The following is a 54,340-nucleotide window of genomic DNA, read 5'->3' as shown; positions in this document are numbered from 1 at the left end:
CGACACGAAGGGCTACGAGAGGCCGGGAGGCTGCTTTCCCCACCGGTCAGGAGCCGCCTTCTCCACTAGTCAGGAGACCGCCTTCTCCGCCTGCTCCGCGTACATCTTCGCGATCACCGCCTCGATGTCCGGCTCGCGCACCGACAGGTCCACCATCGGATACTCCGCCGCGATCCGCGCGACCAGCGGAGCCGCCGACTCCGACGCCGGGAACGCGAGCCACTGCCGGGGTCCCTCCACCTTCACCACCCGCGCGTCCGGCACCTCGATCGGGGGCAACTCCCGTTCCAGGTCCACGACAAGGGTCCGCTCGCTCTCCCCCGCCTCGTGCAGCCCGGTGAGCGGACCGTCGTACATCAGACGGCCGTGGTCGATGACCATCACGCGGGAGCAGAGCTGTTCGATGTCCTGGAGGTCGTGGGTGGTGAGGAGGACCGTGGTGCCCTGTTCGGCGTTCAAGTCCCGCAGGAACTCCCGGACCTTGGCCTTGGAGATGACGTCGAGGCCGATGGTCGGCTCGTCGAGGTAGAGCACCTCGGGGTCGTGCAGCAGGGCCGCCGCGATGTCGCCGCGCATCCGCTGGCCGAGGGAGAGCTGCCGTACAGGGACGTCCAACAGGGCGCCCAGTTCGAGGAGTTCGACACAGCGGTCGAGGTTCTCGGCGTAACGGGCGTCGGGGATGCGGTACATGCGGTGCATCAGCTTGTACGAGTCGATCAGCGGGAGGTCCCACCACAGGGTCGTGCGCTGCCCGAACACCACGCCGATGCGGTGCGCCAGGCGGGTGCGCTCGCGGGACGGGTCGATGCCGGCCACCCGCAGCCGGCCCCCGGACGGGGTGAGGATGCCGGTCAGCATCTTGATGGTGGTCGACTTCCCGGCACCGTTCGGACCGATGTAGCCGACCATCTCACCGCGTGCCACGGTGAAGGAGATCGAGTCGACGGCCCGCACCTGCCGCCGCTCCCGTTTCATGAACCCGGTCTTCTTGCGCACGTCGAAGATCTTCTCGACGCGGTCGAGTCGAATGAAGTGCTCGTCCTGAATGACGTGCTCGTCCTGATCGGAGCGCTCGTCCACTGGTCCTCAACTTCCCGTGCTTCGGTACGACTTGAGCCCCGCACGCCAGGCCAGCCCGGCCAGCGCACAGCAGACGAGCGCCACCAGCGGCGAGGCGAACTGCGCGCCCGGCGGCAGATCCAGCGGGTACGGCCGCCCCAACACATAGGACGCCGGTACCCAGTTGACGAAGGCGAGCGGCAGCATGAAGGTCACGCCCCGCACGAAGTCCTTGCCGAAAACGACCGGCGGATACGACAGCAGGGTGTTGCCGCCGTAGGTGAACGCGTTCTGCACCTCGGCCGCGTCCTGCGCCAGGATCTGGAAGGCCGCGCCCGCCACGAACAGCGCCCCGAAGATCGCCGCCCCGCAGACCAGCATCACCGGCACCAACAGGAGCTTCCCGACAGTCCAGTTGACGTCGACGTGCAGCAGCGCCCACCCCAGCACCAGGCCGCCCTGGGTGATCCGGCCGAGGCGGCGCAGCGCGAAACGGTCCGCGCCGATCTGGGCCAGCACCGGTGCCGGGCGCACGAGGAGCGTGTCGAAGGAGCCGTCGCGGATACGGGCGCCGAGCACGTCCATCGAGCCGAGCACCAGGTCGGAGATCCCGAACGCGGTCGCCGACAGGCCGTACAGGAAGGCGACTTCGGGCAGCGACCAGCCGCCCAGCGAGTCGACCCGCGAGAACATCAGCAGGATCGTGACGAAGTCCAGGCCGGTCACCAGCAGGTTGCCGACCACCGTGATGACGAAGGAGGCGCGGTAGGCCATGCTCGACCGGATCCACATCGCGGCGATCATGCGGTAGGCGCGCAAACCCTCGCGCCAGCGCGGCAGTTCACCGAAGTCCACGTGCCGGTGGGTCACCGCCTCACTCCTTCGGGTCGTGTCAGCCACCCTGGACCACCACCCTTCGCGTGGCCGCCGACTGGAGCAGCCGGCCGGCCCCGATCAGCGCCACCGCCCAGGTCGCCTGGAAGGCGTACGCGGGCAGCAGGCCGGTCTTCCCCATCAGCACATCCGCGGGCACCTGGAGCTGCGCCGCCCACGGCAGCGCCCGTACGATCTCGCCGAGCGCGCCCGGGAAGGCGTTGAGCGGGAACACCATGCCCGAGCAGAAGATGCCCAGGATCATCGTGGCCTGGTTGACGCCCGTGCCGTCCAGCAGCCAGAACGTGCTCAGCGCGGCCAGATAGCGGATGCCGAAACTCACGAGTATCGCCAGCAGCAGCGCCACCAGCAGAGCCGCCCAGGAGCCGACGTCCGTGGGCAGCGCCATCGGGAAGAACAGCGCGCCGAAGACGAACGGGACCACGCCTCGCCCGAGCAGTTGGAACAGGGACCGCCCGAAGTCGGTTGCCAGGCTCCACAGTTGGAGATCGGCCGGCCGGTACAGGTCGACGGCGATGTCACCGGTGCGGATGCGCTCCATCAGGTCCTTCTCGAACCCGCCGCCCTGGATCGCCAGCGTCGCGTACAGGCACTGCCCCAGCCACACGTACGTCACCGCCTGCGCCTGGTCGTACCCCCCGAGATGCGGGCGCTCGTCCCACAGCGCCAGATACGTGTAGACGAGGACCACGCCGAACACGGTGTTGGTGAACACCCCGGCGAGCGTCGCCGCCCGGTACGTCGCGTACCGCCTGAAACCCCCCGCCGCGACGGCCGCGTACAACCGACCGGCACCCACCAGAAATCACCGTCCCCAATGTCTTGACACCGAAGCGCAGGAGCCTAGTCCGCAGGTGGTGACGCACGCCACGCATTTTCCGGGCAAGTGCGTGCCGATGGGCGGGAACGGAACGCATGGTGCGAGAGTCTTCGTCTGGGGGCGCAGAAGCGCACAAGGCCGTACAGGAACGTACCGGGCGCATGGGAACATGCGGGGCCGTACGGGACGGTACGACGCGAAACAGGAGTCCGTGCACGAGATGAGCGACCAGCCGCAGCCGCAGCAGCCCGCACAGGGCTGGGCACCGAGAGAGCCGGAAGCGGCCACCGCACCGGAGGCGCCCGGGGCGGCCGGGGGCGAGAAGCCCAAGAAGCCGAAGCGGCCCAAGCGCACCGGGTGGCGCCGGATCATCCCGACCTGGCGGATGACGCTCGCCGGGGTCGTCACGCTCGTGGCGCTGCTGATCGGCGCGTTCTACCTCGGCTACTCGATGGTCAAGATCCCGCCGGCCAACGCGCTCGCCACCAAACAGTCCAACGTGTACCTCTACTCGGACGGCTCCCAGCTCGCCCGCGACGGCGAGGTCAACCGCGAGAGCGTCGGCCTCGCCCAGGTCTCCGCCGAGGCCCAGCACGCCGTACTGGCCGCCGAGGACCGGGACTTCTACTCCGAGTCCGCCGTCGACCCCAAGGCGATGGTCCGCGCCGCGTGGAACACAGCCACCGGCAAGGGCACCCAGTCCGGCTCCACGATCACCCAGCAGTACGTCAAGAACTACTACCTGGGCCAGGAACAGACCGTCACCCGCAAGGTGAAGGAGTTCTTCATCTCGATCAAGCTGGACCGCACAGAGTCCAAGTCCGAGATCCTGGAGGGCTACCTCAACACCAGCTACTTCGGCCGCAACGCCTACGGCATCCAGGCCGCCGCCCAGGCCTACTACGGCAAGGACGCCACCGAACTCGACGCCGGCCGCGGCGCCTACCTCGCCGCGCTGCTGAACGCGCCGAGCGAGTACGACGTCGTGGCGCACCCGGAGAACAAGGCCGCGGCGGTGGCCCGTTGGAACTACGTCCTCGACGGCATGGTCAAGAAGCACTGGCTCACCGAGTCCGCGCGCGCCGGCATGAAGTTCCCCATGCCGAAGGAGGCGACGGCCTCGACGAGCATGTCAGGGCAGCGGGGTTACATCGTCGGCGCGATCAAGGACTACCTGACCACCAACAAGGTCATCGACGCGGACACCCTCGAAGCCGGCGGCTACCGCATCACCACCACCCTGCAGAGGAGCAAGCAGGACGCCTTCGTGAAGGCGGTCAACGACCAGGTGATGTCGAAGCTCGACAAGAAGAGCCGCAAGGTCGACAACTACGTGCGCGCGGGCGGGGCTTCGGTCGATCCCAAGACCGGCAGGATCGTCGCGATCTACGGCGGCATCGACTACGTCAAGCAGTACACGAACGGCGCGACCCGCGGCGACTTCCAAGTGGGCTCCACCTTCAAGCCGTTCGTCCTCACCTCGGCGATCCAGAACGGCTCGCAGACCCAGGACGGCCAGACCATCACGCCCAACACCTACTACGACGGCACCAACAAGCGCCCCGTGGAAGGCTGGAGCGGCGGCTCGTACGCCCCGGAGAACGAGGACGGTGTCTCCTACGGCGACATCACCGTCCGTACGGCGACGGACAAGTCCGTCAACTCGGTGTACGCGCAACTGGCCGTCGACGTGGGCCCCGACAAGGTGAAGCAGACGGCGGTCGCCCTCGGCATCCCGTCCGACACCCCCGACCTGACCGCGACCCCGTCCATCGCGCTCGGCCCGTCCACCGCGAGCGTCCTCGACATGGCGGAGGCGTACGCCACCCTCGCCAACCACGGTCAGCGGCACACGTACACGATGATCTCGGAGATCACCAAGGACGGCACGGACAAGATCAAGCTGCCGGCGCAGAAGACCGCCCGCGCGGTGAGCCGCGAGGCCGCGGACACCACGACCTCGGTCCTGCAGAGCGTCGTCGACAACGGCACGGCGACCGCGGCCCAGGCCGCCGACCGCCCGGCGGCCGGCAAGACCGGCACGGCGGAGGAGGACACGGCGGCCTGGTTCGCGGGCTACACCCCCGACCTGGCCACCGTCGTCTCGGTCATGGGCCAGGACCCGACCACCGCCGCCCACAAGTCGCTCTACGGCGCGATGGGTCTCCCCCGTGTCAACGGCGGCGGGGCGCCCGCCGAGATCTGGGCCCAGTACACCAAGGCCGCCCTCAAGGGCACCGAGGAGAGCGACTTCGACCTGGAGCTCCAGGACGGCGCCGAGACCGTCGCACCCCCGAGCCTTCAGCCCTCCCAGCCGGCGACGACCGGCGACCAGGACAACGGCGGCACCACCACCACGGGTGGCCAGGGCGACCAGGGCCAGACGCAGGGCGGCACGACCGACGGGGGGACGACCACCACCGACGGCGGCACCACCACGACCGGCGGCACGACGGGCACCACGACCACGGGCGGCACGACGACGGACGGCGGCACGACCACCACCGACGGCGGCACGACGGGCACGACCACGGACGGCGGGACCACGACGACGGGCGGCACCACGGGCACCACGACGGACGGCACCACCGGCGGCACGACGACCGGAGGGACGACGGCGGGCCCGCAGAGCACGGCGAGGAAGAAGGAGTAGCACCCAGGAGCGCCTTTGGGCGGCCGTCGGTGGCCGTCAGTGGCCGGAGGTCGCCTTCAGCCCCACGACGGCGACCAGCAGCAGCCCCACGAAGAAGATCCGGGCGGCGGTGACGGGCTCACCCAGCACCACCATGCCGAGCACCGCCGCCCCCGCCGCACCGATCCCGACCCACACGCCGTAGGCGGTACCGATGGGCAGCGACTTCGCGGCGTACGACAGCAGCAGCATGCTGGCGACGATCCCGGCGCCGGTGAGCACACTGGGGAGCGGGCGGCTGAACCCGTCCGTGTACTTCATCCCGATCGACCAGCCGACTTCGAGCAGACCGGCGACGACGAGCAGAACCCAGGCCATGACAGGCACCTCCGAGACGTACGTGCTGAACGGGGGTGCGTCGTCTTTCCGTGTCGCTGTCCCGGTACGGCGCGTCTCGTCGGGTTCCCTTCCAACGTAGCAAAGGGCAGGCAAAAGGGGCTGGTGACGATGGTCACCAGCCCCTCGCAGGCCGTTGTTACAGGTACAGCCCGGTCGAGTCCTCGGACCCCTCGAAGCGGTCGGCGGCCACCGCGTGCAGATCCCGCTCACGCATCAGGACGTAGGCGACCCCGCGCACCTCGACCTCGGCACGGTCCTCGGGGTCGTACAGGACCCGGTCGCCGGGCTCCACGGTCCGCACGTTCTGCCCCACCGCGACGACGTCGGCCCAGGCCAGCCGCCGCCCCACCGCGGCCGTCGCGGGAATCAGGATCCCGCCGCCCGAACGCCGCTCGCCCTCGCTCTTGTCCTGCCGCACGAGTACACGGTCGTGCAGCATCCGGATGGGCAGCTTGTCGTGCTGGGTGCCCTGCTCGTCTCTCTTGGCGCTCACGCCCACGAACCTACCTGTCCAGGACCGGTCCGTCCGCCGCCGGGGCCAGCGACGTCAGCCCCTACGGCCCCTGCGGCGCCGGGATCCGAGGACGAACAGGCCCACGACGCCGACGGCGACGAGCGCGACGGGGATGATCCGCTCGACCCTCGGCGCGCCCTCCTCGTCCACGAACTGGCCCCTGACGTCGCTCACGACCCGGTTGACGGCGACGTACGCCCTGCCGAGGGTGTGATCGATGTCGGACGCGATCCTGGCCTTCGCGTCGCCCACGATGGTCTTCGGGTGCACGCGCACCCCGATCTCGTCGAGCGTGTCGGCCAGGACATCGCGGCGACGACTGATGTCCGCCTCGATCTCCGCCGGGGTTCTGGTGTCCGGCGTGTTCGACGTGTCCGCCACCGTACGGCCTCCGAAGTCTGCTGGTACTGGTGCCGGACAGTCTGTCAGCTCTCGCGCGGAGTGCACTGTCAGCACCCCCGGTTACGCTAGCGCGATGAGTGAACGACTCCAGCCCGGGGACGTTGCCCCCGCCTTCACGCTTCCCGACGCCGACGGCACCGAGGTGTCCCTCGCCGACCACAAGGGCCGCAAGGTCATCGTCTATTTCTACCCGGCGGCCCTCACCCCCGGCTGCACCAAGCAGGCCTGCGACTTCACGGACAACCTGGAACTGCTGACCGGCGCCGGGTACGACGTCATCGGCATCTCCCCCGACCAGCCGGAGAAGCTCGCCAAGTTCCGCGACAAGGAGAACCTCAAGGTCACACTCCTCGCGGACCCCGACAAGCAGGTCCTCGACGCGTACGCGGCCTTCGGCGAGAAGAAGAACTACGGCAAGACCTACATGGGCGTGATCCGCTCCACGATCATCGTGGACGAGTCCGGCAAGGTCGAGCACGCGCTGTACAACGTGCGGGCGACGGGCCATGTGGCGAAGATCATCAAGGACTTGGGGATCTAGGCGCCGAGTACCTCTCCCCACCTGAACGAGATCGATCTTCACGTACGCCCTCGTAGCAGCGCACAGTAGAGTAGGCCGCGCTGTGGGCCCGTACCCCAGCTGGCCAGAGGGCGCCGGTTTAGGTCCGGTGTGTCGTGGGTTCGAGTCCCACCGGGCCCACTTCACGAAGGGCGCGCCTCCGGACCGGAGCGCGCCCTTCCCGCCTACCCCAGCAACTCCCGCACCACCGGCACCAACCCCCGGAACGCCTTCCCCCGATGGCTGATCGCGTTCTTCTCGTCCGGTGTGAGTTCCGCGCAGGTTCGGGTGTCGCCGTCCGGCTGGAGGATCGGGTCGTAGCCGAAGCCGTTCGTGCCCGTCGGCGCGTGCCTCAGGACACCCCTCAACCGGCCCTCGACCACGCGCTCCGTGCCGTCGGGGAGGGCGAGGGCCGCCGCGCACGCGAAGTGGGCGCCCCGGTGTTCGTCCGCGATGTCCGACAACTGGGCCAGCAGCAGGGCCAGGTTGGCCTCGTCGTCGCCGTGGGTGCCGGACCATCGGGCCGAGAAGATGCCCGGCGCGCCGTTCAGGACGTCGACGCAGAGGCCCGAGTCGTCGGCCACGGCCGGGAGGCCCGTTGCCTGGGCCAGGGCGTGGGCCTTCAGGAGGGCGTTCTCCGCGAAGGTGACGCCCGTTTCCTTGACGTCGGGGATCTCGGGGTAGGACTCGGCGCCGATCAGGTCGTGGGGCAGGCCCGCGGCGGCGAGGATCGACCTCAGTTCGGTGATTTTCCCGGCGTTGCGGGTGGCGAGGATCAGGCGTGTCATGGCGTTCAGTATTCCAACGTCCTCGATACGGCTATGACGTGCAGACCTTTGTCAGTTCGCCCGCCGCGTCCGTGACCGGGCTGATGTCGGGGGTGTCGTCGCCGTTCCTGACCGCCGTACGGACGTTGTCGACGGCCTTCTTCAGGTCGTCCACCGCCTTGTTGACGTCCGTGTTGTCGGTCTTGTCGCCGATCTTGTCGAGGTCCTTCTCGATGGAGTTGAGGGACTGGTCGGTCTGGGTCGGGTCGTTGGCCGCGTTCTCCACCGCCTGTTGGAGGCCGGTGACGCTGTCGGCGATGGTGTCGGCGGTCTGGACGCAGTCGATGGCCTTGTCGACGGCGTCGCAGCCGGTGGTGAGTCCGGCGGTCAGGCCGATCGCCGCCACGGTGGCGGCTATGGCGATACGGCGACGGTGACTGCGTCGGCTTGCGGCGGCCATGGTTCGGTTTCCTCCCCGTGGGGGTGGGCCCCGGTGGCCACTCCCCGTTTCCGTTCCGTGTGCGTTTCCGTATGCATAGGGACGCGGGTGCGGGCCACCGGGTTGCCCCCGCGGCCCGCTCCTCTTTGTACGCCCTTTACTCGGCCGGCCCAGCCTCCTACTTCTCCAGCGCGGCCTCAAGTGCCTTTCGCTGTACGGCGGTCAGCTCGTCGCAGCCGAGGACCGCGAGGTCGAGGAGCGCGCCCAGTTCGTCGCGGGCGAAGGGCTCCGCCTCGGCCGTGCCCTGGACCTCGACGAAGCGGCCGTCGCCGGTGCAGACGACGTTCATGTCGGTCTCGGCGCGGACGTCCTCCTCGTAGCAGAGGTCCAGGAGCGGGACTCCGCCGACGATGCCGACCGAGACCGCCGAGACCGTACCGGTGAGCGGCTGCCGGCCGGCCTTGATCAGCTTCTTGCCCTGGGCCCAGGCCACGGCGTCAGCCAGCGCGACGTACGCGCCGGTGATGGCCGCCGTACGGGTGCCGCCGTCGGCCTGGAGGACGTCGCAGTCGAGGACGATGGTGTTCTCGCCGAGGGCCTTGTAGTCGATGACCGCGCGGAGCGAGCGGCCGATGAGGCGGCTGATCTCGTGGGTGCGGCCGCCGATCTTGCCGCGGACGGACTCGCGGTCGCCGCGGGTGTTGGTGGCGCGGGGCAGCATGGAGTACTCCGCGGTGACCCAGCCCTCGCCGCTGCCCTTGCGCCAGCGGGGGACGCCTTCGGTGACCGAGGCGGTGCAGAAGACCTTGGTGTCGCCGAAGGAGACGAGGACGGAGCCCTCGGCGTGCTTGCTCCAACCACGTTCGATGGTGACCGGGCGGAGCTGTTCGGGGGTGCGGCCGTCGATTCGAGACATGGCGAAGAGCCTAGTGGTAGACGAGGAGAGGGCTCCTCCCGGATCGTGCGTCGGGAAGAGCCCCTCAGTGCGTGGTGCGCGGGTCAGCGCCGGGGATGATCCCCGCGCTTCACATCAGGTCTTCGATGTCCGCCGCGATCGGGTCCGCGTCCGTGCCGATGACGACCTGGATCGCCGTGCCCATCTTGACGACGCCGTGGGCGCCGGCGGCCTTCAGCGCGGCTTCGTCGACCAAGCTCGGGTCCTTTACCTCGGTGCGCAGGCGGGTGATGCAGCCCTCGACCTCTTCGATGTTGTCGATGCCGCCCAGCCCGGCAACGATCTTCTCAGCCTTGGTGGCCATGTTGTTCTCTCCCTGATCCGAACCGCTTTGTCGCAGTAACCCACAGTTGGCCCAGCTTCGCGAGCGGTCATGTCGTGCGTGCCGAATGATGGTGAACGATCACATCGCCAACTGGTCTACACCACAGGTCTACACCACATTACCGAGGGGCGTCCATGAGTGCCGACAGTGCCGCCGCCCGTCCTGGGCGGACCCTCTGGGGCAGCCTGTTCCAGGGCCTGCAGAAGATGGGCCGCAGTCTCCAACTCCCCATCGCCGTACTGCCGGCCGCCGGCATCCTCAACCGGCTCGGGCAGCCGGACGTGTTCGGGGACGACGGGCTCGGCTGGACCAATGTCTCGAAGGTGATGGCGGGCGCGGGCGGCGCGCTGCTGGACGGGCAGCTCGGGTTGCCGCTGCTGTTCTGCGTGGGCGTCGCGATCGGCATGGCGAAGAAGTCGGACGGGTCGACGGCGCTGGCCGCGCTGACCGGATTCCTCGTCTACTACAACGTGTTGCGCCAGTTCCCCAAGGACTGCACGGGCGGCACGAACGTACTGCCCGGGATCGGGTGCCAGGCCGCCGACCACTCGGTGACGGCGTTGGCGTACCAGAATCCCGGGGTGTTCGGCGGGATCGTGCTGGGGCTGCTGACCGCGTTCTTCTGGGTGCGGTTCCACCGTACGAAGCTGGTGGACTGGCTGGGCTTCTTCAACGGGCGGCGGCTGGTGCCGATCATCATGTCGTTCGTGGCGATCGCGGTGGCGGCGGTGGCGCTGTGGGTGTGGCCGCCGATCGGCAGCGGCCTTGAGCACTTCAGCGACTGGCTGAGCGACCGGGGCGCGCTGGGCGCCGGGGTGTTCGGTCTGGCCAACCGGGCGCTACTGGTCGTGGGGCTGCATCAGTTCCTGAACGTGCCCATCTGGTTCCAGTTCGGCAGCTATACGAAGCCGGACGGGACGGTCGTGCACGGTGACATCAACATGTTCCTGGCGGGTGACCCGAACGCGGGGCAGTTCACCTCGGGCTTCTTCCCGATCATGATGTTCGCGCTGCCGGCGGCGGCGCTCGCGATCGCACACTGCGCGAAGCCGAGCCGCCGCAAGGAGGTGGGCGGACTCATGCTGTCGGTCGCGTTGACGTCCTTCGTGACCGGCATCACCGAGCCCATCGAGTACTCGTTCCTGTTCATCGCGCCCCTCCTCTACGCCGTCCACGCGGTGTTGACCGGTGTGTCGATGGCGGTGACCTGGGGGCTCGGGGTGCACGACGGGTTCAGCTTCTCGGCCGGGCTGATCGACTACGCGATCAACTGGAACCTGGCGACGAAACCGTGGGCGATCATTCCGATCGGGCTGTGTTTCGCGGTGGTGTACTACGTCGTCTTCCGGTTCGCGATCACGAAGTTCGATCTGAAGACTCCGGGGCGGGAGCCGGAGGACGAGCACGAGGACGTCACCAAAGCCTGACGGCGTACGCGAGTTGGGCCCCCGGACCATCGGTCCGGGGGCCCTTCCTCATGCCTGCCTTCATGTGCGCCTTCATGTACGTCGCGTAGCGATTCGGTCGCAGGATTCGCGGGTTCCTTTATGCGGACTTCATCTGCTACAACAGGTCTACACCACTGAGTGGTGTAGACCACCACCCGATGGAGGAAGTCCATGAGCACTGCCACCGCGCCAACGGCGGCACCCACAAAGAAGTGGGGATCCGGCCTGTTCCAGGGCCTGCAGAAGATCGGCCGCAGCCTGCAGTTGCCGATCGCTGTGCTTCCGGCGGCGGGCATCCTGCTCCGGTTCGGCCAGGCCGACATCCACGACAAGCTGAATCTGCCGGACAAGGTGACGGCGGTCTTCGCCACCGCCGGCGGCGCGATCTTCGACAACCTGCCGCTGCTGTTCTGTATAGGTGTCGCGATCGGCTTCGCCAAGAAGTCCGACGGCTCCACCGCCCTCGCGGCGCTCGTCGGCTTCCTCGTCTACAGCAATGTGCTCAAGGCCTTCCCCGTCACCGACGCGCAGATCCTCAAGGGCGCCGACGTACCCGCGACTTACAACAACCCCGGTGTCCTCGGCGGCATCATCATGGGTCTGCTCTCCGCGGTGCTGTGGCAGAAGTACCACCGCACCAAGCTGGTCGACTGGCTCGGCTTCTTCAACGGCCGCCGCCTGGTGCCGATCATCATGGCCTTCGTCGGCACGCTCATGGGTGTCTTCTTCGGCCTGGTCTGGAAGCCGATCGGTGAGGGCATCTCGAACTTCGGCGAGTGGATCACCGGTCTCGGTGCCTTCGGTGCCGGTCTGTTCGGTCTGATCAACCGCGGGCTGATCCCGGTCGGCATGCACCAGTTCGTCAACTCCGTGGCCTGGTTCCAGATCGGCGACTTCACCAAGCCGGACGGCACGGTCGTGCACGGCGACCTCACCCGCTTCTTCGCCCACGACCCGACCGCCGGACAGTTCATGTCGGGCTTCTTCCCGATCATGATGTTCGGCCTGCCGGCCGCCGCGCTCGCCATCGCGCACACCGCCCGTCCCGAGCGCCGCAAGGCCGTGACCGGCATGATGATCTCGCTCGCGCTGACGTCCTTCGTGACCGGTGTGACCGAGCCGATCGAGTTCTCGTTCATGTTCATCGCCCCGGTGCTCTACGCGATCCACGCGGTGCTGACCGCCCTGTCCATGGCGGTCACCTGGGCGCTCGGCGTCCACGCGGGCTTCACCTTCTCGGCCGGGTTCATCGACTACGCGCTCAACTGGAACCTCGCCACCAAGCCCTGGCTGATCATCCCGATCGGTCTGGTCTTCGGCGCGATCTACTACTTCGTCTTCCGCTTCGCGATCACCAAGTGGAACCTCCCCACCCCGGGCCGCGAGCCCGAGGAGGAGCTCGAGGACCTCACCAAGGCGTAAGCCCCTACGCCAACGCCCGATGCCCGGCCCGGAGTCGACTCCGGGCCGGGCATCGTCGTGGACGGCCTACTGGTTTCAGACCGTGAGCACGATCTTCCCGCGCACCGACCTGTTCTCGCTCCGGCGGTGCGCCTCGGCCGCCTCGGTCAGCGGCAGGGTCAGACCGACGCGGGTCTTCTTCTTGCCGTCGGCGACGTCGGCGAGGATCCGGCCCAGCAGCGGGCCGTCGGACCGCGCGCTGACACGGCGTACGTCGACACCGCGCTCGGCCGCGGGCTCCGGCACGACCGCGATGACGACGAAGACACCGCCGTCGCGCACGGCCTGAATCAGGTCGCCGCCGATACCGGCCGGGTCCACGACGAGATCGACCCCGCCGGGCACCGACTTCCGTACCGCGACGGCGAGTTCACCCGCGTCGCGCGCCCACCCGAGGACGATGTCGGCGCCGAGGCGCTGACCGGCCAGGTCCTGACGGTGGACGGCGGCAGCCTGCTGCGCTGAGCGCCCGGACATGGCGAGGCCCCCGCGGCCAGGAGAAAAAGGCGGCCTGCGGGGGCCTTCACATAGGCGCGGTCAGATCTCGTACGACGCTCTCGGCGCCGCCAGTTCGACCGGGCCGGCGTAGACCTCGCGCGCGTCGGCCAGGTTGGCCTGGGGGTCGGTCCACGGTGGGATGTGCGTGAGCACCAGGCGCCTGACCCCCGCCCTGGTCGCCGTCTCGCCCGCCTCGCGGCCGTTGAGGTGGAGGTCGGGGATGTTCTCCTTGCCGTGGGTGAACGCGGCTTCGCACAGGAACAGGTCGGTGTCGCGGGCGAGTTCGTCCAGGGACTCGCTGACGCCCGTGTCGCCGGAGTAGGTCAGCGACCGGCCGCCGTGCTCGACGCGGATGCCGTACGCCTCGACGGGGTGGCGGACCCGCTCGGTGTGCACGGTGAAGGGGCCGACGTCGAACGTGGACGGCTTCACCGTGTGGAAGTCGAAGACCTCGCTCATGGAGGAGGCGGTGGGGGTGTCGGCGTAGGCCGTGGTCAGGCGGTGCTCGGTGCCCTCGGGGCCGTAGACCGGGATGGGGTCGCAGCGGCCGCCGTCGTGGCGGTAGTAGCGCGCGACGAAGTACGCGCACATGTCGATGCAGTGGTCGGCGTGCAGATGGCTGAGGAAGATCGCGTCGAGGTCGTAGAGACCGCAGTGGCGCTGCAGCTCGCCAAGGGCGCCGTTGCCCATGTCGAGGAGCAGCCGGAAGCCGTCGGCCTCTACGAGGTAGCTCGAACAGGCCGATTCCGCGGACGGGAACGACCCCGAGCAGCCGACGACGGTGAGCTTCATAAAGCAGAAACCTCCGCTGGCGGGTAACTTCTGGAGTTGGGTGACGGGGGTCGTGCGGTCCGTCGAGCGTAAGGCGCAAAAGGGCCGGTCGCTCCTCCGCCAAGGGCTGTTGTGGGGGAACTCACCTGTGCTGTCACCGGTTCGGCTGGAACCGGGGCGCGTGGGGTTTACAAGAGGGCGCGCGGCTTGGAATGCGCGCCGGTACCGTCGTCCGCATGAACACGACGTGGTGGCTCGCGCTGGCGGCGGTGATGTTGCTGGCGCTGGTCGCCACGCTGGTGGACGGGTGGGGGCGGGGGCGGCGGCCCGCGCGGAAAGTACGCGGGGACCGGCCGCGGCCCGCCGAGATCTGGTGGGCGAACGTCCCCTACGAGGATCAGCCGGGGACCACGAAGGACCGGCCGTGTCTGGTGCTCTCCGTGCGCGGGCGGACGGCGACGGTCGCGAAGATCACCAGCAAGTACCACGACGAGCGCGGCGGGGTGATCGCGCTGCCCCCGGGGTCGGTGGGGGACGCGCAGGGGCGGGCGAGCTATCTGGAGACCGACGAGCTGCGGTCCGTGCCGGTGGCCGATTTCCGGCGGCGGGTGGGGGTCGCGGACCCGGCCCTGTGGGACCAGGTGCGGCATCTCGCCCGGTAGGCGTGTAGTGCGCAACGGCCCCTGGATCCTTGGCAATTGGGGTGGTTCGCAAAGGGGTCGAACGCCAGTGTGTGGGGATACTGACCCGTATGACCGACTGGCTCGTACTCGCGGGTTGCTTCGTGATCGCGTTCACGGCCTGGCTGCTCGACGACAAGGTGCGCGGCGCTGCCGCCGATGCCCGGCTGGCGGCGTTCGTGGCCGAGGACCGCGACGGCGCCGTCGTCGGACCCGACGACGTGGAACGGCTCGGCCCGCTGGCCCTCGGCGCGCTGAACGGCGAGGCGCAATGGGGGGCACGCACGGGGGCGCTGGCCAGGCTGGTGGCTGCGGGGCGGCTGCACCGGATGCCGCAGGACACACCCGGGCAGGGGCGCTGGGAATCCCGTGACGCACCGCCCTCGGACGCCGACGAGTTCGAGCGTGAACTGTGGGACGCGGCGCGGCCGTTGCATCTGCGCAACCCCGCCTTCTCCCCCGGCCAGGGCGAGGGCGAGTACCTGTGGGAACTGCGGGCGCCGAACTCCTGGCACCTGGTGAAATCGGCGGAGGCGAGGCTGCTCGGCGAGGGCTGGACTCGGGCGCGGTTCGAGATGGTTCCCGGTCTGCCGCTGCGCTGGGGCCGGTGGTCGGCGATCGCCGCGGCGGCCACGGTGCCTGCCGTGACCGTGCTGCTGCTCGACCAGGCCTGGGTCCGGGCCGGGCTGGCGTTCCTCATCGGGGCGATGGCGCTGCGGAAGGTGTTCCCCGACGGGCCGGCCATGCCGCGGAACCTGACCACCGTCACCGGCAAGGGGGAGGCGGTGCTCCGGGTGGCGCGAGAACGCTACGCGGAGCTGGATCCGGCGACCCGCCCGGCGACGGAGCCGTACGACCCGGGTCAGGTGCGGATGGCGGTCGCGCTCTTCGGCTTCGCGGTGCTCGACCGCATCGACGCAAGGATCAAGGACGACTGGGCCCGTGAGGCGGTCGTCTCCTGGGGCCCCGGGGAGTGACCGCCCGGGGCGCTCGGATCAGGCCCAGAGCTGACCCTGAAGGGTCGCGATCGCTTCCTCCGTCGTCGCCGCCGTGTACACGCCCGTCGACAGGTACTTCCAGCCGCCGTCCGCCACCACGAACGCGATGTCCGCCGTCTCCCCCGCCGCTACGGCCTTCCTGCCCACGCCGATCGCCGCGTGCAGGGCCGCGCCGGTGGAGACGCCGGCGAAGATGCCCTCCTGCTGGAGGAGTTCGCGGGTTCGGGTGACCGCGTCGGCCGAACCCACGGAGAAGCGGGTGGTGAGGACGGAGGCGTCGTAGAGCTCGGGGACGAAGCCCTCGTCGAGGTTGCGGAGGCCGTAGACGAGGTCGTCGTAGCGCGGCTCGGCGGCGACGATCTTGACGTCCGGCTTGTGTTCGCGGAGGTAGCGGCCGACGCCCATGAGGGTGCCCGTCGTGCCCAGGCCCGCCACGAAGTGGGTGATGGAGGGGAGGTCGGTGAGGATCTCCGGGCCCGTCGTCGCGTAGTGGGCGCCCGCGTTGTCCGGGTTGCCGTACTGGTAGAGCATGACCCAGTCGGGGTGTTCGGCGGAGAGTTCCTTCGCCACGCGTACGGCTGTGTTGGAGCCGCCGGCCGCGGGGCTGGGGATGATCTCGGCGCCCCACATGCCGAGGAGTTCGCGGCGTTCCTGCGAGGTGTTCTCGGGCATCACGCAGACCATGCGGTAGCCCTTGAGCTTCGCGGCCATGGCCAGGGAGATGCCGGTGTTGCCGGAGGTCGGCTCCAGGATCGTGCAGCCGGGGGTGAGACGGCCGTCCTTCTCCGCCTGTTCGACCATGTGCAGGGCCGGGCGGTCCTTGACCGAGCCGGTCGGGTTGCGGTCCTCCAGCTTGGCCCAGATGCGGACGTCGGTGGACGGCGAGAGCCGCGGCAGGCGCACCAGAGGGGTGTTGCCCACCGCGGCCAGCGGGGAGTCGTAACGCATCGACGATCAGGCCATACCGCCGGCCACGGCCGGCAGGATCGTGACGCTGTCGCCGTCGGTCAGCTTGGTGTTGATGCCGTCGAGGAAGCGGACGTCCTCGTCGTTCAGGTACACGTTGACGAAGCGGCGCAGCTCGCCGCCGTCGACGATCCGGGCCTGGATGCCCGCGTGCCGGGTCTCGAGGTCGGCGAAGAGCGCGGAGAGGTTCTCACCGGCACCCTCGACGGCCTTCTCGCCGCCGGTGTAGGTGCGGAGGATGGTGGGGATGCGGACCTCGATGGCCATGGCAAGGGGCTCCTGTCGGAAGCGGAAGGGGTCTGGTCTCGGTGGGCGCGCGGCATGAGCGGATGCGCCCACGGCACACGGCCGTACGGCGACTGCGCGGGGTCAACAGATGGCGCTGTCCAGCCTGCACAGATCGACGTGCAGCCGCGCCACGAGCAGCGTGCCCGGCGCCTTGTCGCTCACGTCGAGAAGAACCATGGGCTCATCGTATCGATTCCCGGTCCGGGCCCCGGTAAGCGATCTCACAATTCGGACGAAATTCATTCGGGGGGTGAGACGGCGCAGCTCAGGCGGACTGTCGTACGACCAGCCGGGTGGGCACGATCGCCGACGGCGGGTCCTGGCCGGGGTCCTGTTCCGTGCGGCCGAACAGCAGGCGGGCCAGCAGGCGGCCCATCTCGGCGACGTCCTGGTGGACGGTGGTCAGCGGCGGGTCGGTGGACTCGGAGATGGCGGTGAGGTCGTCGAAGCCGACGACGGCCACGTCTTCGGGGACCCGGCGGCCGCGTTCGCGCAGGGTCTGGAGGGCGCCGGAGGCCATGAGGTCGGAGGCGACGAAGACGGCGTCCAGGTCGGGGTGGCGGTCGAGCAGTACGGCCATGGCGTCGGCGCCGCCCTGCCGGGTGTAGTCGGCCCGTTCAACCAGGTGGGGCGCGGTGTCCGGGAGGGCGTCCCGGTAGCCGGCGAGCCGGTCGGCGGCCGAGTTCTCCTGGTCGTAGGGGCCGGTGACGGTGGCGATGCGCTCGCGGCCGAGGGCGAGGAGGTGGCGGATCGCCTGGCGGGCGCCGCCGCGGTTGTCGCCGTCGACGAAGGCCTGGCCGCGCACGGGGTCGCCGTCGCACAGGAGGGGACGGCCGCCGAAGACGGCGGGCAGCGCGAGCCGGTCGATCATCTCGGGCATCCGGTCGCCGGGGCGCAGCGAGAACAGGATCGCGCCGTCGACGTGGCCGCCGCCGAGATAGTCGGCCACGCGCGCGTAGTCGTCGGGTTCGTCCACGAACAGCAGGACGGCCTGGGCGCCGTGCCGGGCGAGTTCGGCGCGGATGCCGCGCAGCAGGCAGTCGAAGAAGGGGTCGAGGAACAGCCGGTCCTCGGGCTGGGCCGCCACGACCGCGACGGCGCCGGTGCGCTTGGTGACCAGTTGGCGGGCCGCCTGGTTGGGCACGTAGCCGAGCGCGGAGACCGCCTCCCGGACCCGGACGGCCGCCTCCGGACTCACCTTGGGCTCGCCGTTGACCACCCGCGACACCGTGGACTTGGAGACTCCCGACCAGCGGGCGACATCCTCCAGCGTGGGGCGCCGTGCGTTCGACCGCTGCGTCAACACCATCTCCGTCAGGGCGGGTTGGGCTGTTGCGTACGCGGTCAGTATGCCTCTACGACCTTGACGTCCTCCTCCGTGACCACGCCTTCCAGGATCTGGTACGAGCGGAACTGGAAGGGGCCCGTCTCGTCCTTGTCGGCGGTGGAGACGAGGACGTAGTGGGCGCCGGGTTCGTTGGCGTAGGCGATGTCGGTGCGGGAGGGGTAGGCCTCCGTCGCGGTGTGGGAGTGGTAGATGATCACCGGCTCCTCGTCGCGGTCGTCCATGTCGCGGTAGAGCTTCAGCAGGTCCTGCGAGTCGAACTCGTAGAACGTGGGCGAGCGGGCCGCGTTCAGCATGGGGACGAAGCGCTCGGGGCGGCCCTCGCCCACCGGGCCCGCGACGACTCCGCACGCCTCGTCGGGGTGGTCCGCGCGCGCGTGCGTGACGATCTGGTCGAAGAGGGCCTGGGTGATGGTCAAGGTCGGCATGGTCGTCAGGATAAACAGAAGGGCCGACGCGTACCGAGTGGTGGTACACGCCGGCCCATATGCCGGGATCGGACGGGTCAGCCGACCTTCTCGAACTCCGGCTGTCGGCGTGCGGTGACCTGCGGGTTGCGCACCTTGAGGGCGATCCAGCCGCCGATCAGGGCGAGGGTCCAGCCCGCCATGACGTAGAGGCAGACGCGGGAGTCGGGGTCGTAGGCGATGAGGCCCGTGACGAAGAGCAGGAACGCGATGGCCACGTAGGAGAACCTCGCGCCGCCCGGGGCCGGGAAGGACGAGGCCGGGAGGCGGCCCGCGTCGACCGCGCGGCGGTAGCGGACGTGGCTGATCAGGATCATCAGCCAGGTCCAGATGCCGGCGGCGGTGGCCACCGAGGTGACGTAGCCGAAGGCCTTCTCCGGGACGACGTAGTTGAGGATCACGCCGATGCCCATGAAGGCGACGGAGATCGTGATGCCGGTCGCCGGGGTCTTGGACGCGGACAGCTTGCTGAAGACCTTCGGGGCCTCGCCGTTGTCCGCGAGGGTGCGGAGCATGCGGCCCGTCGAGTACATGCCCGAGTTGCAGGAGGAGAGGGCCGCGGTGAGGACCACGAAGTTGACGATGCCGGCGCCCGCCGGGATGCCGATCTCCGCGAACGCCTCGACGAACGGGCTGACGCCCGGGGCGAATTCGGTCCACCTGACGACGCAGAGGATGACGGTGAGGGCGCCCACGTAGAAGAGGGCGATGCGCCAGGGGAGGGTGTTGATCGCCTTGGGGAGGGTCTTCTCCGGGTTCTCGGACTCGCCCGCGGTGACGCCGACCAGTTCGACGGCGAGGTAGGCGAACATCACGCCCTGGAGGGTCATCAGGGAGGAGCCGATGCCTTTGGGGAAGAAGCCGTCGAACTGCCAGAGGTTGGCGACGGACGCGGTGTCACCGGCGCTGCTGAAGCCGAAGGTGAGGACGCCGAGGCCGATCACGATCATGCCGATGAGGGCGGTGACCTTGACCATCGAGAACCAGAACTCGATCTCTCCGAAGAGCTTCACCGAGATCAGGTTGGCCACGAAGAGGATCACCAGGAAGGCGAGCGCTGTCATCCATTGGGAGACGGCGGGGAACCAGTAGTTGACGTAGATGGCGGCGGCCGTGAGTTCGGCCATGCCGGTGACCACCCACATCAGCCAGTACGTCCATGCGGTGAAGTAGCCGAAGAACGGGCCGAGGAACTCGCGGGAGTACTCCGCGAAGGAGCCCGACACCGGGCGGTACAGGAGCAGTTCGCCCAGGGCCCGCATGATGAAGAAGATGATCCCGCCGGCGAGGGCGTACATGAGGATGAGGCTGGGTCCGGCCTTGGCGATGTTCGCCCCGGCTCCCAGGAACAGGCCGACGCCGACGGCGCCGCCGATCGCGATCATCTGGACCTGACGGCTGCCGAGCCCGCGCTCGTACCCCTCCTCGGGGGTGTCGTCCGTCGTGACCTGAGCGGAGGTCATGTGTGGTGCGCCTTTCTCCGAATCCCCCCATGGACTGGAGCTGCCCGGCCGAGGTCCGTCGGCCGCATGGCGAACCCGGCGGGACATGGGTGGCGTCCGCCGGGCGGTCGTGAAGATCTATCACGGTCGCCATCGTGATCGACGGGGACATCTGTGGCGCACAGCACAGGAAGAAGCGAACAAAAAGCAGCGACGGCCGGCATTCCCGGCCCTCGCGGTGATGTGATCGTTATCCGGATTTGAGGGTCCGCTGAGCGAACGGAGCCTTGCGAACGGAGCCTTGCCGGAACGGCTGCCGCGGGTCAGCGCAGCAGGGTCGTGACCAGGGTTTCCTGGAGGCCGCCGAGCCAGAGGTACGCCATCACCATCGGCTTGCGCGGGTCCTCGTCCGGGAGCCGGTAGAGGTCGTCGGTGTCGTCCTCGTCGGTGATGTCGAGGCGTGAACCGATCGCCAGGCGCAGGTCGTTGAGCGAGCCGAGCCACTGCCGGGACTCCTCGGCGGTGAGCTTGAGGATCGCGCCGCCGTCGACCGCGGGGGTCAGCGAGTCCAGGGTGCGGACGACCGCGAGGGCGTTCTCGCGCTTGCCGGCCCTGAGGTCGTTCTCGGTGAAGCGGCGGAACTCGGCGGAGTGCGCGAGCTTCTCCTCGGCGTCCTGCGGGGAGTCGGGGGCCTGCTCCGGGTCGGTGTAGGCGTCCGGGAACAGCCGCCTGAGCACCGGGTCGGCGGGCGGCTCGCTCGGGCCCTCGGCGAAGAGTTCGGCGAGGGGGTCGGCGGAGACGTCCTCGCCGGGTCCGGGGCCGATCAGCTCCAGGAGCTGGACGGCCAGTGACCGGATGATCGAGATCTCGACGTCGTCGAGGGCGACGGCGGCGCCGCCGTCACGGAGCGGTTCGAAGTGTCCTGGCATCGGGATGGGTCGCTACTTCCGGTCCTGCTGGAGGGTGGCCCACAGACCGTAGCCGTGCATGGCCTGCACGTCGCGTTCCATCTCCTCGCGGCTTCCGCTGGAGACGACCGCGCGGCCCTTGTGGTGGACGTCCTTCATGAGCTTGGTGGCCTTGTCCTTCGAGTAGCCGAAGTACGTCTGGAAGACGTACGTCACGTAGCTCATGAGGTTGACCGGGTCGTTGTGCACGATCGTGACCCAGGGGACGTCCGGCTCGGGTACGGCGAAGACCTCCTCCGCCGACTCGGTGCGTTCGATCTCCAGGGGTGCGGGTGACGTCACACGGCCCATGCTGCCACCACAAGGGGGTGCCCGCACAAACGGACCCCACAAATCGTCAGAGTGACGAGATGGGAGTACCATCCGTTGCCATGCGGCACACACCGGGGGACAACCCCCGGCCTCCCGGCGGACCTCGGGGGACCCGGAAACTCACGACCAGGAGAGTTCAGTGGACGTAGCGGACCTTGGGCTGCCGGTGGACGTTCCCTCTACGGCGCTCTTCACCGACCACTACGAACTGACGATGCTGCAGGCCGCCCTCAAAGCGGGTACGGCGGACCGGCGTTCGGTCTTCGAGTGCTTCACCCGGAGGCTGCCCGAGGGGCGTCGCTACGGCGTCGTCGCGGGCACCGGACGCGTACTGGACGCGGTGGAGAACTTCCGGTTCGACGCGGACGTCCTCGGCTTCCTGCGCGAGCGTCAGGTCGTCAACGAGGAGACCCTGGAGTGGCTCGCCGCCTACCGCTTCAGCGGGGACGTCTGGGGCTACCCGGAGGGCGAGGTGTACTTCCCTGGCTCGCCGATCATGCGGGTCGAGGGCTCCTTCGCCGAGTGCGTGCTCCTGGAGACCGTGATCCTCTCCATCCTCAACCACGACTCCGCGATCGCGGCCGCCGCCTCCCGCATGGCCTCCGCCGCCGGGGACCGCCCGCTGATCGAGATGGGCGCCCGCCGCACCCACGAACTCGCCGCCGTCGCCGCCTCCCGCGCCGCCTACGTCGGCGGTTTCGCCACCACCTCCGACCTCGCGGCCGGTTTCCGCTACGGCATTCCCACCGTCGGCACCTCCGCACACGCCTTCACCCTGCTGCACGACAACGAACGCGACGCGTTCCAGGCCCAGGTGGACTCGCTGGGCCGGAACACGACGCTGCTCGTCGACACGTACGACGTCACCGAGGCGGTCCGTACGGCGGTGGAGGTCGCCGGGCCCGAACTGGGCGCCGTCCGCATCGACTCGGGCGATCTGCTGCTCGTCGCGCACCGGGTGCGGCAGCAGTTGGACGAGCTGGGCGCCGTCAACACGAAGATCGTGGTGACCTCCGACCTGGACGAGTACGCCATCGCCTCGCTGGCGGCGGCGCCGGTGGACGCGTACGGCGTCGGCACCCAGCTGGTGACCGGGTCCGGGCACCCGACCTGCTCGATGGTCTACAAGCTGGTCGCGCGCGCCGAGTCCGCCGATCCGAAGGCGCCGCTGGTGCCGGTCGCGAAGAAGTCCAGCGGGGGCAAGACGTCCATCGGCGGGCGCAAGTGGGCGGCACGGCGACTGGACGGCGACGGGATCGCGGAGGCCGAGGTGATCGGCATCGGGCCGGTGCCGGCCGAGCTGGCCGACCGGCAGTTGCTCGTCGAGCTGGTCAAGGGCGGCGAGGTCGTGGCCCGCGAACCGCTGGACGTCGTACGGGACCGGCATGCCGTCGCGCGGGGCAACCTGCCGTTGTCGGCGACCCAGTTGTCGCGCGGGGAAGCCGTTCTTCCGACGGAGTACGTGCAACTGCGCTCGGGTGGTTAAAGTCCCGCTGGTTACGTCCCGCCGGCTACGTCCCGCTGGTTAAGACGCGTACGAAAATCAGGGGTGCGCCCTCCCGCGGCGGCGCCGAAGTCTCTAGGCTCGAATCTCACTCACCGTCGAAGGACACCACCATGCGCCGCGCCTTGATCGTCGTTGACGTGCAGAACGACTTCTGCGAGGGGGGCAGTCTCGCGGTGGCCGGTGGTGCGGATGTGGCCGCAGCCGTCACCGAGTTGATCGGGCAAGCGCCTGCCGGGTATCGGCATGTCGTGGCCACCCGTGACCACCACATCGCGCCCGGCGGGCACTTCGCCGACAACCCCGACTTCGCGCACTCCTGGCCCGCGCACTGTGTCGCGGGCACGGAGGGGGTCGGGTTCCACCCGAACTTCGCGCCTGCGGTGGCCTCCGGGGCGATCGATGCGGTGTTCGACAAAGGGGCGTATGCGGCGGCGTACAGCGGGTTCGAGGGGCGGGACGAGAACGGGGTCTCGCTCGGGGACTGGTTGCGGGCGCGGGAGATCGATGAGGTGGATGTGGTCGGGATCGCGACGGACCACTGCGTGAAGGCGACCGCGTTGGACTCCGTGCGGGAGGGGTTTCGTACGCAGGTGTTGCTTGATCTGACGGCCGGGGTGGCGAAGGAGACGACCGACCGCGCACTGGAGGAACTGCGCGCGGCCGGCGTTGAGTTGACGGGGAAGCCGGTCGTCTAGCGGTTCTTTGGCTGCGGGCCGGTGGGGGCTGGTCGCGCCACGCGGCGGAGCCGCATATCGATACAGCCCCGCGCCCCTATCGGGGCGGCGCTCCAGCTAAAGGGGTGCTCCGGCTCGCGGGGTTTCCACTGGCTCCGTTGTCGGATGTTGCCTGCTCAGGCTCTCGCCTTCGATGTCTACGTTCGGGAGCAGTCGGTCCAGCCAGCCCGGTAGCCAGGAGATGCGTTCGCCGAGGATGGCCAGGACGGCCGGGACGAAGGCCATGCGGACGATGAAGGCGTCGAAGAGGACGGCTATCGCGAGGCCGAAGCCGATCATCTTGATCATGGAGTCGCCGGCTGTGATGAAGCCCGCGAAGACCGAGATCATGATGAGGGCGGCGGCGGTCACGACCCGGGCGCTGTAGCGGAACCCGGTCGCGATCGAGGCGTGGGCCGCGCTGCCGTGGACGTAGGCCTCGCGGATGCGGGAGACGAGGAAGACCTCGTAGTCCATGGCGAGGCCGAAGACGATGCCCACCAGGAAGATCGGCATCAGGCTCATGATCGGGCCGGTGGTCTCCACTCCCAACAGGCTTGCGCCCCAGCCCCATTGGAAGACTGCCACCACGCAGCCGAGCGCGGCGAGCACCGAGAGCAGGAAGCCGACGGCCGCCTTGATGGGGATGACGATCGAGCGGAACACCAGCAGCAGGAGGAGCACCGCCAGGCCCACGACCACGATCAGGTACGGGATCAGGGCGCTGCTGACCTTCTGGGCGACGTCGATGTTGAGGGCGGTGGTGCCGGTGACCTCGAAGTTCGCGCCGGGGGCCGCCGCCTCGATGGTGGAGCGGTCGTCGCGGATGGTGTGGACGAGGTCGACGGTCTTCTGGCTGGTCGGCGCCTCGGCCGGTACGGCGGTGAACAGGGCGGTGTTTCCTGCCGAGTTGAAGCGGACCGGCGAGACGGAGACCACGCCCGGTACGGCGGCGATCCGCTTCTCCACGGTGGCCGCGGCGGCCTTGGGGTGAGCGGAGTCCGTGAGGTCCACGACGACCGTCAGCGGGCCGTTGAAGCCGGGGCCGAACGCCGTGGCGAGGTCGTCGTAGGCCCGGCGCTGGGTGGTCGCGGTGGACTTGGCCTCGTCGCCGGACTGGCCCAGTTGCAGGCCCAGCGCCGGGAGTGCGAGGACCACGAGTCCGGCGACCGTGCCGAACAGGACCGGCCAGGGGTGGCGCAGCACGAAGCCGGCCCAGCGGCTGCCCATGTTGCCGGCCACGCCCTGGATACGGCGGCCGGTCGTCTTGTAGCGGCGGGAGAGGACGGCGCGGGGCCAGAAGCCGAGCAGGGCGGGCACGAGGGTCAGCGCGATGAGGACGGCGAGGACGACCGCGCCGGCCGCGCACAGGCCCATCTTGGTGAGGAGCGGGATGCCTACGACGGAGAGCCCGGCGAGCGCGATGACGACGGTGAGGCCCGCGAAGACCACCGCCGAGCCGGCCGTGCCGGCGGCGAGGCCCGCCGCCTCCTCGGTCGTATGGCCGTTGGCGCGTTCCTCGCGGTAGCGGAAGACGACGAACACGGCGTAGTCGATACCGCAGGCCAGGCCGAGCATCGTGGCGAGGGTGCCGGTGGTGTCGGAGAGGCCGAGGGTGCTCGCCAGGGTGGTGATCGCGGTCATGGAGATGCCGACGCCGAGGATCGCGGTCAGCAGCGGGAGTCCGGCGGCGGCGAGCGACCCGAAGGTGATCAGCAGCACCACGGCGGCGATGGCGACACCGAGGATCTCGCCGATGCCGCCCGCCGAGGGCTCGGCGGCCAGTGCGGTGCCGCCGATCTCGACGGTGAGGCCGGAGTCACGGGCCTGCGCGGCGGCGTTCTCCAGGTTCTTCTTGGCGGTGTCGGAGAGGTCGTTGGCCTGCACCGTGTACGTGATCGTCGAGTAGGCGGTGGTCGCGTCCTTGCTGACGGCGCCCGCCTGGAAGGGGTTCACCGCGGAGGCGACCTGCGGTCCCCCGGACACCTCGTCGACGAGCCGGACTACGGCCGCGCGGTCCGTGCCGGTGCTGATCTTCTGCCCGTCGGGGGCGACGAAGACGACCCGGGCGACGGCGCCGTCGGCCTGCGCTCCCGGGAAGCGCTCCTGGATCAGGTCGAAGGCCCGCTGGGACTCGACACCGGGGGTGGAGAAGGTGGTCGCGGGCGCCTCGGCCGCCTTGCTGGAGGCGAATCCGAGGGCCGCGAGGATCACCACCCAGAGGATGGTCACGTACCAGCGCCGGCGGAAGGCCAGCCGGCCGAGTCGATAGAGAACGGTAGCCACGAACGGGCCTCCGCTGCGGTCTAGGGTGCCCCGAGCCATCCCAGGATGCGGTCGATCACCCCTGGCCGCCTGTCGGGGGCGCACGGGTCGCGTGGTGCCTGCGGGGCGGGGGGGCTGGTCGCGCAGTTCCCCGCGCCCCTGCAGGCGCGGCTGGCGCCGCGATGCGTTTGTTGTCTGCGGGCCCGGTGGGGGCTGAGCGCGCCGTTCCCCGCGCCCCCTCAAGCGCGGCTGACGCCGCGATGCGTTCGTTGTCTGCGGGGCGGTGGGGGCTGAGCGCGCAGTTCCTCGCGCCCCTTCAGGGCACGGTTGGTGTCGCGGTGATGCGGACCACTCAGGGTGCGGGCAGCGCCCAAAGGGGCGCGGGGAACGGCGCGCTCAGCCCCCACCGAGCCCGCGGCCAACAACCCACCCCACCCGACGAAGCCCAGCCCCCACCGGACCCGCAGACAAACTCACGCAGCCGCCGGAGGCCTCCGCAGCAGCGCCCGGATCGGATGCCACAACTCCTGCGGCAGCTCCGGCCCCGGAATCACGACAGCGTTGTCAGGTGCCGGTGCCGTGCGCCATATCAGGCCGTCGGGGTGGTGCAGGACGGCCGTGATCTCGTCCGGTGTCGGCGGCTCCGCGTTGCCGCGCAGGTAGACCGCCCGCATGCCGAGGTTGCGGAGCCGGGTCAGCGCCCGGGCCCGGTTGCGTGCGTGGACGAGGACGCGGACGCAGCCGTCACCCTGGGCGCTGGGTCTGGGCAGGTTCAGCGCCACCACCACGCTGCCTGTCGGCAGCCTGCAGAAACCACCTGCGGACAATGCGGTCACACCCCCGGACGAGTCGGTGTCGAAGTCGGTGTCAATAAGCGAAGCACAGGACGCACCTAAACACGGATCGGCGGCGACCCGCCAGGGGGTCACCGCCGATACGTTTCTGACCTGCGCTTTTACCGACTACTTCGCCGAAGGCCCGACCTGGAGCGTGACCGTCGAGCCGTCCAGCGGCTCCTTGACGATCTTGATCCGGGTGTTGGTGTCAGTGATCTTGACACCGGCCGTCGGGTTCGACGTGTCGTAGTAGGTCGACTTGCCGTCGTCGAAGACGGGGACGCCGGGCTGCGACTTGATCTTGGTGGCGACATCGGCCTTGTGCAGCGTGACCGAGTCCGTCCGGTACAGACCGAACGGCGAGTCGTAGGCCTGGATGCGGTTGCGCATCAGCGTGCCGTCGGACCACTTCAACTGCGTCGGGTGCGAGTCGATCGGCAGGATCAGACCCTCACCGGAGTGCTGGCTGGTGTTGTCGTCCGCCTGCGAGGTGTCCCACTTCCAGATCAACAGGCCGTTCTGGTAGGCGTAGTGCTCCACCCAGTCCGGACGGGTCGTCGAGAAGCCGAAGTTGTACGGGCCGACCTTCAACACCTTGTCGTACGACACGTATTGACGGTTCTCGGCGATGTAGTACTGCGCGTAGTCGTCCGTGAAGGAAGCGCCGATGCGCGAGAAGCCCTTCGCGGTCCACGCGGCGTCCGCGGCCTCGGCGTTGTCGGAGAAGAGGGTCGCGCCGTCGGCGGTCACCGTGATCTCGTCGGCCGCGAAGCCCTTCTGCGCCACACCGCTGTCGGTCTGGTAGCGGAAGCGGACGTCGATCTTCTGGCCCGCGTAGGCGTTCAGCGGGTACGTCAGCTTCTGATACGCCGCCGACGTGCCGGTGAGCGCGGGGTTGCCGCTGCCGTCACGCGGAATGGCGGAGCCGTCGGCCAGCGTGCCGTCGATCGGGGTCCAGGTCGCGCCGCCGTCCTTCGACACCTCGGTGTAGAGGTAGTCGTAGTCGGCCTCGATGTCGTAGTAGCCGTCCAGCGTGAGGGACGCGGCCGACTTCCCGGTCAAGTCCACTGTCCGGGAAAGGGTGTTGCTCAGGCTGTTGCCGCTGCCGCTCCACCACTGCGTGGCACCCTGGGCCGGGGTGACCACCTCGGTGGTGACCTCCTTCTGGGGCAACTGCACCACCAGCGCCTGCGCGTTCTTGGTGTTGTACTCCGCGACGCCCAGCGTGTGCTTCGACTTGACGCCCGCCTTGGCCACGTCGTAGTCCAGCCAGCCCAGTTGGAGCTTGTCCCAGGCGTTCATGTCGCCGGGCAGGTTGCCGATGGCGTCCTTGCCGGTGCCGAGCCAGGAGCCGGACGACATCAGCGTCCAGAAGCCGGTGGAGTTCTCGCCGCCCGCGGTGTCGTACTCGTCGGGCAGGCCGAGGTCGTGGCCGTACTCGTGGGCGTAGACGCCGAGTCCGCCGTTCTCCGGCTGGATGGTGTAGTCGCCGATCCAGATGCCGGTGTCGCCGACCTGGGTGCCGCCGAGCCTGTTGGTGTCCGGGCCGGTGGCGCCGGCGTCGGTGCCGAAGGCGTACCAGCGGTGGGCCCAGATCGCGTCCTCGCCCTGCGCGCCGCCGCCGGCGGACTCGTCCTCACCGGCGTGCACGATCTGGAAGTGGTCGATGTAGCCGTCGGGCTCGTTGAAGTTGCCGTCGCCGTCGTAGTCGTAGCGGTCCCACTGGTCGAACTGGGCCAGCTCCGTCTTGATCTCGGCGGCCGTGTCACCCGCGGCCTCGCGCTGGGCGACCCAGGCGTTGACGCCGTCCTGGACCGCGTACCAGGCACCGGTGGGGGCGTCGTTGGAGCCGTAACGGGCCTCGTTGTAGGGGACCTTGACCCAGTCGGTGACCTCGCCCTCGACCGAGTAGCGGCCCGAGGACTGCTTCTCGTAGTACTTCTTGAGCGACTCGGTGTTCTTGCCGGTGCCGAAGTACAGGTCCTGGAAGTGCGCCTGGTTGTAATCCGCCTGCCAGGCCGTGGAGTTGTCCTTCGCCCGGTCGGGCGCGGCTATCTGGTTGTGCAGCGGGCCGACGGTGCCGCCGTAGCGGCTGTCGACCTGGTCGCCGAACTCGACCAGGATCGTGAAGATCTTGTCGGTCTGCTCCCGGCCCAGTTCGACGTACTTGCTCTTGCCGCCCTTGCTCTTGAGCTGGACGACCTTCGAACCGTTGCGGTCCTTCACCGACGCCTTGCCGGATATGACCTGGTTCAGGGCCTCTTGACGCTGCGCGTCCTGCGTCTTGCTCAGCGGGCCGTCGAGGTCGTGCTCCTTCTGTGCGACCGGTGCCGGGTCGTGCCGGTCCACGGTGGTGGACTTGGCCGAGGTGCTGGCTTCCGCCACGGCGAACGTCGAGAACGTGGCGGTGGCCGCCGCGAGGGCCACGCCCACCGCGGCCGCTCTGAACGTCCAGGGTCTGCTGGTCACTTGAGGTCCTCCCCTGCGTACCCGACCGCGCGGAAGGGGGGGTCCTGGAAGTCATGGAAGGTCCGCGCGCGGTGTACGCGTGATAGTCAAGTGACGTTATTTGACTAGAGGTTTACGGGAAAAGACAGACCTTGACTTGAGCAGGACAAGTGCACTATGCGAAGCCGGGGTCCGCTTTACGGACACGCACGGGCGACTCGCGTATCGCTCAACAGGCGCGTGCATCCGTCCACTTGGTGGACGGTATGACTCCGTGCGCCCCCCATGCTCCGGAGCTGTGTGTTAGGTCATGCTTACTGCACGTTCCACTCGGGCATGCAGGCGAATAGAGTCGATTGGCGGATCGCCAGGAACCCGGCGGAAAGCCAGGCCGACATCCTTGTCGCACCCCCCTTTCACAGCTCCCCTCCATCGCCTAACGAGGACTCGATTGCCATGCCTCGTCCGACCGCCGCACAGCTCGCCTACGGTTCGTTCACCGTGATCTTCTCGACGCTCGCCATGCTGCTGCTGTCACAGACGAACTCCGGTCTGGGGATCGCGGTCATCGCATGCGCGGCGCTCGCCCTCGGACTGCTCGTCTCCCTGACGGTGCCGCAGCCGAAGACCCGCGCCCGGGCAGCGGCCCGGACCGCCGTCCAGACCGCGGTCCCCGCCCCCGTGCCGGCCGTTCCGCAGCGGGCACGGGTGTCGGTACGGCGGGAGACCGTCTCCGCCGCCGCCATGTCGTCCGCGCAGCCGGTACGGGAGCGGAGCACTCCCTAGACCAAGCACAAGCCCCGGCTCAAGTTCACGCTCGACCACGCGAATCGGCGGGTCCGTTGACGACGGACCCGCCGATCGCTGTGTACGGCCCCGGGTGGTGCCCCCGGTCCGCTCACCTCGGCACGTGCCGATCAACGCGTGCCGATCAACGCGTGCTGACCACCACGGTCTTGGCCGCCTTGTCGTGCAGCCCCTGCTTGTACGGCTTGTCGAAGAAGCTCCAACCGCCGCTGATCGCCGTCCAGATGCAGGCGCAGCAGAACGCGAACGGGATCCACAGCACCGCCGCGCGGATCAGGTTGGTCTGCACGGACGGCGTCGACCCGCTGTCGAGGTCGGCCACGCGCAGGCCCAGCCACTTCTTGCCCAGCGTCTGCCCCGACTTGGCGAGCATCACGGTGTCGTAGCCGATGTAGAGCACGGCCGCGACGAGCGACTGACCGAGGGACTTGGCGTACGACGCGCCGTCGGAGCCGACGTCGTACTCGTGGACGCCGAAGGCCCAGGTGACCAGCCAGACGACGATGCCGACGAGGATCATGTCGATGATCCGGGCGAGCGTGCGGCGGCCGCTGTCGGCGAGCGGGGGCATGCCGGCGAGGGGGTCGGTGGGGTACGAGCCGCCGCCGTAGGGGTCACCGCCGGCGCCGCCGTACGGAGGGGGCTGGTTCCCGTAGGACGGGTCGTACGGTGAGCCCGATCCCTGGCCAGGAGGGGGCTGCTTCCTGAACGGGTCGTCTTCCGGCGGCTGCTGGCCGGAGCCCGGAGGCGGTTCGGTGCTCATGGGCCGAGTCGACCGCGAACCGTGCGGCTCCGCATCCGGCGAGCGGCCGTCCGGGGTACGGAATCAGGTACCCCGGATGCCGTACCCCGCTATCCCGCCACGAACGTATGTGCTGCCTTGTCGTGCCAGCACTGGCGCCAGGGCCGGTCGAACAGACCCCAGGCGACACCGACGATCCCGATGCCGAGCAGCCCCGGGACGCTGTACACGAGCCAGCGGCGCAGCGCCCCGCCGAAACCGGGCGGCTCGTGGCTCTCGATGCCGCGCACCTGAAGACCGCAGAGCTTCTTGCCCAGGGTGCGCCCCCACTTGGCGGTGGGCAACGCCTCGTAGAGGACGCCGAAGACGAGGATCACGGCGAGGACGATGCCCAGGTAGGCGCCCGTCGTGCCGTCCAGCAGCCAGACCGTCTCGGTACGGCCGGAGAGCTTGGCCGCGTCGATCTTCCCGTCGAGGTGGTCGACCGCCCTGGTGCCCAGCGGTACGGCGGCCACGGCGGTGACCGCGCCGAGCACGACGGTGTCCACGAGCCGGGCCAGCAGCCGCTTGCCCAGCCCCGCGGGCCGCGCCGCCGACTGCCGCCGGGCCGCCGCCTGGAACACGTCCTCCACGGGCGGCTTCCAGGGCGTTACGGGCCCCTCCTCGTCCCCCGCCAGCCGGTGCACCCGCTGCGCCCAGGAGGGCTGTCCGCCGCCGACACCGGGCGCCATGGGCATCCCCGCGGCGGCGCCCTGCGGCTGCGCCGGGCCGGGTTGCTGGGGGACGCCGGGGGCGGGCTGCTGGGGGCCGGAGAGGGCCGTGGAGGCGCCGGGCGCGGAGCCGGCGGCACCGGTGCCCGCCGGGGCCGCCTGGGCCTGTGCGGCGGCTCGGGCGGCGGCGGCTTTCCCGGCGCCGAAGCCGGGGCCGGAGGGGTCGGTGGAGGGCGTGTTGCCAGCGGGGTTCTGCGGGCCGAAGCCACCGGCCCCGTCCGGCGAACCGAAGCCACCGGCACCCGAGTTGGACCCCGCCGCACCTTGCGAGCCGAAACCGCTGCCGGCCGACCCGGACGAGCCGAAACCGCCGGCGCCCGCGCCGGACCCCGCCACACCCGGCGCACCGAAACCACCCGCGCCCGAGCCGGCCCCGGCCGGGCCCTGCGCACCGAACCCGCCCGGTGCCCCCGCGCCCCCGCCCTGCGCCCCCGGCGCCCCACCCTGTTGGGGTGTGCGCGGGGTCGGGCGGCGGAAAGTCGTCGTGCCCTCGTCCTGGGCGGAGTTGTCGGCGGGCACCCTCGGGTCCGCGCCCGCTCTCGGGTCCGGGGCGCCCCAGGACACACGGCGGTCCTGGTCGGTGCCGAAACCGGACTGGTGGGCGCGGTCGGCGCCCCAGGCCGTCGCCGGTTCGGGGCGGCTGCCGTGCGGGGCCTGCCCCGGCGCGGGGTCCTCGTCGAAGAAGTGCGGCCCGGTCTCCTCGACGGACTGGCCCGGCTCGCCGAGGGGCAGGCCGTCCGACGGCGCCGGGCGGCTGGTGCCGGGCACCCAGGCCGCGCCGTTCCAGTACCGGACATAGCCAGGAATGGACGGGTCCGGGTAGTACCCCTCGCGGGGCCTGTCGTCACCGGGTGCCGGCGTTGGGGCGCTCATGTCCGTCGTCCCGTATCTGCTCGGAGGTCGAATGAGGGTGTCCACATCTACCAGACCCGTGCGGCCGCCACTGCCCGTCCCGCCGGACCTGCCCCTTTCCGGGCAACCTCGGGCACGGAGTCCACACACCCCGAAGCCCCGCGAAGCCTTGGCGACGCCGCGCGGAAAAAAAGTTTCCCGAAGTCGCGTAATGCTTCCGCCCGCACGCCCTCTCCACTCGTACGGGCCCACCGCGGGGCCCCGTGAGCGAGAGGGGACGTACGTCATGCACACAGTCGTAGAGCGGGAGTTGGAGCTACAGCTCATCCTGTCGCCGGAGCGGAGCATTCCGGTCCCGGCCCGGCTCAGCTATCGGACCGACGACCCGTACGCCGTGCACATCTCCTTCCACATCAACTCCGAGAACCCGGTGAACTGGACGTTCGCCCGCGAGCTGCTCGTGGAGGGCGTGTTCCGGCCGTGCGGCCACGGGGACGTGCGGGTGTGGCCGACGAAGGTGGAGCGGCGCAGTGTCGTCCTGATGGCGCTGAGTTCACCCGACGGCGACGCCCTCCTCCAGGCCCCGGCGGCCCAGGTGTCGGCGTGGCTGGAGCGCACCCTGCGGGTGGTGCCGCCGGGCTCTGAGGCGGAGCAGCTCGGCATCGACGACGGCCTCGCCGAGCTGCTCGCACCGACCCCGGCCGACGACCTGTGGCTGCGCGACCCGTGGCCCTCGGACGAGTCGAGGGACGGGGAGTGAGCCGTGGCGGGACCGAGGTCGCGGTTCAGAACAACTTGCCGGGGTTGAGGATCCCCAGCGGGTCGAAGGCCGTCTTCACCGCCCGCTGCATCTCGACGCCGACCGGGCCGAGCTCGCGGGCCAGCCACTCCTTCTTCAGGACACCGACCCCGTGCTCGCCGGTGATGGTGCCGCCGAGCTCCAGGCCGAGCGCCATGATCTCGTCGAAGGACTCGCGGGCCCGCCGGGACTCGTCGACGTCCTGCGCGTCGAAGCAGACGGTGGGGTGCGTGTTGCCGTCACCGGCGTGCGCGCAGACGCCGATCGTCAGCCGGTACTTCTCCGCGATCCGTTCCACCCCTTCGAGCATCTCGCCGAGCCGCGACCGGGGCACGCACACGTCGTCGATCATCGTCGTGCCCTTGACCGCCTCCAGCGCCGTGAGCGACAACCGCCGCGCCTGGAGCAGCAGTTCGGACTCGGCCGCGTCCTCGGCGGGCACCACCTCCGTGGCTCCGGCGGCCGTGCAGAGGGCTCCTACGGCGGCCAGGTCGGCGGCGGGGTCCGGCGTGTCGAAGGCGGCGAGCAGCAACGCCTCCGTCGTCTCGGGCAGTCCCATGTGCGCCAGGTCGTTGACGGCCTTGACGGTCGTACGGTCCATCAGTTCGAGGAGGGACGGCACGTGCCCGCCTTCCATGATCCGGCACACGGCGTCGCAGGCGGCCGCCGCCGACCCGAACTCGGCGGCCAGGACCAGCTGTTGGGGCGGCTGCGGCTTCAGCGCCAGGATCGCCTTGACGACGATCCCGAGCGAGCCCTCCGAGCCGACGAACAGCCGGGTCAGGTCGTACCCGGCGACCCCCTTGGCCGTACGCCGGCCGGTACTCATCAGCCGGCCGTCGGCGAGGACGACGTCCAGGCCGAGGACGTACTCGGCCGTCACCCCGTACTTCACACAGCACAGCCCGCCGGACGCGGTGCCGATGTTGCCGCCGATCGTGCACATCTCCCAACTGGAGGGATCCGGCGGGTAGTAGAGGCCGAGTTCGTTGACCGCGCGGGAGAGCGTCGCGTTGATGACGCCCGGCTCGACGACCGCGATGCGGTCGACCGGGCTGATCTCCAGGATGCGGTCCATCTTGACGAGGGACAGCACGACGCAGCCCTCGGAGGCGTTGGCCGCGCCCGACAGGCCGGTGCGGGCGCCCTGCGGGACGACCGGTACGCGCAGTTCGGTGGCGACGCGCATGACGTGCTGGACCTGCTCGACCGTGCGCGGCAGCACGACGGCGGCGGGGGTGCCGGACGGGCAGAAGCTCGCCATGTCGTTGGCGTACGCGACCGTGACGTCCGGGTCGATGACGACGGCCTCGGCGGGCAGCCCGGCCAGCAGCCGGTCGACGAGGGTCCCGGTGTCCTGGTCGCGCGGCGCTTCGATACGGCTCATGATCACAGCGTCGCACTCGCGGCCATCGGTGTGAACCCCGTCCACGCACGGCTTCGGGTGCCGGGATGTGGTCGTCGTACTGACGCAGAGTGAGCGCCATGGAGAACGAACAGCGGAGCCCGGGCACGTCCCTGGTGGCGGAACCGCGCAAGCGCCGCTCCCCCGTGCTGCGCCGGGTGCTGATCGCCTCGGTCGCCGGGTGTGCCGTGGTCGGCGGGCTGCTGTGGCTGCTGCCCGAGGAGCCGCGTCCGGCGCCGCCGCCCGCGCCGGGGCCCAAGGCGCAGGCGCTGACCGCGGTGACGGCGGGGGTGCCGGCCGCGCTGCCGGACCTGGCCGCGCTGATCGGCGACCGGGAGACGCGGGTGCGGGTCCATCCGCGGGACGCGCGGTCGTGGGCGGTGCTCGGCTCGGCCTATGTGGAACAGGGGCGGCGGACCGGGGACACCCTGTACTACCCGAAGGCCGAGGACGCCCTGCGCACCGCGCTGAAGGTGCGCGCGAAGGGCAACGACGCGAGCGCCGTGGCAATGGACGGTCTCGCGGCCCTGGCCAACGAACGGCGGGACTTCCGTACGGCGCGCACCTGGGGCGAGGCCGCGCTGAAGGCGGCGCCGCGGCGGTGGACGACGTATCCGCTGCTGATCGACGCGTACACCGGCCTCGGCGACTACAAGGCGACCAAGCGCACCCTCGACAAGCTGCTGGACCTCCACACCGGGCCCGCCGTGATGGCGCGGGCCGCCGCCGTCTACCGCAACCGGGGCTGGCGCGAGGACGCCGCCGCCCAGCTCGCCGACGCGGCGGCGAAGGCCACCGCCCCCGCCGAACAGGCCGCCTGGCTGGAACGCGCCGGGGAGCTGGCCTGGGAACGCGGGGACCGCGAGGTCGCGCTACGGCACTTCGAGGCGGCCGTACGACTCGATCCCGACCAGCGGGAGGCGCTGGCCGGTGAGGGGCGCGCGCTCGCGGCGCTGGGGCGTACCTCGGAGGCCCTGAATGCCTACCAGGTCGCCCTGGCCAAGCAGCCGACCCCTCAATACGCCCTGGAACTGGGCGAGTTGTACGAGTCCCTCGGTCTCGGCCAGGCGGCCCGCGTCCAGTACGACACCCTGCGCGCCCTCGCCGCCAAGGACGAGGCGGCCGGGGTCGACGACGAGTTGGTCCTCGGCGTCTTCGAGGCGGACCACGGCGACGCGCGGGAGGCCGTACGGCGGCTGCGCGGCGAGTGGACCCGGCAGCCGGGGATCGCGGTGGCCGACGCGCTGGGGTGGGCGCTGCACCGGGCCGGGCAGGACGAGGAGGCGCTGAAGTTCGCGTCGGTGGCGACGGACAGGGTGCACGGGGGCGGGGTGCGGGACGCGCGGTACGCGTTCCATCGGGGCATGATCGAGCAGGAGTTGGAGAAACCCGCGTCCGCGCGCCGGCACCTCCAGGAGGCGCTGCGCATCAACCCGTACTTCTCGCCGCTGCAAGTGCCGTTGGCGCAGCGGGCGTTGGCGGCGCTGGGCGAACCGACCGACGAGCCGCTGCCCTCGGACAAGGACGGCCAGGAGAAGGAAGGGCAGGACAAGGAGCAGGAGAACAAGGCGCGTTGAGGCCCCCGGTCAGACCGCCGCCGTGCCGATCAGCGCGTTGCGGGTGACCAGGGCGGCGAGTTCGTCCTCGGTCAGTGACTCCGTGCCCGCGGGCCGGAGCGGCAGGACCATGTACCGCGTCTCCGCGCTGGAGTCCCACACGGTGATGTCCGTGGGCGCGGGCAGTTGGAGGCCGAACTCGGCCAGTACGGAACGGGGTTCGCGGACCACGCGGGAGCGGTAGGCCTCCGACTTGTACCAGCCGGGGGACGGGCCGAGGAGCCCGAGCGGGTAGCAGGAGCAGAGGGTGCAGACGATGACGTTGTGGGTCGTGTCCGTGTTCTCGACGACCCGGAGCCGCTGGAACGAGCCGTCCATGAAGCCGAGTTCCTGGACGGCGGCCGTGCCGTCGGTCAACAGCCGTTCCCGGTAGGCCTCGTCGGTCCAGGCACGGGCCACGACCCGGGCCCCGTTCGCCGGTGACGCGCCCGCGAGGAACGCGTCGAGCACCTCGTCGACCGCCCCGCCCGCGACGATCCCCTTCTCCTCCAGCAGGGTCTCGAGCCGCCGTACCCGCCGGGAGACCGAGGCGTCCTCGTGGTCACCGCTCATCGACCGCTCCCTCATCGTGTTCCGCTTCGCACGCTTCCAAGTAGCTTTCCCACAGGTCCAGTACGACGTGGTGGTCGCCTTCGCCCCACAGGTCGCGGGCCGCGAACCGCACGGCGTACACCTGCTCCACCGGCGCGTCCCCGCTCCCCCGCGCACTGACGTCGGCCAGCTCCGCGCGCCCTTCCGGTTCGACGACGACGCCCGACTTGCCGCGCGCGTACCGGGGCAGGCGGGTGTGGTGCGGCGGGTCGTGCGGGAAGGTCCGTACACGGGTGCCGGGCGGGAAGCGGTCAGTCATCCAACTCACCTGGTTCGAGTACGCCTTTGCGTTCCAGCAGGGCGGTGATCGCGGTGAACCAGCGTTCGTAGTACGACATCGAGAGGTACGCGGCGGGCGGGATCGCCTCGATCGCGTCGCGGAACTCGTTGGTGTTGAAGATCCCTTGCGCGCGCAGGGCGTTGAACAGCCCGACGACCCGCGCCTCCCAGTCGGCGTGGAAGGGCTCGGGGTCGTCGGTGGTGTCGATGGCACCGAAGCCCTGGGTGCCGCCCACGTCGTTGATCCTGGCCATGGGTGCAGCGTAGGCCGTGTTCGGGGCTACGGCTTGATGCAGAGCGAGAACCGCCGTGTGCCCGCCTCACCGGACGCGAACCCCATGCACAGGCGGGTACTGGGCTCGGTGCGGACGGCGAGGCCCTCCGGTTCGCGGTGGGTGAGGGTGTGGCCGGCCTCCGTGCGGGACTGCTGGACGAGTTCGCCTGTGCGGATGTCGAGGCAGGAGACGTAGGTGTTGCCGTGGCGCGCGGGCGGGTTGGTGGTGGAGTCGTAGGCGGTTCCGGCCAGTTGGTAGAGGTGGTCGCCGTCGAGGGCGTAGCCCTGGAACGGGATCCTCGGGTCCGGGTGGGCGCCGGTCTGCGCGATGTCGGCGAGGGGCGTGGCGTAGTCACGGGCGACGAAGGCGTCCAAGTCCCAGACGCGATAGCGGGGTCGGTTCGCGAGGCGGTAGCGGATGGCGATGCGCTTCGAGGCCATGCAGACCGTGGGCTGGTTGTTGGTGGAGTTCGCGATCGGCTTGCGGATCGCGACGTCGGCGGCGGTGCGGACCGCGCCGTTCGCGAAGTGGAAGCGGGTGACGGCCTGGCCGTAGGCGCCTCCGGAACCGGTCTTCGCGGCGGCCTCGGTCCAGATCCAGACGTCGCCGTCGGAGGTGTTCTGCACGCCCATGCCGACTCCGTGCCCGAAGCCCTGGAGGTGCATGTGGCCGAGCGACCTGCCCGTGTAGTCGAGCTGGTTGAGGCAGAGGTGGCCGGCGTCGGCGCCGCCCGTTCTCAACTGGAGGACGTACAGGCGCCGGTGGACCTCGTCGAAGGCGAACGACTGGAGGACCGTGGGCTCGTGCAGGGTGCCCTTCTGCCACAGCCAGCGCACCGCCGGTGCGGACAGGTCGATCGGCGCGTCGGCCACGGTCCTCCCAAGTCCCTTGCGGGACCCGTGCGTTACAGGTTGCCCCGCTTCTCCTGCTCCCGCTCGATCGCCTCGAACAGCGCCTTGAAGTTGCCCTTGCCGAAGCCCATCGAGCCGTGTCGCTCGATGAGTTCGAAGAACACCGTAGGACGGTCCTGGACCGGCTTGGTGAAGATCTGGAGAAGGTATCCGTCCTCGTCGCGGTCGGCGAGGATCTTCAGTTCGCGCAGGGTCTCGACCGGGACGCGGGTGTCGCCGACCCATTCGCCGAGGGTGTCGTAGTACGAGTCGGGGGTGTCGAGGAACTTGACCCCGGCCGCGCGCATCGTCCGTACCGTCCGCACGATGTCGTTGGTGTTGAGGGCGATGTGCTGGACGCCCGCGCCGCCGTAGAACTCCAGGTACTCGTCGATCTGGGACTTCTTCTTGGCGACGGCCGGCTCGTTGATCGGGAACTTGACCTTCAGGGTGCCGTCGGCGACGACCTTCGACATCAGCGCGCTGTACTCGGTCGCGATGTCGTCGCCCACGAACTCCTTCATGTTCGTGAAGCCCATGACCTTGTTGTAGAAGCCGACCCACTCGTTCATGTGGCCGAGTTCGACGTTGCCGACGCAGTGGTCGATGGCCTGGAACGTGCGGTGGGCGGGCGCCTCGACGAGGGGGTCGGCGGGGGCGAAGCCGGGGAGGTACGGGCCGTCGTAGTCCACGCGTTCGACGAGGGTGTGGCGGGTCTCGCCGTAGGTGGCGATCGCGGCGAGGACGACCGTGCCGTGCTCGTCCTTCAGCTCGTGCGGCTCGGCGAGCGAGCGGGCGCCGTGCTCGACGGCGTAGGCGTACGCGGCGCGCGCGTCCGGCACCTCGATGGCGAGGTCGACGACGCCGTCGCCGTGCTCGGCCACATGGCGGGTGAGGAACGCGCCCCAGGGCGTGGCGGGCCTGATGACGGAGGTGAACACGAAGCGGGCGGAGCCGTTGGTGAGCACGTACGAGGCGGTCTCGCGGCTGCCGTTCTCCGGTCCGGAGTAGGCGACCAGGGTCATGCCGAAGGCCGTGGAGTAGTAGTGCGCCGCCTGCTTGGCGTTGCCCACGGCGAAGACGACCGCGTCTATTCCCTTCACCGGGAAGGGGTCGGCCTGCCGGGCGGTGTCGGGAGTGTGGTGAGTGTTCGCAGAGATGACAGCCATGGGCGCAGGCTCCCGCTCCTTCGCAAGGTGCGCAATAGTTCGCGTATCTGCTGGGCATTGTGTTCAGTGGTACGACCGTTTCGGCGGGCTTTCTGTACAGGATGACCATCCTCGGAGGCGGACACCATGGGCATCGATCGTCTCGACGGCCGGATCATCGTGCTGCTGGCCGAGGAGCCGCGGATCGGGGTGCTGGAGATGTCCCGGCGGCTGGGGGTGGCCCGGGGGACGGTGCAGGCGCGGCTGGACCGGCTTCAGTCGAATGGAGTCATCCGCGGGTTCGGCCCGCAGGTGGATCCGGCGGCGCTCGGCTACCCGGTCACGGCGTTCGCGACGCTGGAGATCCGGCAGGGGCAAGGCCCGGACGTCCGGGCGCACTTGAGAGCCGTCCCGGAGGTCCTCGAACTGCACACCACGACCGGCAGCGGGGACATGCTGTGCCGGCTGGTGGCCCGCTCGAACGCCGATCTTCAGCGGGTCATCGACCGGGTTGTCGGTTTTGATGGCATTGTCCGGGCCGCCACCGCGATCGTGATGGAGAACCCCGTTCCGCTGCGGATCATCCCGCTGGTGGAGCAGGCGGCCGAGGATGTGGACCGGCCGATGTAGGGGTGTGGGCATGTGAGCTTCTGGGAGTACGTGGGCAACCGGCACCAGCAACTGCTCACCGACGCCTACCAACATGCCAGCGCGGTCTTCCAGTGCATGGTCGTGGCCACCCTGATCGGGGTGGTGATCGGGGTCGTGACCTATCGGAGCGAGTGGGCGGGCAATCTGGCCACCACCGCCACGTCGACCATCTTGACCATTCCGTCGCTCGCCATGATCGGTCTGCTCATTCCGATCGTGGGTCTTGGCGTTCCGCCCACGGTGATCGCTCTGACCCTGTACGGCCTGCTGCCGATCGTCCGTAACTCGATCGTGGGGCTGCGCGGGGTCGATCCGTCCCTGGTGGACGCGGCGAAGGGCATCGGGATGTCCCGGCTGATGCGGCTCGCGCGGGTCGAACTGCCGCTGGCCTGGCCGCCGATCCTGACCGGTATCCGGGTCTCCACCCAGATGCTGATGGGCATCGCGGCCATCGCGGCGTACGCCTCCGGGCCCGGCCTCGGCAACGAGATCTTCCGCGGCATCGGCTCGCTGGGCAGCAAGAACGCCCTCAACCAGGTGCTCGCGGGCACGCTCGGGATCATCGTCCTGGCGCTGCTGTTCGACGCCGCGTACGTCCTTCTCGGACGGCTGACCATTCCCAGGGGGATCCGTGCCTGAGCCGGCGACCAGCACCTCCGGTGCCTCCATCGAACTGGAGAACCTGACCAAGAAGTACCCGGGCACTCCGCAGCCGGCCGTCGACAGCGTCAACATGGAGATCAAGGCGGGCGAACTGGTCGTCTTCGTCGGGCCCTCGGGCTGCGGGAAGTCCACCACGCTCAAGATGATCAACCGGCTGATCGAACCGACCGGCGGCCGGATCCGCATCGACGGCGAGGACGTCACCGACATCGACCCGGTGAAGCTGCGCCGCAAGGTCGGCTACGCGATCCAGTCGAGCGGGCTCTTCCCGCACATGACCGTCGCCCAGAACATCGCGCTGGTGCCGAAGATGATCGGCTGGTCGAAGTCCCGGATCAGGAACCGGGTGGAGGAGATGCTCGACCTGGTCGGGCTCGACGCCGGCGAGTTCCAGGGCCGCTATCCGCGCCAGCTCTCCGGCGGGCAGCAGCAACGGGTGGGCGTGGCACGGGCATTGGCGGCGGATCCGCCGGTGCTGCTGATGGACGAACCGTTCGGCGCGGTCGACCCGATCACCCGCGATCACCTCCAGGACGAGTTGATCAGGCTCCAGCACGAACTGCACAAGACGATCGTCTTCGTCACCCACGACTTCGACGAGGCGATCAAACTGGGCGACCGGATCGCGGTGTTGCGCGAACGCTCGCACATCGCGCAGTTCGACACCCCGGAGGCGATCCTCACCAACCCGGCGGACGACTTCGTGTCCGGGTTCGTGGGCGCCGGGGCCGCCCTGAAGCGGCTGAACCTCACCCGGGTACGGGACGTGGAGATCACCGACTACCCGACAGTGACCGTCGACGACCCGCTCCAGACCATCTTCGACAGGCTCCGGGACAGCGGCACCAACGAGATCCTCCTGCTCGACAAGCGCGGCCGACCCTACAAGTGGCTGCGGCGCGGCGACATGATGCGCGCCAAGGGTTCGCTGGCCCGGGCGGGGACGCTGGTCAGCGACACGGTGACGCGGGACGCGACGCTCCGGGACGCGCTGGAGGCGGTGCTCACGGACAACGCGGGGCGGGTCGCGGTCACCGGGCGGCGCGGCGAGTACACGGGTGTCGTCGACATGGAGACGCTGATGAACTCCGTGCAGGAACTCCTGGAGGCCGACCGGCTGGAGGCGATGGAGTCGCAGCACGAGCTGGAGGAGGCCCGGGCCCTCCAGACGCACGCCGAGCAGGAGGGCGCCGGAGGGGGGCGGGACACATGACCACCACTCCCGAGCTGGACGAGGAGGAGGAGACGGAGGCCCCCGTGCCGCCGACTCCCCCGAAGCGCCGGATCACCTGGCAGAAGCTGACGATCCTGCCCGCGTTCCTGGTGGCGGTCCTGCTGGCGACCTGGCTGTGGTTCAACCAGGCGCACCTGGACGCCATTTCGGAGAACGCGCTCTCCAACGGCCAGGTGAGCAAGGCCCTTTGGCAGCATGTCCAACTGACCGTGATCTCCACGTTCTTCGTGCTGATCATCGCGATCCCGCTGGGCATCCTGCTGACCCGCGGGGCGTTCCGGAAGGCCGCCCCGGTGGCGATGACCTTCGCCAACATGGGCCAGGCGACCCCGGCGATCGGCCTGTTGGCCCTGCTGGTGATCTGGCTGGGCACCGGCGAGAAGGCGGCCCTGATCGGCATCATCATCTACGCCGTCCTGCCGGTGCTCTCCAACACGATCGCCGGACTGAAGGCCAACGACCCGACTTTGCTGGAGGCGGCCAGGGGTATCGGCATGTCCCAACTCGGCGTCCTGGGACGGGTGGAGCTGCCCCTCGCGGTCCCGCTGATCCTGGCCGGTGTCCGAACGGCCCTGGTCCTCAACGTCGGTACGGCGACCCTGGCGACCTTCGGCGGGGGCGGCGGCCTGGGCGTCCTGATCACCACCGGCATCACCACCCAGCGGATGCCCGTCCTGGTCCTCGGCTCGATCCTCACGGTCAGTCTCGCCCTGCTGGTGGACTGGCTGGCCTCCCTGGCCGAACTGATGCTGCGCCCACGGGGGTTGGAGGTGGGCACGTGAAGCGGACCTGTCTGGTGACGGTCGGTGCGCTGATCGTCGTCTCCGGCTGCGGACTGACCAGCGGCTCCCCCATGGTCGACGACGTCAGCCCCGGCACGATCGGGCGCGGCGAACCGCTCAAGGGCGCCCATCTCACCGTCACCTCCAAGGAGTTCACCGAGCAGCTCATCCTCGGCGCGATGATGGGCATCGCCTTCGAGGCGGCCGGCGCGGATGTCCTCGACCGGACCGGCATCCAGGGTTCGATCGGCGCGCGCGAGGCCGTCAAGTCCGGTGACGCGGACGGGATGTACGAGTACACCGGCACCGCGTGGATCACCTACCTCGGCAACAGCGAGCCGATCACGGACCCGATGAAGCAGTGGGAGGCGGTCCGGGACGCCGACCTCAAGAACGGCCTGACCTGGCTGCCTCCCTCCGCCCTCAACAACACGTACGCGCTCGCGATGAACCAGGCCAACTTCAAGAAGTACGGCACGAGGACGCTCTCCGAGGTGGCCGCGCTGGCCGCGAAGAACCCGGGCGCGGTGACGGTGTGCGTGGAGAGCGAGTTCGCCAACCGCGCGGACGGGCTGCCGGGCATGGAGAAGGCGTACGGCATGGATCTCCCGGCGAAGAACATCACGCAGATGGACACCGGGATCATCTACACCCAGGTGAAGAAGGGGAGTTGCACGTACGGGGAGGTCTTCACCACGGACGGCCGCATCAAGTCGATGAACCTCGCGGTGATGGCCGACGACAAGAAGTTCTTCCCCAACTACAACGCGGCGCCCGAGATCAACACGAAGGCCCTGAAGAAGTGGCCGGCGATCGCGAAGGTCCTGGACCCGGTCACGAAGAAGCTGAACAACACGGTGGCGCGGACGCTGAACGCGAAGGTGGATGTCGGCGGGGAGGATCCGCATCAGGTGGCGTTGGACTGGATGAAGGCGGAGGGGTTGGTGAAGTAGGGGGCGTCGAGGCGTAGTTGGCGAGGGTCGGTTACCAAGAACTGGTTGCAAAGAAGGTGTTGCAACTAGTTCTTTGCAACGCTACCTTTGTACGCATGCAGGAGCCCGAAGCAGCCAAGTACCGCAATCTCGACGCCCGTTCGCTGCGCGGGCTCGCCCATCCGCTACGGATGCAGCTGCTGAACGCGCTGCGCCGGCACGGACCGGCCACCGCCTCGATGCTCGCCGAGCGGCTGGGCGAGTCCAGCGGAGCCACCAGCTACCACCTCCGCCAGTTGGCCGCGCACGGGTTCGTCGAGGACGCCCCGGAGCGCGGCAAAGGGCGGGAGCGCTGGTGGCAGGCGAGCCACGACGGCATCGGCTTCGACGAGAACCTGCTCCTGGACGCCGACCCGACGGTCCGCGGCGCGGCCGACACCTTCCTGCACGAGGTGGCGACCACCCACTCCCGCGAGCTGTCGACCTGGGTCGGCACCCGCGAGGACTGGCTGCCCAACTGGTCCCACTCCACCGACATGAGCGACTGGACCGTACGGCTGACACCCGAGCGCACCCGTGAACTCGTCGGAAAGATCCACGAGTTGCTCGAGAACTACGTGGACGAGGACGCACCGGAATCGGAAAGGGTGCGCTTCCACCTGCACGCCTTCCCCATCGAATCAGAGTGAGAGGCAACGCCCATGCATCCCGAGACCCATCTCGCGCTGCACCACACCCGCGCCGCCGAGCTCCAGGCCGAGGCCGCGGCCCATCGGCTCGCCGCTCGGGCCAGGCAGCCCCGTGAACTCCGTACCCGGCTCGGCTGGACCCTCGTAGAAGTGGGTCTGCGGCTGGCCGCCGCGCCGAACAATCCGAAGCCGGCCGTCGCCTAGCAGCCCGGCACGGAACCCTTTCCCGTCTCCAACGCCTTCAGCGCACTCACCGCGCCCTTCAGCGAGGTGACCGCAACCAGCCGTAGACCCTTGGGCAGTTCGGACTTGGCGTCCGAGCACTCGGCCTTTGGGACGAGGAACACCGTCGCTCCGTCGCGGCGCGCGGCCTGGGTCTTCAGGGCCACTCCCCCGACCGCGCCCACCGTGCCGTCGGTGCCGATCGTCCCCGTACCGGCGATGGTGCGACCGCCGGTGAGATCGCCCCCGCTACCGTTGCCGTTCAGTTTGTCGATGATCCCCAGGGTGAACAGCAGACCCGCGCTGGGACCGCCGACATCGGCGAGCGTGAGCGTGACCTTCACCTTCTTGTCGCTGAGGTTCAGGTAGGTGAGCGCGGCCGTGGTCGCGTCGTCCTGCGACTCCTGCATCTGCTGGGTGTTGTGCTGCTCGATCTCCTTGACGCTGTTACCGCTCGGGTAGACCGAGTCACGCGGCATGACCGCCCGATCGGTACGGAACCAGCTGTCGATCACATCGCTCAACGAGACGTGCTGATCGGGTCCGGTCGCCTCGATCGTCGTCATGCGCAACTGACCGCTCGTCGTGCGCACCGGCGCCCCGGAGATCGTGATCACCGGGGTGCCCTTGTTCTCGCCGAGCACGTTCGCGGTCAGACCGGGCTGCGCCAGCGAGAAGGGCAGCGGCGCGAGGCCCGCCGTGGCGAGCAGTGCCACGACGGGCAGGGCGCAGACGGCTACGGCCTGGGGGCGCGTGAGGCGAGAGAGGAGCACGGGATCAATCTAACGCGACGGTCACTTCCGGCCGGGCGCCGGTCACCCGCTGTCCGTGAACGGCCTCAGCGCAGCGCCTCCGCGACCTCGCGCGCCGCGTCGACGACCCGCGGCCCCACCCGTTCGGGCACCGCGTCGGCCAGCATCACCACACCGACGCTGCCCTCGACGCCCGTGACCCCGAGCAGTGGTGCCGCGGCGCCACTCGCTCCCGCCTCCAACTCCCCGTGCGTCAAGGTGTATCCGGGTTCGTCGGCGGCCCGGTGCCGGGCGGCGAGTATCGCGCGGCCGGCGGCTCCCCGGTCCAGGGGGTGGCGGAAACCGGCGCGGTAGGCCACGTGGTAGTCCGTCCAGGTCGGCTCGACGACCGCGACGGCGAGGGCGTCCGCCCCGTCGACCAGGGTGAGGTGGGCGGTCGCCCCGATGTCCTCGGCCAGCGACCGCAGCGCGGGCAGCGCCGCCTCCCGTACCAGCGGATGCACCTGGCGGCCGAGCCGCAGCACCCCGAGCCCGACCCGGGCCCGGCCACCCAGGTCACGGCGTACGAGTGCGTGCTGTTCGAGGGTGGCCAGCAACCGGTACACCACGGTCCGGTTGACGCCCAGTTTGTTGGACAGTTCGGTGACGGTCAGCCCGTGGTCCGTATCGGCCAGCAGTTTGAGGACGCGCAGTCCCCGGTCGAGCGTCTGGGAGGTCTCCGCGGTCACGACGCCCACTCCTTAAGTGGTGAGGTCGGCGGCCCCCTCGCGGCGGATGCGTCACCGAGTCCCGTCAGTGACGCGCTACAGAGGCCGCCGATCGGCGAGGCGGCCCGGCGAATCCGGGCCCAGTCGCTTCACGGCTGCGCTCCGCGGCGGCGCTGCCACGGGGCGTGTGCGTAGCGGGACACTAGCGAAGGCGGTTCGCTGAGCGGAAGTCTCCGTCCAGAATCCGGTCACCGACTGGTACGGACCGGTTCACTTGATGCCGATATGCCCTGACCTGGGATATCGGCGGCACGCGTCCGCCGGGCGGGCCGGCTCGGCGGCCGACAGCGGAGGGGGTGCTGGAGGCTGGGGTCATTTCTAACCACTGTCGCGCGCTTTGACCGGTTAGAAATGACCCCAGCCTCCAGAGGGTGCGGGGTCGGACGGGTCAGTGCATGCGCGTGGCCCACTCCTGGACCTTCGCGATGCGCTGCCGCAGCTGCCCGGCCGTGGCCTCGGCGCTCGGCGGGCCGCCGCAGGCGCGGCGCAGCTCGGTGTGGATGACGCCGTGCGGTTTGCCGGTCTGGTGGACATACGCGGAGACCATGGTGTTGAGCTGTTTCCGCAGCTCCATCATCTCCTTGTGCGAGACGACGGGCCGCCGCTCGGCGGGCAGTTCCAGCAGGTCGGCCTGGTCGTCCGGCTTCTTGCGGCTGTGCGCGATCTGCCGGGCCTGCCGCTTCTGGAGCAGCATCTGCACCTGGTCGGGTTCGAGGAGTCCGGGGATACCGAGGTAGTCCTGCTCCTCCTCGCTCCCCGGGTGCGCCTGCATACCGAACTCGGCGCCGTCGTAGAGCACCCGGTCGAAGACGGCCTCGGACTCCAGCGCCTCGAAGGCGAACTGCTCCTGCTCGCCGGTGTCCTCGTCCTGCTCCTTGTTCGCCTCGTCCATCTCCTTCTCGGACTCGGCGTACGGGTCCTCCTCGCCCTCCTTCTTGGGCTTGTCGAGGGCGTGGTCGCGCTCGACCTCCATCTCGTTGGCGAAGGTGAGGAGATCGGGGACGGTCGGGAGGAAGACGGAGGCGGTCTCGCCGCGCCGCCGGGACCGCACGAAGCGGCCGACGGCCTGGGCGAAGAAGAGGGGGGTGGAGATCGTGGTGGCATACACACCGACGGCGAGCCGCGGTACGTCGACCCCCTCGGACACCATTCGAACGGCGACCATCCACCGGTCGTTGCTCGCGGCGAAGTCGTCGATGCGCTTGGAGGCGCCGGTGTCGTCGGACAGGACGACGGTCGCCTTGGAGCCGGTGATCTCGCGGATCAGCTTGGCGTAGGCGCGCGCGGAGTCCTGGTCGGTGGCGATGACGAGGGCGCCGGCGTCCGGGATGCCCTTCCGGACCTCGGTCAGCCGCTGGTCGGCGGCGCGCAGCACGCTCGGCATCCACTCGCCGCGCGCGTCCAGCGCCGTACGCCAGGCCTGACTGATCGCGTCCTTGGTCATCGGTTCGCCGAGCCGCGCGGCGATCTCGTCGCCGGCCTTGGTCCGCCACCGCATGTTGCCGCTGTAGGAGAGGAAGATGACCGGCCGGACGACATGGTCGGCGAGCGCGTTGCCGTAGCCGTAGGTGTAGTCGGCGGAGGACCGCCGGATCCCGTCGTTCCCCTCTTCGTACGTCACGAAGGGGATCGGGTTGGTGTCGGACCGGAACGGCGTACCGGTGAGCGCGAGCCGCCGCGTGGCCGGCTCGAACGCCTCCAGGCACGCCTCGCCCCAGGACTTCGAGTCACCGGCGTGGTGGATCTCGTCGAGGATGACCAGGGTCTTGCGCTGCTCGACGCGGTTGCGGTGCAGCATCGGGCGCACACCGACGCCGGCGTAGGTGACGGCGACGCCGTCGTAGTCCTTGCCGAGCGGCCCGGCGCTGTACTCCGGGTCGAGTTTGATCCCTATCCGCGCGGCCGCTTCCGCCCACTGCTTCTTCAGGTGCTCGGTCGGCGCGACCACGGTCACCTGCTGCACGACATGGTGGTGCAGCAGCCAGGAGGCGAGGGTGAGCGCGAAGGTCGTCTTCCCTGCACCGGGGGTCGCGACCGCGAGGAAGTCCCGCGGCTGCTCCTGGATGTACCTCTCCATCGCACCTTGCTGCCAGGCACGCAGCTTGCCGGCGGTGCCCCAGGGGGCGCGGCCGGGGAAGGCGGGAGAGAGGTGGTGGGAGCTGGAGGAGGCGGCGGTGGTAGTCACGGTCTCCGGGTTCGGGAGTAGGGCGGCTCGGCTACGGGTCACGTACGGCATCGGCTACGTATGACAACCGGGCCACCCTACCGGCGGGCCGACCGTGTCAACGTGCGGACGACGCCGGGGCGGGCGGGGATGGGACTGAGGTCACACCGGTGGTTCAGCCAGGGCCCGCAGCGGCTCCCCGATCGCTTTGACCTCGTCCAGCCCGCACCCGCGTGGTCACCCACGCCCCCACCAGCGCCACCCCCGCCATCGGCAGGAACACGGCCGCGAAGGCACCCGGATGAGAACCACCACTCGCTGAACCGACCGCGTGCCCCACCGTGCCACCCCCCAGCGCGCCGAACGCGGCACCCCCGATCGAGAGCAGCACGACGTTGGACAACCCGTCGGAGATCTGCAGCGCCGCGGAGTTGGCACCGGCCTCCGCCGGGGCGGACAACTGGAGCAGCAGCACGCTGGTGGAGGAGATCACCAGTCCCATCCCGAAACACCCGAACCCCCACGCGACCGCGACGATCCACACGGGCACGGCCGGAATGAGGACGCTCGGCGCCCCGGCGATGGCGGCGGCCACCAGCACCATCCCGAACGTCATCAGCCGTTCCCGATACGGCTCCACCCGCGCCCGTGCCTGCACCCACGACCCGAGCGCCCACGTCCCGCCGCCCGCCGCGAGCGAGAACCCGGCCAAGGTCGGCGACAGCCCCCGCTGGGTGACGAGCATCAACGGCACGAAGGACTCGGCCGAGATGAACGATCCCGCGGCCACCCCGCGCAGCAGTACGACGGAGGGCAGCCCCCGCGCCGCCCGATACGTACCACGCGGCAACAGCCCGAGCACGGCGGGCACGAGCAGCGCGACGCCGGCGACGGCCGGGACGAGGGAGAACCATGTCAGATCCTGAGCGGCGTACTGAACGAGCCCGGCACCGACCGAAATCCCCAGGGCAAGCCGGATACGACGCCGGTCGAAGGACCCGGCGGACCGCTGATCCTTCGGGGACACGGACTCGGACACGGGCCCGGCGGCCCGCCGCCGTATCTGAGGGAGGGCGAGGGCGAGCGGAAAGACGACGAGCACCGGAATCCCGAGGAACACCCACCGCCACCCCAGATGCTCGGTCACCGTCCCGGAGGCCAGCGGCCCGACGACGGACGGCACGACCCAACTCGCGGCGAACGCGGCCATGATGGCGGGCCGCAACCGTTCGGAGTAGGCCCGCCCGACGACGACGTAGAGCGCGACGATGACCAGTCCGCCCCCCAGCCCCTGCACGGCCCGCCCCAGGATGAACACCCACATGACCTGAGCGGTCCCGGCCACCACCAGCCCGGCGGCGAAGGCCCCGATCCCGGTGGTCAACGCCCCGAGCGGCCCCCGCCGGTCCGACCACTGCCCGGCGAACACCATCCCGAACAGGCTGGTGGTGAAGTACCCGGAGAACGCGAACGCGTACAACGACACCCCGCCCAGCTCCCGAGCGGCAGTCGGCATCGCCGTCCCCACCGCCGTTGCCTCAAAGGCGATCAGCAGAACGACGGACACGATCCCGACACTGAGCGCCCGATGCGACCGCCCCAACACGGAGTCGTCGCACTCGTCGGCCAGGTCAGGGGCGGTGTCCGTGATGCCGGCGTCACGAGGTTCAAGGACGGTCATGCCCGCCAGCGTAAGGTCCACAGCCCCGGTTGACCCCTGTCGGAAGACGGTCCACCACTGAGACCTTGGTCGTACGACCTTGGGCCCCGCCCCACCGTTCATGAACGCGGCATGGCAGTCCCGTTGCACCACCCCCGGCCCCCTTGCCCGGACCCACCACCCGCCCCTACGGTCGACTCACCGATCACGGCCGTGTGCCCGAGTGGTTTAGGGACTCGCCTGCAAAGCGAGTTACGCGGGTTCGATTCCCGCCACGGCCTCCACCAGTACGTCTGATCTGCGTGTTCTTGGATCGGACGAGGCTTTCGCTGTCTGGGACTTCCGTCAGAGGCCCAGCAGAACACGGTCAAGTGCCGACCGGCCCACAGGTCCCCAGTTCGGCTTGCCGCCGGGCAGGCCCCTGTCCCCGTTCTGCCCCATGAGCATCAGGAAGAGGCTCTTCATGGCGGCCAGTCCGCGGGCTCGTCGGATCGTCGCCTCGTCCGCGTCCGCGTAGATGTCGAAGAATCGCGAGGCGGTGCCCACGGGGAGCAGCAGCCATGCGGCGGCGAGGTCCCACGCCGGATCGCCGGCGAACAGGGCGCCGAAGTCGACGATGCCCGAGAGCGTTCCGTCCGAGACGACGACGTTCGCGGGGTGGAGGTCGCCGTGCACCCACACCGGAGGGCCCTCCCACGCGTGAGCGGCGACCGCGTCGTCCCAGACGGCCCGCACGTCGGGGGCGATGCCGTCGGGGGCGACGGCCCGGAGGAAGTTCTCGAAGCCCTCCGTGCAGTCCTTGGGATGGGCACCGCGGTCCGTGGCGATCGGCGCCGCGGCGGGTGCCTCCACATGGAGCGCCCGGAGGAAACCGGCCAGTGTGTCGGCCGCGTGGGCGCCGCGGCTGATCGAGCCGTGGTCCAGCGGCTCGCCGGGAACCCACGTCATCACGGTCCAGTGCTTGGGGAAGCGCTCGGACGGTTCGCCGAACCGCACCGGCGTCGGCACCGGGAGCGGCAGGCGCGGGGCCAGCACGGGGAGCCACCGCCGCTCGTTTAGCTGGAGTTCCGGGGTGGGGTCCATACGCTGCATGCGTACGGCCAACTCGTCGCCGAGGCGCCACATTTGGTTGCCCCAGCCGCCCGCGACCTCACGGATGGACAGCCCCGCAAGATCTGGATGTTGCTCCTGCAGCAGGTCACGGACCAGGTCCGCGGTGATCTCGATCTCGGTGTCCGTCATACGACGTCACAGTACCGAGACGACAGACAGCAGGCGGCAGGCGGCCGACCGGCAGACCCGGGGTGACGCGGGGCCTCAACTGGCCAGTATTCCTTGATGAGTTCGGCGTCTCCCTTACAGTGCCGCCATGAGCGACGACTCCGAGGTACCCGTCACGCCCGTCAAGGCCTTTGAACCCCCGTACTACGCGGCTGTCTTCACTACGGTGCGGACCCAGGACCAGAGCGACTACCGCGAGACCAACGCGCGTATGGAAGAGCTCGTGAAGGCCATCCCCGGGTTCCTGGGGATGGACCATGCCCAGACTCCGGGTGGGCTGGGGATCACCGTCGGGTACTTCCGGGACGCCGACGCCCTCACGGAGTGGCGGACCGACGTCGAGCACCGTGCGGCGCAGAAGCGCGGGCAGGCCGAGTGGTACCAGAGCTACACGCTGCATGTGGCGAAGGTGGAGCGGAGCCACGGGTTCGTCCGGGCGCAGGCCACGCAGAGCGCCACGGCAGGCTGACCGGCCACACTCGACCCGCGATGATCCCGACCGGAAAGGGCTCGGAAATCGTACTCGCGTGCGGCACCCAGACCCTATGATCACTCAGCCCCGGCGCCCGCCGCAGTCGCACGCACCCGCCCCGAGACAGGCCGAGAGACGATGACGAGTACCGCCCGCAAAGCCCCCCGGCTCCTTGTCCGTTCCGCACAGGTGGCGATAGCCGCGGCCGCCGTGACGGACGTGTTCCGTACGGTGGCTGTGCGGGATCGCTACCTGCACGACACCGATACGTCCGAGTCGGGCTTCGCCTCCATGGTCTTCGTGTACGTGACGACTCTCGCGATCGTGCTGTTCCTCGTGTGGCTCGCCCAAGTCCGGCGCAACGCCGAGGAGTTGTCGCCCGAGGCCGCGGTTCCGAGTCGGGGCCGGACGATCGGCATGTGGTTCGTTCCGTTCGCCCACCTCTTCGTCCCTCGCCAAGTCGTCCTCGACATCGGGCGCGCGAGCTCCCCGTCGTGGGCGGCGAAGCGGGACACGACCCTGGTGAATGCCTGGTGGGTCGCCTGGATCGCGCACTCGCTGGTGCTCGGGTTCGCGGGGCGGCTGGCCCCGGGCTCCATGACCCTCCTCGTGGTGGAGGAGGTCCTCATGGTCGCGGCGGCCCTGCTGGCAGGGCTCGTGATCGAGCGCATCACGGCGTTGCAGGACGCCGCGTTCGATGCCGCCGTTCCCGCCGAATCCCCCGCCCAGGCGTGACCCGGCCGCCCCCACAGCCACCTGCCCCTCAGAGCACCCCGCTCGCCTCGTCCTGGAACGCCTCCGTCCAGTAGTGCGGGTGGTGGCGGTCGGCTGTCCGGGCGGCCGTCCCCGTCGGGTCCACCGAGGACAGCGTCTGGAGCATCGTCGTCGCCAACTGGTCGTACGCCTCGGCCGTCAGCTCGCCCGACAGGTCCGCGTCGATCGCCTTCTCGCGGTGGAGCAGCCAGAGGGTGAAGGCGAGGGTCGAGACGTCCGTGTTGAGAGGAGCCAGTGTCGCTTCCGGCTCGCTCCAGGTCAGGATCTCGCCCGTCGCGCCGTCCACCACCAGGCTGTTGTCCTCCAGGAGGTAGCCGAGGCGGATCAACTGCTCGGCGCGGGGCGGGAGTTCCTCGGCAGGCGCGTCCTCGTAGAACTCGGCGAGGGTGGGGAGCGGGACGTCCGTGTCCAGTTGGAAGAGGAACGCGTCCTCGGGCAGGCCCGTCTGGCGCAGGAAGCCGCGGGTCGGTTCGTGCGTGAGCGTGGCGGGGAAGTCGACCTCTTCGAAGCGCGCGACCGTGCCCTGGCCGAACTCCTGGTCCAGCAGGCGGGCCGGGATGTCGAGGGTCAGCCCCGATGTCGTGCCCGGGCCCGCGACCAGGGCGAGCGGGCGGATCAGGGCCGCCGCCTTCCAGAACGGGGGCACCTCGCCGTCCGTCTCCGACTCGAACACCGCGAGCAGTTGGCGTGATGCCTCCGCCGCCGTCTTCGTACCGTGCCGGCCCTCGTATGACGCGAACTGGCCGCGCAGGCCCGTCAGTTCGTCCGTCGTCGTCGTGAAGCGGGTCAGCGTCTCGATCGACGGGGCCAGCGGGCCGATCTCCATCAGGTCCGGGCGGTCGTGGAAGAAGTACGTCGTCGCGATCTCGTCCGTCTCGCCGTCCAGCAGGATCGACTCCGCCTCCCCGCCGTCGGGTCCCCGGAGCGCGCCTATGACCAGCTGGTCCCGGAGCTCCTCGGCCAGCGAGCCGGGGTCGCCCAGCGAGTCCGCCACCGTCCGCAGGCCCTCCCTGCGCAGCTCCTCGAACGTCAACAGGGCGCTGTCGCCCGGCAGTCCGGGACCTGTCAGCCAGCGGCGCGTCGACGCGTGCGTGATGTACGGATCGAGGTCGTCCTCGGTCAAAGTGATCGTGATCGCCGAAGAGCCGTAGCCCTGTGCGACGCCGGTCCTGCTCATTAGTCCCCCGTGCATGAATCTTCCCCCGTGTGGCACCCGTGTCCCGCTGTCGTCCCCACTGCCCAAGACACTACGCGGCACCACTGACAATCGCCCTGACCAGCGAAAACACATCGGAAGCGGATCGGAAACGCATCGCGAACGCCGCGCAGGGCAGTGGAGAACGCGAATCGTCCGAAACGTCCTCACCCCCTCAGACGCTCAGACCACCCGGGAACGTTCCCGTCCCTCGACGATCGCGTCCACCGCCTCCCCCACCGTGAGCCCGGAGCTGTCCAGCCACAAGCCGATGCGCGGGGTCTCCGTCCGCAGCCCGGCGTCCAACTCCTCGACCGTCCACGCGCCGTAGCCCTTCTTCGCCCGGCCCGCCTCCCGTGCCGTCACGGTCGCCGGGGTCGGCGCGAGGACGATCACGTGCAGGGGGCGGGTGCGGATCAGGTCGACGTACGTCGGCAACTCCGCGCCCAGCACCACGTCCTGGACGACCGCCGTGAAACCGGCCTCCGCGTACGTGTCCGCCGTGGCCGCCGACAGCCGGTACCGCAAGCGGAGTTGGGACTCGCCCTCGCCGCCCGCACCGGGGACGTAGTCCTCGCGGCCGGAGACGATCATCCGCCGGAAGGCGTCACCCCGGACATGCACCGCCCTCGGCAACCTCCCCCACTGCCTTAAAGGCAATGCCGTTGCTTTAGTGGTCGTGCCACCGGTTGTTCAGGGTGACGACGACCGGCGGGCGGCGGCTGCTGGCGGGTTCGCCTGGGGCTTTGC

Annotated in this window: 58 protein-coding genes, 2 tRNA genes and 1 riboswitch; of the genes, 22 read left to right on the top strand and 38 right to left on the bottom strand. The window is 69.7% G+C overall.

All coding sequences use genetic code 11. The features are described from left to right. Positions 1–69: 69 nt before the first annotated feature. The 3 genes from ACIRRY_RS46665 to ACIRRY_RS46655 all read right to left on the bottom strand — a co-directional run bounded on the left by ACIRRY_RS46665 (position 70) and on the right by ACIRRY_RS46655 (position 2,752). The gene (locus tag ACIRRY_RS46665; RefSeq protein ID WP_403985717.1) at positions 70–1,047 is read right to left on the bottom strand and encodes an ATP-binding cassette domain-containing protein; all 978 of its coding nucleotides are present in this window, start codon (positions 1,045–1,047) and stop codon (positions 70–72) included. 39 nt (positions 1,048–1,086) lie between these two features. Beyond that, a complete protein-coding gene (locus tag ACIRRY_RS46660) occupies positions 1,087–1,863 on the bottom strand; it encodes an ABC transporter permease (RefSeq protein WP_403985715.1) in 777 nt (258 codons plus the stop codon). An 88-nt stretch (positions 1,864–1,951) separates the two neighbouring features. After that, on the bottom strand, positions 1,952–2,752 hold the full coding sequence (locus ACIRRY_RS46655; RefSeq protein WP_403985606.1) for an ABC transporter permease: 801 nt from the start codon (positions 2,750–2,752) through the stop codon (positions 1,952–1,954). A 241-nt stretch (positions 2,753–2,993) separates the two neighbouring features. On the opposite strand from ACIRRY_RS46655, the gene ACIRRY_RS46650 reads away from it, so the two are divergent. After that, a complete protein-coding gene (locus tag ACIRRY_RS46650; protein ID WP_403985604.1) occupies positions 2,994–5,426 on the top strand; it encodes a transglycosylase domain-containing protein in 2,433 nt (810 codons plus the stop codon). 36 nt (positions 5,427–5,462) lie between these two features. Here the strand turns inward: ACIRRY_RS46650 and ACIRRY_RS46645 are convergent, their stop codons facing one another. The 3 genes from ACIRRY_RS46645 to ACIRRY_RS46635 all read right to left on the bottom strand — a co-directional run bounded on the left by ACIRRY_RS46645 (position 5,463) and on the right by ACIRRY_RS46635 (position 6,699). Continuing rightward, positions 5,463–5,783 carry a DMT family transporter gene (locus tag ACIRRY_RS46645; protein ID WP_403985602.1) on the bottom strand — a complete coding sequence of 107 codons (321 nt, stop codon included), beginning with the start codon at positions 5,781–5,783 and terminating at the stop codon, positions 5,463–5,465. Positions 5,784–5,817: 34 nt separating this feature from the next. Beyond that, positions 5,818–5,895: riboswitch (guanidine-III (ykkC-III) riboswitch) on the bottom strand. Between the two features lie 45 nt (positions 5,896–5,940). Continuing rightward, positions 5,941–6,243, bottom strand: coding sequence for a co-chaperone GroES (locus ACIRRY_RS46640; RefSeq protein ID WP_234477993.1), 303 nt, complete (start codon positions 6,241–6,243; stop codon positions 5,941–5,943). 108 nt (positions 6,244–6,351) lie between these two features. Then, positions 6,352–6,699 carry a DUF3618 domain-containing protein gene (locus ACIRRY_RS46635; protein WP_403985600.1) on the bottom strand — a complete coding sequence of 116 codons (348 nt, stop codon included), beginning with the start codon at positions 6,697–6,699 and terminating at the stop codon, positions 6,352–6,354. 94 nt (positions 6,700–6,793) lie between these two features. Between ACIRRY_RS46635 and bcp the strand changes: the two genes are divergently transcribed. Further along, on the top strand, positions 6,794–7,261 hold the full coding sequence (gene bcp / locus ACIRRY_RS46630) for a thioredoxin-dependent thiol peroxidase (RefSeq protein ID WP_200686945.1): 468 nt from the start codon (positions 6,794–6,796) through the stop codon (positions 7,259–7,261). A gap of 84 nt (positions 7,262–7,345) precedes the next feature. Then, positions 7,346–7,420: transfer RNA gene (locus ACIRRY_RS46625), tRNA-Leu, on the top strand. A 44-nt stretch (positions 7,421–7,464) separates the two neighbouring features. Here the strand turns inward: ACIRRY_RS46625 and rdgB are convergent. The 4 genes from rdgB to ACIRRY_RS46605 all read right to left on the bottom strand — a co-directional run bounded on the left by rdgB (position 7,465) and on the right by ACIRRY_RS46605 (position 9,780). Continuing rightward, complete coding sequence (gene rdgB / locus ACIRRY_RS46620) at positions 7,465–8,067, bottom strand: RdgB/HAM1 family non-canonical purine NTP pyrophosphatase (RefSeq protein WP_403985597.1); 603 nt, start codon at positions 8,065–8,067, stop codon at positions 7,465–7,467. Between the two features lie 31 nt (positions 8,068–8,098). Then, positions 8,099–8,506: a hypothetical protein gene (locus ACIRRY_RS46615; RefSeq protein WP_403985595.1), complete on the bottom strand. Its 408-nt coding sequence runs from the start codon at positions 8,504–8,506 to the stop codon at positions 8,099–8,101. 157 nt (positions 8,507–8,663) lie between these two features. Beyond that, positions 8,664–9,401: a ribonuclease PH gene (rph, locus tag ACIRRY_RS46610; protein WP_403985593.1), complete on the bottom strand. Its 738-nt coding sequence runs from the start codon at positions 9,399–9,401 to the stop codon at positions 8,664–8,666. A gap of 109 nt (positions 9,402–9,510) precedes the next feature. Next, the gene (locus ACIRRY_RS46605) at positions 9,511–9,780 is read right to left on the bottom strand and encodes a PTS glucose/sucrose transporter subunit IIB (RefSeq protein ID WP_317883835.1); all 270 of its coding nucleotides are present in this window, start codon (positions 9,778–9,780) and stop codon (positions 9,511–9,513) included. 119 nt (positions 9,781–9,899) lie between these two features. On the opposite strand from ACIRRY_RS46605, the gene ACIRRY_RS46600 reads away from it, so the two are divergent. Then, on the top strand, positions 9,900–11,192 hold the full coding sequence (locus tag ACIRRY_RS46600) for a PTS transporter subunit EIIC (RefSeq protein WP_403985591.1): 1,293 nt from the start codon (positions 9,900–9,902) through the stop codon (positions 11,190–11,192). A gap of 192 nt (positions 11,193–11,384) precedes the next feature. Further along, complete coding sequence (locus ACIRRY_RS46595) at positions 11,385–12,635, top strand: PTS transporter subunit EIIC (RefSeq protein ID WP_403985589.1); 1,251 nt, start codon at positions 11,385–11,387, stop codon at positions 12,633–12,635. Positions 12,636–12,710: 75 nt separating this feature from the next. On the opposite strand, the gene ACIRRY_RS46590 is transcribed toward ACIRRY_RS46595, so the two are convergent. Further along, on the bottom strand, positions 12,711–13,151 hold the full coding sequence (locus tag ACIRRY_RS46590; protein WP_403985587.1) for a zinc-binding dehydrogenase: 441 nt from the start codon (positions 13,149–13,151) through the stop codon (positions 12,711–12,713). Positions 13,152–13,211: 60 nt separating this feature from the next. Then, complete coding sequence (locus ACIRRY_RS46585; RefSeq protein ID WP_033286049.1) at positions 13,212–13,964, bottom strand: MBL fold metallo-hydrolase; 753 nt, start codon at positions 13,962–13,964, stop codon at positions 13,212–13,214. Positions 13,965–14,179: 215 nt separating this feature from the next. On the opposite strand from ACIRRY_RS46585, the gene ACIRRY_RS46580 reads away from it, so the two are divergent. Both ACIRRY_RS46580 and ACIRRY_RS46575 read left to right on the top strand, forming a co-directional pair. Further along, complete coding sequence (locus ACIRRY_RS46580; RefSeq protein WP_403985585.1) at positions 14,180–14,605, top strand: type II toxin-antitoxin system PemK/MazF family toxin; 426 nt, start codon at positions 14,180–14,182, stop codon at positions 14,603–14,605. 89 nt (positions 14,606–14,694) lie between these two features. Then, positions 14,695–15,600 carry a hypothetical protein gene (locus ACIRRY_RS46575; RefSeq protein WP_403985583.1) on the top strand — a complete coding sequence of 302 codons (906 nt, stop codon included), beginning with the start codon at positions 14,695–14,697 and terminating at the stop codon, positions 15,598–15,600. Between the two features lie 18 nt (positions 15,601–15,618). On the opposite strand, the gene ACIRRY_RS46570 is transcribed toward ACIRRY_RS46575, so the two are convergent. The 8 genes from ACIRRY_RS46570 to clpS all read right to left on the bottom strand — a co-directional run bounded on the left by ACIRRY_RS46570 (position 15,619) and on the right by clpS (position 21,388). Beyond that, positions 15,619–16,569: a PLP-dependent cysteine synthase family protein gene (locus ACIRRY_RS46570; RefSeq protein WP_403985581.1), complete on the bottom strand. Its 951-nt coding sequence runs from the start codon at positions 16,567–16,569 to the stop codon at positions 15,619–15,621. 6 nt (positions 16,570–16,575) lie between these two features. Then, complete coding sequence (locus tag ACIRRY_RS46565; RefSeq protein WP_403985579.1) at positions 16,576–16,854, bottom strand: MoaD/ThiS family protein; 279 nt, start codon at positions 16,852–16,854, stop codon at positions 16,576–16,578. Positions 16,855–16,956: 102 nt separating this feature from the next. Next, entirely contained in the window at positions 16,957–17,052 is a 96-nt protein-coding gene (locus tag ACIRRY_RS46560; protein WP_374192797.1) for a putative leader peptide, read from the bottom strand. An 88-nt stretch (positions 17,053–17,140) separates the two neighbouring features. Continuing rightward, on the bottom strand, positions 17,141–18,184 hold the full coding sequence (locus ACIRRY_RS46555; protein ID WP_403985576.1) for a LacI family DNA-binding transcriptional regulator: 1,044 nt from the start codon (positions 18,182–18,184) through the stop codon (positions 17,141–17,143). A 35-nt stretch (positions 18,185–18,219) separates the two neighbouring features. After that, entirely contained in the window at positions 18,220–18,648 is a 429-nt protein-coding gene (locus ACIRRY_RS46550; RefSeq protein ID WP_403985574.1) for a Mov34/MPN/PAD-1 family protein, read from the bottom strand. Positions 18,649–18,725: 77 nt separating this feature from the next. Continuing rightward, positions 18,726–20,150, bottom strand: coding sequence for an amino acid permease (locus ACIRRY_RS46545; RefSeq protein WP_403985572.1), 1,425 nt, complete (start codon positions 20,148–20,150; stop codon positions 18,726–18,728). 302 nt (positions 20,151–20,452) lie between these two features. Continuing rightward, on the bottom strand, positions 20,453–21,058 hold the full coding sequence (locus ACIRRY_RS46540) for a DUF2017 domain-containing protein (protein ID WP_403985570.1): 606 nt from the start codon (positions 21,056–21,058) through the stop codon (positions 20,453–20,455). Positions 21,059–21,070: 12 nt separating this feature from the next. Beyond that, on the bottom strand, positions 21,071–21,388 hold the full coding sequence (clpS, locus tag ACIRRY_RS46535; protein ID WP_329250641.1) for an ATP-dependent Clp protease adapter ClpS: 318 nt from the start codon (positions 21,386–21,388) through the stop codon (positions 21,071–21,073). 160 nt (positions 21,389–21,548) lie between these two features. Here clpS and ACIRRY_RS46530 point away from each other — a divergent pair, with 160 nt between their 5' ends. Together ACIRRY_RS46530 and ACIRRY_RS46525 are read left to right on the top strand one after the other, a co-directional pair. Continuing rightward, positions 21,549–22,895, top strand: a complete 1,347-nt coding sequence (locus ACIRRY_RS46530) for a nicotinate phosphoribosyltransferase (RefSeq protein WP_403985568.1) — start codon at positions 21,549–21,551, stop codon at positions 22,893–22,895. Between the two features lie 131 nt (positions 22,896–23,026). After that, the gene (locus ACIRRY_RS46525) at positions 23,027–23,611 is read left to right on the top strand and encodes an isochorismatase family protein (protein ID WP_403985566.1); all 585 of its coding nucleotides are present in this window, start codon (positions 23,027–23,029) and stop codon (positions 23,609–23,611) included. A gap of 96 nt (positions 23,612–23,707) precedes the next feature. Here the strand turns inward: ACIRRY_RS46525 and ACIRRY_RS46520 are convergent, their stop codons facing one another. From ACIRRY_RS46520 to ACIRRY_RS46510, 3 genes are all read right to left on the bottom strand, one after another. Next, complete coding sequence (locus tag ACIRRY_RS46520; RefSeq protein WP_403985564.1) at positions 23,708–25,915, bottom strand: MMPL family transporter; 2,208 nt, start codon at positions 25,913–25,915, stop codon at positions 23,708–23,710. Positions 25,916–26,367: 452 nt separating this feature from the next. Then, positions 26,368–26,721, bottom strand: a complete 354-nt coding sequence (locus ACIRRY_RS46515) for a hypothetical protein (RefSeq protein ID WP_393762102.1) — start codon at positions 26,719–26,721, stop codon at positions 26,368–26,370. A gap of 135 nt (positions 26,722–26,856) precedes the next feature. Continuing rightward, a complete protein-coding gene (locus ACIRRY_RS46510; RefSeq protein WP_403985562.1) occupies positions 26,857–29,199 on the bottom strand; it encodes an immune inhibitor A domain-containing protein in 2,343 nt (780 codons plus the stop codon). Positions 29,200–29,634: 435 nt separating this feature from the next. On the opposite strand from ACIRRY_RS46510, the gene ACIRRY_RS46505 reads away from it, so the two are divergent. Then, the gene (locus ACIRRY_RS46505; protein WP_403985560.1) at positions 29,635–29,964 is read left to right on the top strand and encodes a hypothetical protein; all 330 of its coding nucleotides are present in this window, start codon (positions 29,635–29,637) and stop codon (positions 29,962–29,964) included. A gap of 145 nt (positions 29,965–30,109) precedes the next feature. Here ACIRRY_RS46505 and ACIRRY_RS46500 read toward each other — a convergent pair whose 3' ends face one another. Together ACIRRY_RS46500 and ACIRRY_RS46495 are read right to left on the bottom strand one after the other, a co-directional pair. Further along, positions 30,110–30,748 carry an RDD family protein gene (locus tag ACIRRY_RS46500; protein ID WP_403985558.1) on the bottom strand — a complete coding sequence of 213 codons (639 nt, stop codon included), beginning with the start codon at positions 30,746–30,748 and terminating at the stop codon, positions 30,110–30,112. Positions 30,749–30,837: 89 nt separating this feature from the next. Then, positions 30,838–32,370, bottom strand: a complete 1,533-nt coding sequence (locus tag ACIRRY_RS46495) for an RDD family protein (protein WP_403985556.1) — start codon at positions 32,368–32,370, stop codon at positions 30,838–30,840. Between the two features lie 265 nt (positions 32,371–32,635). Between ACIRRY_RS46495 and ACIRRY_RS46490 the strand changes: the two genes are divergently transcribed. Then, a complete protein-coding gene (locus tag ACIRRY_RS46490) occupies positions 32,636–33,109 on the top strand; it encodes an SsgA family sporulation/cell division regulator (RefSeq protein WP_403985554.1) in 474 nt (157 codons plus the stop codon). 25 nt (positions 33,110–33,134) lie between these two features. On the opposite strand, the gene ACIRRY_RS46485 is transcribed toward ACIRRY_RS46490, so the two are convergent. After that, positions 33,135–34,541, bottom strand: coding sequence for an FAD-binding oxidoreductase (locus ACIRRY_RS46485; RefSeq protein WP_403985712.1), 1,407 nt, complete (start codon positions 34,539–34,541; stop codon positions 33,135–33,137). A gap of 92 nt (positions 34,542–34,633) precedes the next feature. Between ACIRRY_RS46485 and ACIRRY_RS46480 the strand changes: the two genes are divergently transcribed. Further along, positions 34,634–36,130, top strand: a complete 1,497-nt coding sequence (locus ACIRRY_RS46480) for a tetratricopeptide repeat protein (RefSeq protein ID WP_403985552.1) — start codon at positions 34,634–34,636, stop codon at positions 36,128–36,130. A gap of 9 nt (positions 36,131–36,139) precedes the next feature. Here ACIRRY_RS46480 and nthA read toward each other — a convergent pair whose 3' ends face one another. Genes nthA through hppD form a run of 5 tightly spaced genes read right to left on the bottom strand, consistent with a single transcriptional unit; the run spans position 36,140 to position 39,373 of the window. Continuing rightward, positions 36,140–36,721 carry a nitrile hydratase subunit alpha gene (nthA, locus tag ACIRRY_RS46475; RefSeq protein ID WP_403985550.1) on the bottom strand — a complete coding sequence of 194 codons (582 nt, stop codon included), beginning with the start codon at positions 36,719–36,721 and terminating at the stop codon, positions 36,140–36,142. Next, complete coding sequence (locus tag ACIRRY_RS46470) at positions 36,711–37,019, bottom strand: SH3-like domain-containing protein (protein WP_403985548.1); 309 nt, start codon at positions 37,017–37,019, stop codon at positions 36,711–36,713. The genes nthA and ACIRRY_RS46470 overlap by 11 nt, the downstream gene beginning before the upstream one ends. Beyond that, positions 37,012–37,293 carry a hypothetical protein gene (locus ACIRRY_RS46465; RefSeq protein ID WP_329250681.1) on the bottom strand — a complete coding sequence of 94 codons (282 nt, stop codon included), beginning with the start codon at positions 37,291–37,293 and terminating at the stop codon, positions 37,012–37,014. The genes ACIRRY_RS46470 and ACIRRY_RS46465 overlap by 8 nt, the downstream gene beginning before the upstream one ends. Before the next feature lie 26 nt (positions 37,294–37,319). Then, entirely contained in the window at positions 37,320–38,186 is an 867-nt protein-coding gene (locus tag ACIRRY_RS46460) for a Teichoic acid biosynthesis protein C (Precursor) (RefSeq protein WP_403985545.1), read from the bottom strand. Positions 38,187–38,218: 32 nt separating this feature from the next. Further along, the gene (hppD, locus tag ACIRRY_RS46455) at positions 38,219–39,373 is read right to left on the bottom strand and encodes a 4-hydroxyphenylpyruvate dioxygenase (protein WP_403985543.1); all 1,155 of its coding nucleotides are present in this window, start codon (positions 39,371–39,373) and stop codon (positions 38,219–38,221) included. A gap of 126 nt (positions 39,374–39,499) precedes the next feature. Here hppD and ACIRRY_RS46450 point away from each other — a divergent pair, with 126 nt between their 5' ends. The 7 genes from ACIRRY_RS46450 (at position 39,500) to ACIRRY_RS46420 (ending at position 44,507) form a co-directional block, all read left to right on the top strand. Beyond that, complete coding sequence (locus ACIRRY_RS46450) at positions 39,500–39,982, top strand: Lrp/AsnC family transcriptional regulator (RefSeq protein WP_403985541.1); 483 nt, start codon at positions 39,500–39,502, stop codon at positions 39,980–39,982. A gap of 12 nt (positions 39,983–39,994) precedes the next feature. Next, positions 39,995–40,642, top strand: coding sequence for an ABC transporter permease (locus ACIRRY_RS46445; RefSeq protein ID WP_403985539.1), 648 nt, complete (start codon positions 39,995–39,997; stop codon positions 40,640–40,642). Next, positions 40,635–41,879: a betaine/proline/choline family ABC transporter ATP-binding protein gene (locus ACIRRY_RS46440; RefSeq protein WP_403985537.1), complete on the top strand. Its 1,245-nt coding sequence runs from the start codon at positions 40,635–40,637 to the stop codon at positions 41,877–41,879. The genes ACIRRY_RS46445 and ACIRRY_RS46440 overlap by 8 nt, the downstream gene beginning before the upstream one ends. Beyond that, positions 41,876–42,682: an ABC transporter permease gene (locus ACIRRY_RS46435; protein ID WP_403985535.1), complete on the top strand. Its 807-nt coding sequence runs from the start codon at positions 41,876–41,878 to the stop codon at positions 42,680–42,682. Before ACIRRY_RS46440 ends, ACIRRY_RS46435 begins: the two co-directional genes overlap by 4 nt. Continuing rightward, entirely contained in the window at positions 42,679–43,635 is a 957-nt protein-coding gene (locus tag ACIRRY_RS46430; RefSeq protein ID WP_403985533.1) for a glycine betaine ABC transporter substrate-binding protein, read from the top strand. The genes ACIRRY_RS46435 and ACIRRY_RS46430 overlap by 4 nt, the downstream gene beginning before the upstream one ends. Positions 43,636–43,730: 95 nt before the next feature. Continuing rightward, positions 43,731–44,303 carry an ArsR/SmtB family transcription factor gene (locus ACIRRY_RS46425; RefSeq protein WP_403985531.1) on the top strand — a complete coding sequence of 191 codons (573 nt, stop codon included), beginning with the start codon at positions 43,731–43,733 and terminating at the stop codon, positions 44,301–44,303. Between the two features lie 12 nt (positions 44,304–44,315). After that, positions 44,316–44,507 carry a hypothetical protein gene (locus ACIRRY_RS46420; RefSeq protein ID WP_403985529.1) on the top strand — a complete coding sequence of 64 codons (192 nt, stop codon included), beginning with the start codon at positions 44,316–44,318 and terminating at the stop codon, positions 44,505–44,507. On the opposite strand, the gene ACIRRY_RS46415 is transcribed toward ACIRRY_RS46420, so the two are convergent. The 4 genes from ACIRRY_RS46415 to ACIRRY_RS46400 form a co-directional block, all read right to left on the bottom strand. Continuing rightward, positions 44,504–45,298, bottom strand: a complete 795-nt coding sequence (locus ACIRRY_RS46415; protein ID WP_403985527.1) for a S16 family serine protease — start codon at positions 45,296–45,298, stop codon at positions 44,504–44,506. The genes ACIRRY_RS46420 and ACIRRY_RS46415 overlap by 4 nt on opposite strands. 65 nt (positions 45,299–45,363) lie before the next feature. Beyond that, positions 45,364–46,005 (bottom strand): IclR family transcriptional regulator, encoded by a 642-nt coding sequence (locus tag ACIRRY_RS46410; RefSeq protein ID WP_200689931.1) that lies wholly within the window; start codon positions 46,003–46,005, stop codon positions 45,364–45,366. Positions 46,006–46,432: 427 nt separating this feature from the next. Then, on the bottom strand, positions 46,433–48,229 hold the full coding sequence (locus ACIRRY_RS46405) for a DEAD/DEAH box helicase (RefSeq protein ID WP_403985524.1): 1,797 nt from the start codon (positions 48,227–48,229) through the stop codon (positions 46,433–46,435). A gap of 154 nt (positions 48,230–48,383) precedes the next feature. Then, positions 48,384–49,889 carry an MFS transporter gene (locus tag ACIRRY_RS46400; protein WP_403985522.1) on the bottom strand — a complete coding sequence of 502 codons (1,506 nt, stop codon included), beginning with the start codon at positions 49,887–49,889 and terminating at the stop codon, positions 48,384–48,386. Between the two features lie 188 nt (positions 49,890–50,077). On the opposite strand from ACIRRY_RS46400, the gene ACIRRY_RS46395 reads away from it, so the two are divergent. Further along, positions 50,078–50,152, top strand: a tRNA-Cys gene (locus tag ACIRRY_RS46395). Positions 50,153–50,213: 61 nt separating this feature from the next. On the opposite strand, the gene ACIRRY_RS46390 is transcribed toward ACIRRY_RS46395, so the two are convergent. Continuing rightward, complete coding sequence (locus ACIRRY_RS46390) at positions 50,214–51,110, bottom strand: aminoglycoside phosphotransferase family protein (RefSeq protein WP_403985520.1); 897 nt, start codon at positions 51,108–51,110, stop codon at positions 50,214–50,216. 127 nt (positions 51,111–51,237) lie between these two features. Here ACIRRY_RS46390 and ACIRRY_RS46385 point away from each other — a divergent pair, with 127 nt between their 5' ends. Then, complete coding sequence (locus ACIRRY_RS46385; RefSeq protein WP_403985518.1) at positions 51,238–51,618, top strand: antibiotic biosynthesis monooxygenase family protein; 381 nt, start codon at positions 51,238–51,240, stop codon at positions 51,616–51,618. 141 nt (positions 51,619–51,759) lie between these two features. Then, positions 51,760–52,356, top strand: a complete 597-nt coding sequence (locus ACIRRY_RS46380; protein ID WP_403985516.1) for a DUF4328 domain-containing protein — start codon at positions 51,760–51,762, stop codon at positions 52,354–52,356. 28 nt (positions 52,357–52,384) lie between these two features. Here ACIRRY_RS46380 and ACIRRY_RS46375 read toward each other — a convergent pair whose 3' ends face one another. Together ACIRRY_RS46375 and ACIRRY_RS46370 are read right to left on the bottom strand one after the other, a co-directional pair. After that, positions 52,385–53,572: an SUKH-4 family immunity protein gene (locus ACIRRY_RS46375; protein ID WP_403985514.1), complete on the bottom strand. Its 1,188-nt coding sequence runs from the start codon at positions 53,570–53,572 to the stop codon at positions 52,385–52,387. Between the two features lie 201 nt (positions 53,573–53,773). Then, on the bottom strand, positions 53,774–54,250 hold the full coding sequence (locus ACIRRY_RS46370; protein WP_403985512.1) for a phosphotransferase: 477 nt from the start codon (positions 54,248–54,250) through the stop codon (positions 53,774–53,776). Positions 54,251–54,340: the final 90 nt, after the last annotated feature.

The sequence above is a fragment of the Streptomyces sp. NPDC101776 genome, from assembly GCF_044766845.1.
Lineage (GTDB): Bacteria > Actinomycetota > Actinomycetes > Streptomycetales > Streptomycetaceae > Streptomyces.
This window is presented reverse-complemented; position numbering and strand designations above follow the sequence as displayed.

Bases quoted from the DNA above. Each gene is read 5' to 3' on its own strand.
- ACIRRY_RS46660 (WP_403985715.1), bottom strand. From the start codon at position 1,863: ATGATCGCCGCGATGTGGATCCGGTCGAGCATGGCCTACCGCGCCTCC.
- ACIRRY_RS46650 (WP_403985604.1), top strand. From the start codon at position 2,994: ATGAGCGACCAGCCGCAGCCGCAGCAGCCCGCACAGGGCTGGGCACCG.
- ACIRRY_RS46645 (WP_403985602.1), bottom strand. From the start codon at position 5,783: ATGGCCTGGGTTCTGCTCGTCGTCGCCGGTCTGCTCGAAGTCGGCTGG.
- ACIRRY_RS46640 (WP_234477993.1), bottom strand. From the start codon at position 6,243: ATGCTGCACGACCGTGTACTCGTGCGGCAGGACAAGAGCGAGGGCGAG.
- bcp (WP_200686945.1), top strand. From the start codon at position 6,794: ATGAGTGAACGACTCCAGCCCGGGGACGTTGCCCCCGCCTTCACGCTT.
- rdgB (WP_403985597.1), bottom strand. From the start codon at position 8,067: ATGACACGCCTGATCCTCGCCACCCGCAACGCCGGGAAAATCACCGAA.
- ACIRRY_RS46615 (WP_403985595.1), bottom strand. From the start codon at position 8,506: ATGGCCGCCGCAAGCCGACGCAGTCACCGTCGCCGTATCGCCATAGCC.
- rph (WP_403985593.1), bottom strand. From the start codon at position 9,401: ATGTCTCGAATCGACGGCCGCACCCCCGAACAGCTCCGCCCGGTCACC.
- ACIRRY_RS46600 (WP_403985591.1), top strand. From the start codon at position 9,900: ATGAGTGCCGACAGTGCCGCCGCCCGTCCTGGGCGGACCCTCTGGGGC.
- ACIRRY_RS46595 (WP_403985589.1), top strand. From the start codon at position 11,385: ATGAGCACTGCCACCGCGCCAACGGCGGCACCCACAAAGAAGTGGGGA.
- ACIRRY_RS46590 (WP_403985587.1), bottom strand. From the start codon at position 13,151: ATGTCCGGGCGCTCAGCGCAGCAGGCTGCCGCCGTCCACCGTCAGGAC.
- ACIRRY_RS46585 (WP_033286049.1), bottom strand. From the start codon at position 13,964: ATGAAGCTCACCGTCGTCGGCTGCTCGGGGTCGTTCCCGTCCGCGGAA.
- ACIRRY_RS46580 (WP_403985585.1), top strand. From the start codon at position 14,180: ATGAACACGACGTGGTGGCTCGCGCTGGCGGCGGTGATGTTGCTGGCG.
- ACIRRY_RS46575 (WP_403985583.1), top strand. From the start codon at position 14,695: ATGACCGACTGGCTCGTACTCGCGGGTTGCTTCGTGATCGCGTTCACG.
- ACIRRY_RS46570 (WP_403985581.1), bottom strand. From the start codon at position 16,569: ATGCGTTACGACTCCCCGCTGGCCGCGGTGGGCAACACCCCTCTGGTG.
- ACIRRY_RS46565 (WP_403985579.1), bottom strand. From the start codon at position 16,854: ATGGCCATCGAGGTCCGCATCCCCACCATCCTCCGCACCTACACCGGC.
- ACIRRY_RS46560 (WP_374192797.1), bottom strand. From the start codon at position 17,052: ATGGTTCTTCTCGACGTGAGCGACAAGGCGCCGGGCACGCTGCTCGTG.
- ACIRRY_RS46555 (WP_403985576.1), bottom strand. From the start codon at position 18,184: ATGGTGTTGACGCAGCGGTCGAACGCACGGCGCCCCACGCTGGAGGAT.
- ACIRRY_RS46550 (WP_403985574.1), bottom strand. From the start codon at position 18,648: ATGCCGACCTTGACCATCACCCAGGCCCTCTTCGACCAGATCGTCACG.
- ACIRRY_RS46545 (WP_403985572.1), bottom strand. From the start codon at position 20,150: ATGACCTCCGCTCAGGTCACGACGGACGACACCCCCGAGGAGGGGTAC.
- ACIRRY_RS46540 (WP_403985570.1), bottom strand. From the start codon at position 21,058: ATGCCAGGACACTTCGAACCGCTCCGTGACGGCGGCGCCGCCGTCGCC.
- clpS (WP_329250641.1), bottom strand. From the start codon at position 21,388: ATGGGCCGTGTGACGTCACCCGCACCCCTGGAGATCGAACGCACCGAG.
- ACIRRY_RS46525 (WP_403985566.1), top strand. From the start codon at position 23,027: ATGCGCCGCGCCTTGATCGTCGTTGACGTGCAGAACGACTTCTGCGAG.
- ACIRRY_RS46505 (WP_403985560.1), top strand. From the start codon at position 29,635: ATGCCTCGTCCGACCGCCGCACAGCTCGCCTACGGTTCGTTCACCGTG.
- ACIRRY_RS46500 (WP_403985558.1), bottom strand. From the start codon at position 30,748: ATGAGCACCGAACCGCCTCCGGGCTCCGGCCAGCAGCCGCCGGAAGAC.
- ACIRRY_RS46495 (WP_403985556.1), bottom strand. From the start codon at position 32,370: ATGAGCGCCCCAACGCCGGCACCCGGTGACGACAGGCCCCGCGAGGGG.
- ACIRRY_RS46490 (WP_403985554.1), top strand. From the start codon at position 32,636: ATGCACACAGTCGTAGAGCGGGAGTTGGAGCTACAGCTCATCCTGTCG.
- ACIRRY_RS46480 (WP_403985552.1), top strand. From the start codon at position 34,634: ATGGAGAACGAACAGCGGAGCCCGGGCACGTCCCTGGTGGCGGAACCG.
- nthA (WP_403985550.1), bottom strand. From the start codon at position 36,721: ATGAGCGGTGACCACGAGGACGCCTCGGTCTCCCGGCGGGTACGGCGG.
- ACIRRY_RS46470 (WP_403985548.1), bottom strand. From the start codon at position 37,019: ATGACTGACCGCTTCCCGCCCGGCACCCGTGTACGGACCTTCCCGCAC.
- ACIRRY_RS46465 (WP_329250681.1), bottom strand. From the start codon at position 37,293: ATGGCCAGGATCAACGACGTGGGCGGCACCCAGGGCTTCGGTGCCATC.
- hppD (WP_403985543.1), bottom strand. From the start codon at position 39,373: ATGGCTGTCATCTCTGCGAACACTCACCACACTCCCGACACCGCCCGG.
- ACIRRY_RS46450 (WP_403985541.1), top strand. From the start codon at position 39,500: ATGGGCATCGATCGTCTCGACGGCCGGATCATCGTGCTGCTGGCCGAG.
- ACIRRY_RS46435 (WP_403985535.1), top strand. From the start codon at position 41,876: ATGACCACCACTCCCGAGCTGGACGAGGAGGAGGAGACGGAGGCCCCC.
- ACIRRY_RS46425 (WP_403985531.1), top strand. From the start codon at position 43,731: ATGCAGGAGCCCGAAGCAGCCAAGTACCGCAATCTCGACGCCCGTTCG.
- ACIRRY_RS46420 (WP_403985529.1), top strand. From the start codon at position 44,316: ATGCATCCCGAGACCCATCTCGCGCTGCACCACACCCGCGCCGCCGAG.
- ACIRRY_RS46400 (WP_403985522.1), bottom strand. From the start codon at position 49,889: ATGACCGTCCTTGAACCTCGTGACGCCGGCATCACGGACACCGCCCCT.
- ACIRRY_RS46390 (WP_403985520.1), bottom strand. From the start codon at position 51,110: ATGACGGACACCGAGATCGAGATCACCGCGGACCTGGTCCGTGACCTG.
- ACIRRY_RS46385 (WP_403985518.1), top strand. From the start codon at position 51,238: ATGAGCGACGACTCCGAGGTACCCGTCACGCCCGTCAAGGCCTTTGAA.
- ACIRRY_RS46380 (WP_403985516.1), top strand. From the start codon at position 51,760: ATGACGAGTACCGCCCGCAAAGCCCCCCGGCTCCTTGTCCGTTCCGCA.
- ACIRRY_RS46375 (WP_403985514.1), bottom strand. From the start codon at position 53,572: ATGAGCAGGACCGGCGTCGCACAGGGCTACGGCTCTTCGGCGATCACG.